We start from the raw sequence: 55,910 nt of genomic DNA, 5'->3' as shown, positions 1-55,910 counted from the left end.
GCCATCTTCCAGAAATTCGGCGGCAAGTTCATCGTTCGCGGTGGCAAGTTCACCGGCGTGGAGGGCCAGAGCCGCTCCCGCAACGTCGTGATCGAATTCCCCGATTACGCGACCGCGCTCGCTTGCTACCAATCGCCGGAATACCAAGCCAACATCAAGGTGCGGCAGCCGCATTCGATCGCCGACCTCATCATCATCGAGGGGCACGACAGCCCATAGTCCGCACATCGGGTAGCCGGTTCGGTTGCCGGAACAGCCTTGGCTCGCTATATCGCGTGGAGAGGTGAGCCATGGCTGACATGCGTTTGATCGTTGCGGGAGCCGGCGGCCGGATGGGCCGCACGCTGACGCGGGTGATTTCCGAAACCCCGGGGGCGGTGCTGGTCGGCGCGCTGGAAGCGCCGGGCTCGGAACTGCTCGGCAAGGACGCAGGCGTGCTCGCCGGCCTCCCCGCCAATGACGTCAAGCTGTCGGCCGATCTGTGGTCGATGTCGGCCGGCGCCGACGGCATCCTGGATTTCACCGTGCCGGCCGCGACCATCGCCAACGTCGCGATCGCGGCCGAGCGCGGCCTCGTTCACGTCATCGGCACCACCGGGATGTCGCCGTCCGACGATGCGGTGATCCGCAGCGTGACCAACCGCGCCATCGTGGTGAAGTCAGGCAATATGAGCCTCGGTGTCAATCTGCTCGCCGCGCTCGTCAAGCGCGTCGCGCAATCGCTCGACCAGAGCTTTGACATCGAAATTCTCGAGATGCACCACAAGTCCAAGATCGATGCGCCGTCGGGCACCGCCTTGATGCTCGGCGAAGCCGCGGCCGCGGGACGCGGAATCGCGCTCGATCAGCATTCGGCGCGCGGCCGCGATGGTCTCACCGGCGCGCGGCGCGCGGGCGATATCGGCTTTGCCTCGTTGCGCGGCGGCACCGCGGCCGGCGATCACAGCGTGATCTTTGCCGGCCCCTCCGAGCGCATCACGCTCTCGCACCATGCAGAAGATCGCGCGCTGTTCGCGCAGGGCGCGCTGAAGGCAGCGCTGTGGGCGCATGGCAAGAAGCCCGGCATGTATTCGATGGCCGACGTCCTCGGGTTGAGCGACTGACACCGCTCGACGGAATGAAATCCAGCTAAGCGAAAACGGAATCTGAAATGAGTGATCGTCTCCTTGTGCTCGTTCGTCACGGTCAGAGCGACTGGAATCTGAAGAACCTGTTCACCGGGTGGAAGGACCCTGATCTCACCGAGCAGGGCGTCAACGAAGCCAACGAGGCCGGCCGCAAGCTGAAGGCGCAGGGCCTGTCGTTCGATGTCGCGTTCACCTCCGATCTTACCCGTGCGCAGCACACGCTGAAGCTGATGCTGGAGCAGATCGGCCAGACCGGATTGCCGACCACGAAGAATCTCGCGCTCAATGAACGCGATTACGGTGATCTCTCCGGCCTCAACAAGGACGACGCCCGCAAGAAGTGGGGCGAGGACCAGGTTCTGATCTGGCGCCGTTCCTACGACGTGCCGCCACCCGGCGGCGAAAGCCTGAAGGATACGCTGGCGCGCACGCTGCCTTATTACGTGCAGGAGATCCTGCCCGGTGTGCTGCGCGGCCAGCGCACGCTGATCGCCGCCCACGGCAATTCGCTGCGCGCGCTGATCATGGTGCTGGAGAAGCTGACGCCCGAGCAGATCCTCAAGCGCGAACTCGCGACCGGCGCGCCGGTGATCTATCGGCTCAATGCCGATTCCACCGTAGCGTCAAAGGTCGATCTCGCGGGGTAGAGGTTTGATGTTGTCATTCCGGAGCGATGCGCAGCATCGAACCCGGAATCTCGAGATTCCCCGGTGCGCAATTGCGCACCTGAGGTCTGGTCCTTCGGACCATCCCGTAATGACGAGATAGAGGTTAGTGCAACCCCACCTGGCCGGCTTCCCAGCCCAGCATCGCCTGCTTGCGGGTGATGCCCCAGTGATAGCCGGTCAGCGCGCCGCTTTTGCCGAGTGCGCGATGGCAGGGCACCACGAACGACACCGGGTTGCGGCCGACCGCGGCGCCGACCGCGCGCGAGGCTTTCGGGCTGTTGATCTTGCAGGCGATGTCGGAATAGCTGACCGCGCGGCCCATCGGGACCTTGAGCAGCGTCTCCCACACCCGCACCTCGAAGTCGGTGCCGATCAAGACGACGCGCAGCGGCTGGTCCGCCCGCCACAACCTTGTATCGAACACGCGCTGCGCCAGCGCGGCGGTGCCGTCGGTGTCCTCGACATAGGTCGCGTTCGGCCAGCGCCGCTTCATGTCGGCGAATGCGGTCTGCTCGTCGCCGTGATCGGCGAAGGCAAGCCCCGCAAGCCCGCGATCCGTTGCGATCACGATCGCGGTGCCGAACGGCGAGGGATGGAAGCCGTAGCGCAGCGTCATGCCGCCGGCGCCGGTCTTCCATTCGCCCGGCGACATCGCCTCATGCGTGACGAACAGGTCGTGCAGCCGTCCCGGCCCTGACAGGCCGGAGTCGAGTGCCGCGTCGAGCACGCTGGCGGAATCGCGCAGCAGGTTCTTGGCGTGGTCCAGGGTCAGCGCCTGCATGAAAGCCTTCGGCGTCAGCCCGGCCCAGCGGCGGAACAGATGGTGCAACTCATCCGGCGTGACGGCGGCGGCATCGGCCATCGCTTCGATGGTCGGCTGTGTGCGCCAATGCTCCGAGATGAACGCGATGGCGCGCCGAACCGAGTCATAGTCGCGCAGCGCGGCGCTCTGGAGGCCCGGCTTGGCCAGGCGCTGGTCGTGTATGGCGAGTGTCATCATGGTGTCTGATTTAGGAGCCATGGCGCGTCCAAACCACCCGATTTCTGACAAGCATGATCCGGAAAAGTGGGGACCGGTTTTCCGGCAAGATCATGCTCAAAAGTAAGCTCGACTAGTGTCCCGAATCCGAAGTTCGTATCATTTGCCGCACCTTCGGAGCGAACTTCGGATTCGATAAGGACACTAGCAAACCTTTGATTCTAGTGTGCTTTATGAATGCGAAGTTCGTGAAAGTGGTTGCCGCGAAATCGCACGAACTTCGCATTCAGCACACTAGTGGATGGGGTTGTAAGTCGGGCCGCGTTTTGCGGCGTTGAGCGCCGCCGTCAAGGCCTTGGAGAAGCTGGCCTTTTCGTCCGGTCCGAGGAAGCTGCCAACGCTGACCCGGCGGCCCCGGGAGACCAGATAGAGCCGCTCGATACCGAACTCCTCATGCGAGATCTGTTCGAACCGCACCCAGAGCGGATTGAGCACCCATTCGGCCACATGACCGCGATGGCTGATCCTGCGCACCCGCAGTTCCGACGCCGTGACGGTGATCTCCTCGCTCGCCTTGGCGGTGCGGAAATTGACCTTGAACGCCCAATAGATCACCAGCGCGTCGAGGCCGAAGAAGCCGAAGATCGGCCAGGCGCCCAGCCACCAGAACACCGCGCCGGCAATGAAGCTGACCACGGTGACGAACGACATCAGCACGATAAAGCCGGTGCGATTCAGCGAGCGGTGCGGCGTCAGCAATGCCGAGAACAGTTTGGGCTCGGCCTCAGCGGCCTCAGCCGCGAGATCATTGGCCCTGCGGTCTTCGCCCGGATCAAAGTCGTTGCCTGCGGTCATGGCGTATCAGTATATCCGGTTCATGGCCAAAATCATCCGCTCTCAACGCGCCAGCACATCAAGCGTTCGTTCCGCACCGAAGAAGAAGCCTGCGAATGCGGCAAGGCTGCTGCCCAAACGCGGGGCAAAGAAGGCCGCCAAGCGAACCGTAAAGTCAAAGCCATGGACATCGGAGGAGGTCTACGAGGCCTTCGACCGGTTCCGCAAAGCCAATCCCGAGCCCAAGGGCGAGCTCGAGCACCTCAATCCCTACACGCTGCTCGTTGCGGTGGTGCTGTCGGCGCAGGCGACCGACGCCGGCGTCAACAAGGCGACGCGAGCGCTGTTCGCGGTCGCCGACACGCCGGACAAGATGCTTGAGCTCGGCGAGGACAAAGTGCGCGACTACATCAAGACCATCGGGCTCTATCGCAACAAGGCGAAGAACGTCATCGCGCTCTCGCAGAAGCTGATCGCCGAGTTCGGCGGCGAGGTGCCGCGCACGCGTGCCGAGATCGAATCGCTGCCCGGCGCCGGCCGCAAGACCGCGAATGTCGTGCTCAACATGGCGTTCGGCGAGCACACGATGGCAGTCGACACCCATGTGTTTCGCGTCGGCAACCGCACCGGGCTCGCGCCCGGCAAGACGCCGCTCGAGGTCGAGCTGGGATTGGAAAAAGTGATCCCGACCGAGTTCATGCTGCACGCCCATCACTGGCTGATCCTGCATGGCCGCTACACCTGCCTCGCCCGCGGTCCACGTTGCGACGTGTGTCTGATCAATGATCTCTGCCGGTGGCCGGAAAAGACCGTCTGAGGCATGATCGTCGTCATGTGCTATCAGGGCGTTCTCGAGCGAAGTGGATGCCGGTCCGCGTGATAGGTTCGTCGGCTATTCCGGTGCGTGATTGAGGGAGTGCGGTGTGGCAGAGCAGGTTGAAGATGGTCCGTCACCCGCCAGCCAGACCGCGCCTGCTGCGGCACCTGCCAAGCCGCAACCTTCGGCAAGCGGCTTCTGGAGCCGTTTCGCGATTCCGCTGTTTGTCGTGCTCGTCGCGCTGGTGTTCGTCGCGGTGGCGACCAGCCGCTGGGATGCCTGGGTCGGCAGCGCCACGATCCAGACCACCAATGATGCCTATGTGCGCGCCGAATTGACCCAGCTCTCCAGCCGCGTGTCCGGCGAGGTGCTCACCGTCGCCGTCTCCGATTTCCAGCACGTCAAGGCCGGCGATCTCCTGGTGCAGATCGATCCGGCCGATTATCAGGCGCAGGTGGCGCAGGCCGAGGCCGGCGTGGTCGGTGCTCAGGCCGTGCTCGACAACCTCAACAACCAGGTCGAGCTGCAATACGCAACCATCGCGCAGGCCGAAGCTGCGCGGCTGTCCGCGGAGGCGCAGCAGACTCTGGCACGCCAGGAGGAAGAGCGTCAGCAGTCGCTGTCGCAAACCGACGCCGGCACGCGGCAGCGGCTCGAGCAGGCGACCGCATCCTACGCCAAGGCGGAGGCCGACGTGCGCGCCAGCCGCGCTGTCATCGCGGCACAGCGCCATCAGCTCGAGGTCCTGCAAGGCACCAAGAAGCAGCGTGCCGCCGACCTCGACGCCGCCAAGGCGCTATTGGCATCGGCCAAGCTCAAGCTTGGCTACACCAAGATCGTCGCGCCGTTCGACGGCGTCACCGGCGAGCGCCAGGTCCAGCCGGGCGACTACGTCAACATCGGCGCCAATCTGATCAACGTCGTGCCGCTGCCGAACGTCTATGTGATCGCCAACTACAAGGAGACCCAGCTGACCAACGTCAAGCCGGGCCAGCCGGTCGAGGTCACCGTGGATACGTTCGCGGGCCAGAAGCTGCGCGGCGTCGTCGAGCGCATCGCGCCGGCGAGCGGATCGCAGTTCGCGCTGCTGCCGCCCGACAACGCCACCGGCAATTTCACCAAGGTGGTGCAGCGCATTCCGGTGCGGATCCAGTTCGACAAGGGCCAGCCCTTGCTCGAGCGCCTGCTCCCGGGCATGTCGGTCGTCACGCGGATCGACACCGGCGAGGCGGTCGCCAATGGCGGAAAGTGACGACCGCGACCGTGGTCCGGTCTCGCGCGGCGACGTCGCGCGCTATCCGCTGTTCGCGGTCGTCGCCGTGCTGCTCGGCGCGTTCCTGGCGAATTTCGACAGCCGCCTGACCTCGGTCGGCTTGCCCGATCTGCGCGGCGCATTCTCGCTCAGCTTTGACGAGGGCGCCTGGCTCTCCACGGCTGCCATCGGCTCGCAGATCTTCGTTGCGCCTGCGGTGGCCTGGCTTGCCACCGTGTTCGGCCTGCGCCGGGTGCTCGGCATTCCGAGCCTGGTCTATGCCGTGGTCTCGCTGACCATCCCGTTCGTGCGCGACTACACGACGCTGATCGCGCTCAGCATCGCCCACGGCATGCTGCTCGGCACCTTCGTGCCGGCGACGCTGATGATCATCCTGCGCAATTTGCCGATCCGATGGTGGCTGCCGGCGATTGCGATGTACTCGATCCGCGTCGGCTTCGCGCTCGACTCGTCGAGCTCGCTGGTCGGTTTCTATGTCGAGCACCTCGGCTGGCAGTGGCTGTATTGGCAGGGCGTGGTGATCGCGCCGATGATGGGGCTGATGGTGTATCTCGGCACTCCGAAAGAACCCGTCAATCGCGACCTGCTGCACCATGCCGATTGGGGCGGCATGCTGCTGCTCGGCGCCGGGGTGTCGATGGTCTATGCCGGGCTCGATCAGGGCAACCGGCTGGACTGGCTGTCGTCGGGCACGGTGATGGCGCTCTTGATCGGCGGCGGGCTGTTGATCGTCGCCTTCATGATCAACGAAATGATCGCGCGCCGGCCCTGGGCGCATTTCAACGTGCTGTTCTCGCGCAATGTCGGGCTCTCGCTGCTCGTCATCCTGCTGTACACGCTGACCAGCCTGTCGAATTCGTCGCTGGTGCCGAACTTCCTCGGCACTGTCGGCGCGCTGCGGCCGGAGCAGTCGGGCGTGCTGCTGTTCATCTACGGCGCGCTGCCGATGTTCGTGCTGGTGCCGATCTCGATCCTGCTGCTGCGCCACCTCGATCCGCGCATCGTCGTGGTTCTCGGCTTCTCGGCGTTCGCGGCCGCCAATCTCTGGGGCACGCAGCTGAGCCATGTCTGGGCGCGCGAGGATTTCGTCGGCATCGTCCTGCTCACGTCGATCGGGCAGGCGTTCACGCTGCTGCCGATCATCATCATGGCGCTGTCGAATTCCGATCCGTCGCGGGCGACGGCGTTTGCGGCCTATATCCAGATCATGCGCCTCGGCGGCGCCGAGATCGGCGTCGCGTTGATGGGGACCTGGCTGAGGGTCCGCGAGCAGATCCATTCCAACTATCTCGGACAGCATGTCCAGAATGGCGATATCGACGTCGTGAACCTGCTCAAGCGGCTTGCGGGTGAATTTTCCGGCCACGGCATCGGGACGGCGACGGGGCGCGCCGTCGGCACGCTGGCGGCGCTGGTGCAGCGCGAGGCCAACACGCTCGCCTATATCGACGGCTTCTGGCTGTGCTTCTGGCTCGCGATCCTGGCGCTGGTCCTGGTCGCCTTCATCACGCGCGCGCCGCAGGGCCCGTTGTCGCCGGCGCCGCTCGGCTTGGTGAAGAGCGCGATGCGCAGGCTAGGCGTCACCGCTTCCTGATTTTCGAAGAGGCGGCGCGGATATCGGCGCCGGGTCAATTTATAGTGAATGCGGCGCTCGCGCGATGTCGCAGGCGTGTTGAAATATTTTGCTCATCGCGCGGTTCCAAGAGCGGGGGAAATGGAGCCACGATGATCGAGATGAAGCAGACGGCCGCGCTTGTTTCCCTGGCGACGGCGGTTCCACCGCATCTATTCCATCAGGGACAGGTCCTGCAGGCCGCGCGCAATCTCCTCGCCGACCGCTATGCCGAATTCGAGACGCTCTCCAGCCTGTTCGCCAACACCGGCATCCAGCATCGCTACGGCGTCAAGCCGATCGAATGGTATCTCGAACGGCGCGGCTGGCCGGAGCGAACGCTGGCGTTCCTGGAGGGCGCGGAGACGCTGTACGTCGACGTGGCCCGCAAGGCGATTGCGCGCGCCGACCTGACCGGCGGGGACATCGATATCGTGGTCACGGTGTGCTCGACGGGTATAGCCACGCCGACGCTGGAGGCGCGCGTCGCCGGCAAGCTCGGTCTGCGGACGGATGTGTCGCGCGTGCCGGTGTTCGGCCTGGGCTGCGCGGGCGGCGTGTCGGGCCTGTCGATCGCGGCGCGGCTGGCCGAAGCGCGGCCGGGAGCGAACGTGCTGCTGGTTGCGCTCGAACTCTGCACGCTCGCGGTCCGGCACGACGAGCTCACCAAGGCAAATATCGTTGCGGCCAGCCTGTTCGGCGATGGCGCGGCCGCGATCGTGCTGCGTGCCGGCGACGGTGGCGCGACGCGGATCGAGGCGACGGGCGAAAAGCTGTGGCCGGATACGCTCGACATCATGGGCTGGACGGTCGATCCGGAAGGATTCGGCGTGGTCTTTCAGCGAACCATTCCGGATTTCGTCCGCGACCATGTTGGACCAGCCGTCGCCGAAATCCTGGCGCGGATGCAGCTGACCGCCGATGACATCGACCGCTTCCTCTGCCATCCCGGCGGCGCCAAGGTCATCGCCGCGCTGGAGCGGGCACTCGCGCTCGATCAGGGCACGCTCGATCACGAACGCGACGTCATCGCGGCTTGCGGCAACATGTCGGGCCCGACGGTTCTCTTTGTTCTCGAACGAGCCTGCGCCAAGGGATTGCCGCCGCGCTCGCTGCTCACGGCGCTCGGGCCGGGCTTCACGCTCAGCTGCGTTGCGCTCAGGCACGCGGCGTGAGCTTCGCGTCGGTTATCCTCTCGCTGGTCACGCTGCAGCGTCTCGGCGAGCTCGTGCTGTCACGTCGCAACACTGAGCGGCTTCTCGCACGAGGCGCGGTCGAGGTCGGCGCCAATCACTACCCGCTCATTGTCCTGGTTCACGCCGGCTGGCTGACCGCGCTGTGGATCTGGGGCCGCGACCAGGACGTCAATCTGGCCGCGCTGGCGGGTTTCCTGGTGCTGCAAGGCTTGCGGATATGGATCCTCGTCGCGCTGGGGCCGCGATGGACCACGCGAATCGTCGTGCTGCCGGGCGCGCCGCTGGTCGCATCCGGGCCGTACCGATATTTCCCGCATCCAAACTACGCCGTCGTGGTCGGTGAAATCGCACTTCTTCCCCTCGCGCTCCACCTGCCGCGATTGGCGCTGATCTTTACCCTCCTCAATCTCGCGGTGCTTGCGGTCCGGATTCGGATCGAGAACCGCGCGCTCTCCGTCTCCGAATGGCCACGCACAAGCACGCCATGAGCAAGGCGGATCACCGAACCGACAGCCCATCGGCTGCGACCTGGGCCGGCTTCCTCCTGATGTGCTTCGGCATGTTCATGGCGATTCTCGACATCCAGGTCGTCGCAACCTCGTTGCCGACGATCCAACGCGCGCTAGCGATCTCGCCGGCGGCGATGAGCTGGATCCAGACCGCCTATCTGATCGCGGAGGTGATCGCGATCCCACTGACCGGCCTCTTCACGCATGCGCTGTCGTTGCGATGGCTGTTCGCGCTTGCGGTGAGCCTGTTCACTGCCGCCTCGGTCGGCTGCGCCCTCAGCGGCGGCTTTGCCGCGCTGCTGGCGTTTCGCGTGCTGCAGGGATTTTCCGGCGGCGTGCTGATCCCCGCAGTGTTCTCCGCCGTGTTCACGCTGTTCCCGGCGCGGCTTCATCCGGTGGCCACCACGATCGGCGGCGTCGTCGCGGTGCTCGCGCCGACCGTCGGACCCGTCGTCGGCGGCTGGATCACGCAGACATGGTCCTGGCCATGGCTGTTCCTGATCAATCTGGCTCCGGGAACGGTGGCAGCCACAGTCACGCCGTTGCTGCTTCCGAGGGAAGGCGTGCAGCTTCGGGCGTTCTCCAGACTGGATAAATGGTCGCTTGTCCTGCTCGCAGCGACGCTCGCAAGCTTCATGATTGGTCTGAAGGAAGCGCCGCAACGCGGTTGGGCCTCGATGCCTTGCCTCGGCCTGCTGATCGGAAGCATCGCGGGATTGACGCTACTGATCCGGCGCACGCTTCGCGCGGCCTATCCGATCGCGCAATTGACGCTTTTCAGGCGGCGTCCGTTCGCGATCGGTTGCGCACTGAGCTTTTGCCTCGGCATTGGCCTGTATGGATCGACCTATCTGATGCCGGTATTCCTCGGTTTCGTCCGCCGCCATGACGCCTTCGAGATCGGCACGATCATGCTGGTCACGGGGGTTGCGCAGCTCGCCGCCGCGCCGCTTGCGGCGATCCTCGAAAGCCGCGTCGGCGCGCGGCGGCTGACCGGCGCGGGCTTCGCCTTGTTCGCGCTCGGCCTCGGCTGGAGCGCCATTCAGCCGCGCACGGCGGATTTTGGCGAGATGTTCTGGCCGCAGGTCGTGCGTGGCGTCGCGATCATTTTCTGCCTGCTACCGCCGACGCGCATTGCGCTGGGCGCCCTGCCGGAGGCGGACATTGCCGACGCCAGCGGACTGTTCAATCTGATGCGCAATCTGGGCGGCGCGATCGGGATCGCCCTGATCGATACCATCCTCTATGGGCGAAGCCCGATCTATGGCGAGGATTTCCGCCTGCGCCTGCTGGCGGGGGATGTCACTGCGGCGCAGGCGATCGGGCTCGATCCGAAGTTGCTGATCGACCGGCCGCCGGGTCTGCCGGACGACGCCACGGTGGCATTCATCCGGCCGTTGGTCGAACGGGCGTCGCTCGCACTCACCGTGAACGAAGCATGGGCGATGCTCGCCTGCGTGGCGATCGTCGGACTGCTGCTTGTACCCTTCGCAAGCGATCGGGTACCGGCATCGCTGCCCGGCCTTCCGGATAACACCTAGACCGAGGACACGTTGGTTCGCCGCGCCGGCTCGAGCAACTCGCGCCGCGGGCCCGACAGCCGCTTGTACATGTGCACCATGAAGGCCATGCCGAACAGCGGCGTCGCCAGATTGACGATCGGGATCGAGACGAAGGCGGCGATGAACAGGCCCGCGGTAAAGACTGTCGCCGCGTTCTCCTTGCGCATCGCCTTGGCGTCATCAGGCGAGCGGAACCGCATCGCCGCAAGCTCGAAATACTCGCGGCCGAGCAGCCAGGCGGTCGCGAGGAAGAAGATGATGAAGCCCGCGCCCGCGAACAGCACGAACGGCAGCGCGACCAGATAGACCAGGATCGTCAGCAGCGCGGTCTTGACGCCCTCGATCGTCGCGAGCGTCACCGGCAGCGCCACGCCGGGATGGTCGGCCGGATAATGCTCGCGCTCGACATGGTCGGCGACGTCGTCGACAAACAGGCTCGCCACCAGCGAGGTGATCGCCGGCATCAGGAAGATGCCGCCGAGCACGACGCCAAGGCCCGCCGAGATCGAGACGATCCAGGACAGCACGTGCAGCGTGGAATGGAAATTGGGGCCGAGCATGCCTTCGGCCCAGACCTCTCCATAGTCGGCAAACCAGCTCAGCAGCCGCTGCAATCCGATCGCCAGCACGGTGATCAGCACCAGCGCGAGCCCGATCGAGCGCCACAGGATCGAGCGCATCGGCGGCGACAGGATTTGCGAAAGCGCCTTGACGGCGGCGGCTAACATGACTGGGTTACCTCTGCACAAATGACCCGCGAGAGGTAGACACCCAATATGGCTTCGGCAAGTGCCGTTTGTGCCGCGGCGAGAGCGTTTTCGAGTGAATTGCTCTAGGCGTCGAGCGGCCTGCCGCGGACGTTCGGTCCCCAGACACCGATGGCAATGATCACGATGACCATCGCCGCGGTGATCAGGCCGAACACGCCGCCGACGCCGGCCTCCTTCAGCATGAACGCCACGATGAAGCCGGAGAAGGTCGCGCTGAGCCGGCTCATCGAATAGACGAGGCCCGCGGCGCGTGCCCGGATCGCGGTCGGAAACACCTCGGTCTGGTAGGCGTGATAGGCGTAGGACAGCGTCATGTTGGCCCCCGTCACCAGCACGCCGCTGGCGATCAGCAGCACCGGCTCGGTGAGCTGCGAGAAGGCGAGACCGAACACCGAGATCGCGGCGGCCGCGCCGCAGATGATCCATTTGCGCTCGAAGCGGTCGGCGAAGGTTGCGGCCAAGAGCGGCGCGAGCGGATAGGCGAAGGCGATGATGAAGGAATATTGCAGGCTCTTGGTGACGTTGATGCCCTTCTGCACCAAGAGCGCCGGAACCCAGTTGGAGAAGCCGTAGACGCCGAATGCCTGGCAGAGATTGAAGATCATGAACAGCACGACGAGCGAGGCGTAGGGCGGCCTGAACAGGTCGGCATAGCCGGTCTCGGCCGGCGCACCTGCCGGCGCCATCGCCGCCGTCGCGGTCGGGCGCGGCGCCGCCGTCGGCGATGCGGCTTCGAGCGTCCGCATGATTGTCTCGGCCTCGGCAGCGCGGCCATGGCGGGCCAGCCAGAGTGGGCTTTCCGGAACGTAGAGCCGCAGCACCCAGATGATCATGCTGGCGGCGGCGCCGATCAGCACGACCCAGCGCCAGCCGTCGATGCCGTGCGGCGAGAGCGGCACCAGCCACCACGACAGCGCGGCGACGATCGGCACCGCCGACAGCATCACCGCCTGGTTGATCGCAAACGCCCGGCCGCGCATCCAGCTCGGCACCAGCTCGGTGATGTAGGCGTCGATGGTGATGACCTCGATGCCGATCCCGATCCCGGCGATGAAGCGCCACAGCAGCAGGCCGCCGGGTGTGGTCTGGCACGCCATGATCACGGATGCGGCGCTGTAGAACAGCAGCGACCAGGTGAAGACCGCCTTGCGCCCGAAGCGATCGGCGAGGAAGCCGAGGCAGAACGTGCCGACGAACAGGCCGGCGAAGGTCGCCGCGACGAAGGCGCCGATCCCGGAGAAGCCGAAGAACGCCTGCGTCGTCGTGGTCATCAATCCGCTGCGGGCAAGGCCCGGCGCGATATAGCCGGTAAAGAACAGGTCGTAGATTTCGAAGCAGCCGCCGAGCGAGAGTAGAATCACCAGCCGCCAGACGTAGCCGGACGTGGGCAGCGCCTCGAGCCGTCGCGAAATCTGGTCGGGTCCGCTTGTCGTGGTGGCGAGATCGGCGACCGAGCCGAGTTCGACGGCGCTCATGATGGTCCTCCCCGAATGGTGCAACGGCCGCCCTTCTTGCGAAGGCGTGCCGGTCGCGCATGTTTGGCAGCCGGGAGCCAGAAATCCAGACGAACATATCGAAGGAATCGTTCGATATTTTCGAACTCAGGGGGGAGGGTTGCATTGATTCACCTTTCAAACGGCTTGTTCAACTGTCGGCCCTGCGAAAGCAGGAACCCATACTCCGCGGCGGGTGTCGTGAAAGGGACTCGTCGTCCCACTGGTGCGCAACTTTGCGGTTCGGTGGTTATGGGTCACTGCTTTCGCAGGGACGACACTGAACCTGTGCAACCACTGGGTCATACATTCAGATCAGCAGCGTCGCCTCCCAGGCACCGCGGCCCACCTGGTCTGCGATCAGGGCGCGGATCAGGCGGCACATCTCCTCCATGACGTAAGTCATTGGGCGGTTGCGCAAGCGGCAAAGATAGAGCGTGCGGGTCAGTTTTGGTTCGATGACTTCGCGCGCGACCAGCGATCGTGCCTTCAATGGCTCGCTGACGAAATGCGTCGTCGCGATCGTGCAGCCCAAGCCCGCGGTCAGCGCGCCGATCATGCCGCTGGTCGAGTTGAGATGCATGATCGCATTGGCCTCGAGCCGCTTCAGCAGCACGGGATCATCCAGCAGCGCGCGCGCCGATAGTCCGTACCGCAACAGGATCAGGGGCAGCCGCGTCACCTCCTCGAAGGTGATTGGCGTTTTCTTCCCGATCAGCTTCTCGGTGCCGACGCAGAACATCTGTTCCTCCAGCACCGGCTCGGCGACCAAGTCCTTTTCCGACGGCGGATTGTAGACCAGCGCGAGGTCGACCTCGGAGCTCAGCAGATGCAGCAGCGTCGCGCCGGAGAGACTCTCGGTCAGCGACAGCTTCAGGTTCGGATATTTCGTCAGCACGGTGCGCATCAGCGGCACGCCGATCGCCTTCATCCCGGAATTGGCCATGCCGATCGAGATATCGCCGGCGATCACGCTGGCGCCTTCCTTGATCTCGCGCTCGGCCGCCGCCATCGCGCGCAGGATGATGCGGGCATGTTCATAGAGCCGCTCGCCCGCCGCGGTCGGTTCCATGCCGCGTGGCTTGCGCTCGAACAGCGGCGTGGCGAATTCGGCTTCCAGATTAGCGATGTGGTGGCTGAGCGCGGATTGCGCGACGTTGGCCTGATCCGCCGCCCGCGACAGGTTGCGCTGCTCGTAAACCGCGATGAAATAGCGAAGCTGGCGCGAATCCATGAGGGTTCAGCGTTCTAGAACCACGAATACTCTATTCGACAGATTATATTTTTCAGATAGCGTGCGGAAGCCTAACCTGCGCCGATCACAAAGCGTTTTCGAGCGAAGCGGATACCGGTTCGCGTGAAGAAACGCGTCAGAACAAGAGCGCAACGAGCACGGAGAAACCGATGACCGGGAACGGACTGCCGCTGGAAGGCGTGAGGGTCGTCGAGATGACCCACATGGTGATGGGGCCGACCTGCGGCATGATCCTGGCGCAACTCGGCGCCGAGGTGATCAAGGTCGAACCGCCCGCCGGCGACAAGACCCGTTCGCTCGGCGGCATGGGCGTCTCGTTCTTCCCGCTGTTCAACCGCGGCAAGCGCAGCGTCGTGCTCGACTTCGCCAAGCCCGAGGACCGCGACACGATGCACCGGCTGCTTGCCAGCGCCGACGTGTTCCTGGAGAATTTTCGCGACGGCCAGCTCGACAAGCAGGGGCTCGGCGCCGAGGAGCTTCGCCAAAAATATCCGCAGCTGATCATCGCCGGCCACAAGGGCTTTCTGTCCGGTCCCTATGATCATCGGCCGGCGCTCGACGAGGTCGTGCAGATGATGTCGGGGCTCGCGGCGATGACCGGCACGCGCGACAAGCCGCAGCGCGTCGGCTCCTCCGCCAACGACATCATGGGCGGCATGTTCGGGGTGATCTCGATCCTCGCCGCGCTCTATCAGAAGCGTGGCGGCGACAGGAGCGGCGCTGACATCCGCATCGGCCTGTTCGAGAACTGCCTGTTCCTGGTTGCCCAGCACATAGTCGAGTACGAGATGACCGGACGCAAGCCGCGCTCGATGCCGGAACGCGAGCATGCCTGGCCGATCTACGACATCTTCGATACCGCCGGCGGCGATCGCATCTTCATCGGCGTCGTCACCGAAGGTCATTGGCAGAGCTTCTGCCGCGAGTTCGGCCTCACGGAATTCGCCGACGATCCGACGCTGCGCTCGACCACGGACCGCATCATGGCGCGCGACCAGATCATTCCGCGCGTTGCCGCGGTGATCAAGGATTGGAACGTGGCGGACCTCTCGGCGAGGCTCGACGCGCTTAACATCTGCTTCTCGCCGATCAACCGGCCGGAGGATCTGCTCGGGGATCCGCATGTGCTGCGTCCCGGCGGGCTGGTCAACAACGTGAACGCCGACGGCAAGCCGTTCCGCGTCCCCGCGCTGCCGCTCGAATGGAACGGCCGCAATATCGGCGAAGGTCTGAAGGTGCCGGTGCTCGGCGCCGATACCGAAGCGGTGCGCGCCGAGCTCGCACAACAGAAGATTTCATCAACCGGAAACGCTGCGTGAGGCTGACATGACCCGTGTCCACGATATCTATCCCACCGACAAGGTGAGCCTGCGCGAGGTCGGCCTGCGCGACGGGCTGCAACTCGTGAAGACGTTCCCGTCGACCGCGGCGAAACAGCGCTGGGTGCGCGATGAATACGCCGCCGGCGTACGGCATTTCGAGGTTGGCTCGTTCCTGCCGGCCAAGACCTTCCCGCAATTCGTCGATGTCCGCGACGTGGTCGCCTCCATCGCCGCGCTGCCCGGGGCGCACGGCGTCGCGCTGGCGCTGAACGAGCGCGGCGTCAACGAGGCGCTGGCCACCGGCGTTGCCGAAATCGCCTCGGTGGTATCGGCGACCGAGGAGCACAGCCAGGCCAACGCCAACCGCTCGCGCGAATCCGCGATCGAGAACATCAAGCGGCTTTGCGAGCTGCGCGATGCCAGCGCGCACAAGCCGCTGGTCAATGCCGCGATCTCGATGGCACTGGGCTGCTCGATCGTCGGTCCCGTCGATCCGAACGAGGTGCTGCGCCTCACCGAGAAGCTCTACGAGGTCGGCGTCGACATGGTCGCGATTGCGGACACGGTGGGTTATGCCGGGCCGAAGCAGGTCGGCGAGCTGACGCGGGGCGCGGTGAAGATCGCGGGATCGAAGCCGGTCTGCGTGCATCTGCACGACACCCGCGGCATGGGCATCGCGAATGCTTCCGCCGCGCTCGATGAGGGCGCCCGCGTGCTCGACGGCTCGCTCGGCGGCCTCGGCGGCTGCCCGTTCGCGCCGGGCGCCACCGGCAATGTCGTGTTCGAGGACCTCGTCTTCCTCTGCGAGAGCAAGGGATTTCCGACCGGCATCGATCTCGATCGCCTGGTCGAGGTGCGCGCGATCCTGAAATCGGAGATGCCGAACGAGGCGCTCTATGGTGGCCTCGCCCGCGCCGGCCTGCCGCGCGGCACCAAGGCGAGGGCGGCGTAGCGTATTCATTGCGTAGACCGGATGGAGCGAAGCGAAATCCGGGGCCTCGCGCCCGCGGACGGAGCTTCCCGGATTTCGCTGCGCTCCATCCGGGCTACGAGACGACACGCTCTCAATCGTGCCCGTGCCCCCGCTTGCGCGGCTTCTTGTCCGGGGCGGTCGGGATCATCACCACGCGGCCGTAACGCACGCCGCGTTCGGCGATGACGTGATCGGCGAGATGGCGGACCTCGCTGCTGGCACCCTTCAGCGCCGTCACCTCCATGCAGCTGTCGTCGTCGAGATGGACGTGCAGCGTCGCCAGCGACAGGTCGTGATGGCCATGGAAATTCTGCACCAGCCGCTTCGACAGATCGCGCGCGGCGTGGTCGTAGACATAGACCAGCGCCGCAACGCACTGCCCTGACGGCGCCTCTTCCGCGCTCTGCTGCAAGCCGGCGCGTGCGAGATCGCGGATGATCTCGGAGCGGTTCTGATAGCCGCGCGCCTCGGCGGCGGCGTCGATCTCCGCGAGCAGGTCATCCTCGATGGTGATGGTGATGCGTTGCATGGATTATCCGTGGTGGCTCGATTGCCTGGCGGTATGACATTTTTCTTGTAACGTCATACTGTGCTTGCTAGCGTCGCTTTGCCGAGGTTGGTTGGACTGGTGCGGTCGTCGCGTGACTGTAACAGGTATCATGCGGGGGCATGGGCGTTGCGTCGTACTGCATGGCGGATATTTCCCGCCGCCGCGTCCATTGCAGCATTTGCGCCGGCCGCCGAAGCGCAGGCGGTCGCCACCGTGCCCGGCCAGTTGCCGCCGGTGACGGTAACGTTGCCGGACCAGGCGCCACCCAGGCACGCCAGACCGTCCCGGCGTCCGCGCCATGTCGCCAGCGGCGGCCGCAAGCCTGCCGCGCTCCAACCAAGTCAACCCACCGCTGCGAGCGACGGAATCACCGGCGGCTCGGCGACCGTGTCCGAGTCCGATCTGCAACCGACCGCCGCCAGCGCGCGGCAGATCAGCGGCGACGAGGTGAATGCGCGGCCGATCTCGCGCGTCGGCGAAGTTCTGGAGGTGGTGCCGGGTCTGATCGTCACTCAGCATTCCGGCGAGGGCAAAGCCAATCAATATTTTCTGCGCGGCTTCAATCTCGATCACGGCACTGACCTCGCCATCACCGTCGACGGCATGCCGGTCAACATGCCGACCCATGGTCATGGCCAGGGCTATGCCGACATCAATTTCCTGATCCCGGAGCTGATCCGGTCGATGGATGTCCGCAAGGGTCCATACTACGCGGACAAGGGCGACTTCGCTTCCGCCGGCGCGGTCGACATCAATTATCTGAACGCACTGCCGAAGAACATCGCCGAGCTGACGGTTGGCAGCTTCGGCTATCTGCGCGCGATGACAGCCAGCTCGGCCAAGGCCGGCGATGGCACGCTGCTCGCAGCCTTCGAGGCCAACAAATACAATGGCCCGTGGGACGTGCCCGACGACATTCGCAAGCTCAACGGCGTACTGCGCTATAGCCAGGGTACCGCGACCGACGGCTTCTCGCTGACCGCGATGGCCTATTCCAATGGCTGGAATTCGACCGACCAGGTCGCGCAACGTGCGATCGACCAGGGCCTGATCGGCCGTTATGGCACGCTCGATCCGACCGATGGCGGCACCGCCAGCCGCTTCAGCCTGTCCGGCAACTGGGCGCAGTCCAGCGACTACGGGCAGAGCAAGCTCAACGCCTATGTGATCCGCTCGTCGCTGCAGATTGACAACAACTTCACCTATTTCCTCGACGACCCCGTCAACGGTGACCAGTTCAGCCAGACCGACAGGCGCACCGTCTATGGCCTCGACGCCAGCCATGCTTTCGACCTTCGTTTCGCCGGCGTCGATACGCAGACCCGGGTCGGCGTGCAGACCCGCTACGACGACATCAATGTCGGTCTGTTCAAGACCGTGCAGCGCGAGATCCTGTCCAGCGTGCGCAACGACCAGGTGCAGGAGGGCAGCGTCGCGCTGTGGGCCGATACCACCGCGCGCTGGACCGACTGGCTGCGCACCACGGTCGGCATCCGCGAGGATTATTTTGCCGGCCATGTGCTGAGCGACACGCCGCAGAATTCCGGCAACGCCCAGGCGGCGATGACGAGCCCGAAGGCCGGCATCGTGCTCGGCCCCTGGTCCAGGACCGAGTTCTACGGCAATGCCGGCTTCGGCTTGCATTCCAACGACATCAGGGGCGCGACCATCACCGTCGATCCCAATGACAAGGTGACGCCGCTCGAGCGCGTGCCGCTGCTGGTGCGCTCGAAGGGCGCCGAGCTCGGCATCCGCACCAGGGCGATCGACGGCCTCACCTCGTCGCTCGCCGTGTTCGTGCTCGATTTCGATTCCGAGCTGCTGTTCGTCGGCGATGCCGGCACCACCGAGCCGAGCCGGCCGAGCCGGCGCGTCGGCGTCGAGTGGACCAACCAGTACAAGCTCTTGCCGTGGGTGAGCCTCGATTTCGACCTCGCCTATACCCGCGCCCGCTTCACGGATGTCGATCCGGCCGGCAATTTCATTCCGGGTGCGCCGGCCTGGGTCGCCAGCGGCGGCGTCACCTTCGGCCGCGAGACCGGCTGGTTCGGCAGCCTGCGCGCCCGCTATTTCGGCCCGCGCCCGCTGATCGAGGATGACAGCGTGCGCTCGCTGTCGTCATTCATCGTCAACGCCCGCGCCGGCTACAAATTCGACAACGGGATGCGGCTGCAGCTCGACGTCCTCAATCTCTTCAACGCGCAAACCAACCAGATCGAATACTACTATCTGTCGCGGCTGCCGGGCGAGCCGATCGATGGCGTCGCCGACCGCCATGTGCATCCTGCCGAGCCGCTTGCCGTTCGGCTGACGCTTGCGGCAACGTTCTGATCGTCACACCGGCGCGCGACCTTCGGCGGTCATTTCCGCAGCCGGAAGCGCCGTCTCTTCGTCAGTCGCTTCAGGAACAAGCGGCGGCGACTTACGTTCTGGAAACACACCGAATTCGCCCGCCACCTCCTGGAGCGGCTTCTGCTTGTCGGCCCAGTGCAGGGCCGTATAGTCGAAACCGTGCACGATGGTGGGTTTGACGACTTCGAAATAGGGCGAGATGTCGAAATCGCGAGGCATGTAGAGCGAAGAATCGCGGATATGCAGGATCTCGCGGCGCGCCTTGCGGCTGGCGGCGCGCGTGATCTTGGGCAGGATCGGATAGCGCACGGCGTCGAACGCCTGCGCGATCAGCGCCGAGCAGATGATCTTGGTCGGATCGCCGGAGCCGAACGCGATCATGCGGCGGCGCCAGCGCTGCGGGATCGGCAGCGGAAACAGATAGCGCGCGAGATCGACGATGTTCTTGGTGTCGTAGCCGAAGCCGATGCGGTTGATGGCGTAGCGGCACACCGTGGTGCGGTCCTCGAACGACAGTCCGACCGGACGGCAGAGGCGGGTGTGGTAAGCGAGATATTTCGACAGCGGCGCGGAGGTCACGCCTTCGCCGATATTGGCCTCGATCAGCACATGCTGTTCGCCGTCAGGCTCGAACGCGCCGTCGATCGGTCCGACAAACAGCGCGGCGTGCGACCAGGTCGACTGCGTGAGGTATTTGATGATGCCGGAAATCCGGTTGTTGCCTTCGACCAGCAGCACGTCGCCGGGCTGCATGATGCTCCGCAGATGGTCCGGATCGCTCGGCGTGAACGGCTCGTAACCGGGGACTTCCTTCTGCAGGTTACCGACGGTATCGAGCATTACGCCCATGGATTCCCCCCAGCGGTTCTATGACCGCTTGTGTTTCACTTAATCATGGTCGCAAGCTGTTGCAATTTAGTTCATGCCATCGGCGGATCAATCATGATTGATTTACCATGATGGTTGCTGCGGTCGGTGAGATGCGGCACAGTTCGCGAAGCGTTCCCGTTCTCCGCAAGTCCCCGGAAACCATGCCAGAAGCTATGTCATGACCGTGACCCGCCGCGATTTCCTGTCGGCGTCCGCAGCTTTCGCGCTGGTGCCTGCGCTGGGCGGCCGGGTGCTTGCCGCGCAGCCGCCGCTGCGCGAGGCCGACATCGTCGTGATCGGCGCGGGGGCCGCAGGCATTGCCGCGGCGCGACGGATCGTTGCGGCCAACCGCAAGGTGATCGTGGTGGAAGCGGCAGGCCAGGTCGGCGGTCGCTGCCAGACCGACGCGTCGACATTCGGTGTGCCGTTCGACCGCGGCGCGCGCTGGATGCACAATCCCGAGACCAATCCGATGATCCGGCTGGCCCGCTCCGCGGGCCTCGACATCGTCACGGCGCCTGCGGGGCAGAAGATTCGCATCGGCCGGCGCTACGCCCGTCCCGGCGAGACCGAGGAGTTTCTGGCGGCGCTGGTGCGCGCCAATCGCGCGATCGACGACGCTGCGCGCAAGGCCGATATCGCCTGCGCCGCAGCGATGCCGAAGGACCTCGGCGATTGGGCCGGCACCGCGGAATTCCTGCTCGGGCCCAGTTTCTGCGGCAAGGATCTGAAGGATCTTTCCGCCGTCGACAAGGTGCGCGCGCAGGATCGCAACACCGCGATCGCTTGCCGGCAGGGGCTCGGGGCGCTGATCGCAAAGCTCGGCGAAGGACTGCCGCTGGCGCTGTCGACGCCGGCGCAGCGTATCCTGTGGAGCAATCGCGACGTCATGGTTGAGACGCCCTCCGGCAAGATCACCGCGCGCGCCGCCATCGTCACGGTGTCGAGCAACGTGCTCGCGAGCGGCAATATCAAATTCGCGCCGGAGCTTCCGAAGCGCGCGCTCGATGCCGCCGCCAAGCTCAGCCTCGGCAGCTACGATCGCATCGCGCTGCAGATCCCCGGCAATCCGCTCGGACTGTCGCGCGATGACGTCATCATCGAGCAGAGCAATTCGACCAAGACGGCGCTGCTCTACGGCAATATCGCAGGCTCCTCGCTGTGTACGATCGACGTCGCAGGCTCGTTCGGCCGCGACCTGTCGGCGCAGGGCGAGCAGGCGATGTCGGCTTTCGCGGTGGAATGGCTGACCAAGCTCTATGGCAGCGAGGTCGGCGCCGCCGTGAAGAAGACCAGCGCGACGCGCTGGAATGCACAGCCCTTCATTATGGGCGCGATGTCGGCTGCTGCACCCGGCGCACAATTCTCGCGCCGAATCCTGGCCGAGCCGATCGGCGCGATGTATTTCGCGGGCGAGGCCACCCATGAGACGCTGTGGGGCACCATCGACGGCGCCTGGGACAGCGGCGAGCGCGCCGCCGACGCCGCGCTGCGCAGGATCGGCGGGGCGAAGGAAGCGACACCGGCGCCCGCCGCGCCCGCCGCAAAACACAAGCGCCGCACGTCGCCTCGCTCCGGGGCGATGAATTGACGGTCGGGCGAGGTGACGGTTGAGCGCGGCCGGCCTTACCGTCGTGTGTGCGATGATTTGATTTGGTGGCGAGTGCTGCCGCACAACAGATGTCGTCCCTGCGAAAGCAGGGACCCATACGCCGCAGCAGATGTTGTGATCGGGACTCGTCGTTCCACCATCGTTCACCAATAACCGTTCGTGGTTATGGGTCCCTGCGTTCGCAGGGACGGCACCGAGTATGTTGCGCAGCAGGTGGTCATGAATCCGCATTCTCGCGACATGATTTGTCCGATCACACCGGCAGCTTCAGCTCCATTAGATCCTTGGCCACCACGATGCGGCCGGAATAGTTCTTCTTCACGTCCCTGGTCCAGTCATCGTCGGTGACCTGCCGATCGTCGCCGGGGACGAAGTGACTGAGCACCAGCGTCTTCACGCCGGCGGCGGCTGCGATGCGGCCGACGTCCTCGGTCGAGGTGTGGCTGTCGAGCAGATGCTTCTTCAGCGTGGCGCCGTTCTTGGTCGTGGCGACCAGGCGATCGACCGCGGGGACATAGAGACACTCGTGCACCAGCACGTCGACGCCCTTGGCAAATTCGGCGAGCTTCGGGTTGTAGGCGGTGTCGCTGGAGAACACGATGGTGCCGTCCGGGGTCTCGAACTTGTAGGCGAAGTTATCCGTGATCGGCGGATGCGGCGTGCGGAACGCGGTCACGGTGATGTCCGATGTCTTCAGCACCACACCGTCGTCCCTGATGTCTTTCGCGATCAGCAGCTTGCGCGGGTCCGGGCGGCCTTCGTCCTCGATCCGGGTCTCGACGTCGAACTTGTTCAGCTCCCAATATTCCTTGGTCATCGCCTCGATGCCCTTGGGGCCGAACGAATGGATCGGCGTCGAGAGGCCGGCCGCCCAGGCGTTGTAGAACAGATTGCCGTATTCCAGATTGTGATCGGAATGATGATGGCTGATGAAGATGTACTTGACCTGCGGGATCGGCACGCCCGCGCGCACAAGCTGGCGGCTGACGCCCATGCCGCAATCGATCACGAACGGGGTATCGTTGACGACGACGAGATTGGCAGGGTTCGAAGCGCCGTTGCCGACGCGCGGCCCGCCCTTGGTGCCGAGGAACACGATGCGGGTCCGCGCCTTGTCGGTTTGCGCGCGCACGCCCGGTGCCGCGAGCACGGCGGCGCTGCCGAGCACCAGTTTCAATGCGTTGCGGCGATCGATCATCGGTGTCTCCCTGGTCTCTTTTTTGTGCTGCGACCCTAGCCGCCGCGCAGGATGCCATCAAGCGCCGGCAGGCCGACGATGACGGCAGCCGCGATCAGCGCGTAGCAGATCGCGCGAAACACATTTTCGCTCGCCTTGCCGAACAGCGCGGCGCCGAACCAGACTCCGATGCCGTAGATCGGGCCGACGATCAGCGAGAACTTGACCGATTCGATCGTGATCAGGCCGGTGAACCAGTAGCTGACCAGCGAGAAGAAGTCCGAGGCACCGAAGAACAGCACGATATTGGCGCGCGAGATCACCGACGAGATCGGGCGGCCCAGCCAGTAGGCGACGATCGGCGGGCCGCCGGTCTGCGCGAGGCCGCTGCAGAAGCCGGAGAGGCCGCCGACGCCGACGGAGAGGGCGACGTGCTCCTTGCCGTGATAGCGCCAGCCCGACAGCAGCAGTGCGAGCAGCACCGCGACGAAGCAGGAGATGATCCAGCGCGTCGTGACAGGCTCGAGCACGGTCAGGAAATAGGTGCCGATGGGGACGCCGACCAGCGCGCCGGCGACCATGACCGCGGTCGCCTTGCGGTCGGCGTGGGTCCAGGCGTTCGGCAGCAGCGGCGTGGCGGCGATGAAGTCGATGACGAGCAGCAGCGCCGCCACCAGCCGCGGCGCCGCGACGCTGCTCGCGAGCGGCATGAAGATCAGCGCCGAGCCGAAGCCCGAGAAGCCGCGCGCCGTGCCCGACACGAAGGCGATCGCGCAAATCGCGAGCGCGATGCTGGTCGAGATGTCGGAGGGGATCAGGCTGAAGGAGGTCATGAAAGGATAACGAGATTCGACTAGCTGGCTGGCAATTCAAAGCGCCCCTACTCAGACCCGTCATCCCCGCGCAAAGGCTTCGCCTTTGTCGCTGGAGGTGCGAGCAGAGCGAGCCTCGAAGGATGCACGGCCACAGGCGGGGCCGTCGACCCTTCGAGACGGCCGCTACGCGGCCTCCTCAGGGTGACGGTGCAATAGACCGCCTGTGGTTCACATCACCCGCGCAGCGTGCCGCCGGTCTTCTTGGTCACATCGGCGACGACCTTGGCGGCGACCGCGTCGATCTCCTGGTCGGTCATGGTCTTCTCGCGCGGCTGGATCGTCACCGCGATCGCGATCGACTTCTTGTCGGGGTCGATGCCCTTGCCTTCGTAGACGTCGAACACGGTCACATCAGTGATCAGCTTCTTGTCGACATTCTGCGCCGCGCGGACGATGTCGCCCGCCTTGACGCCGCGATCGACGATGAAGGCGAAGTCGCGCGACACCGGCTGGAATGCCGAGAGCTCCAGCACCGGCTTGGCGCGCGTCGCCCGCTGCTTGCCTTGCGGGATGCGCTCGAGGATCACCTCGAACACGATCATCGGGCCGTCGGCGCCGAGCGCCTCGGCCGCACGCGGATGCAGCTCGCCGAAAGTGCCGAGCACGTTCTGCGGGCCGATCTGGATGGTGCCGGAGCGCCCCGGATGCAGCCAGGCCGGACCGCCGGGGACGATCTGCAGCGCCTGCATCGGCGCGCCGGCGGCCGCCAGCACGGCGAAGGCGTCGGCCTTGGCATCCATCGCATCCGCCGCAGCCGAGCCGGTCCAGTGCCGCCCGATCCCCTTCGCCGAGGCGAAGCCATGGCGCACGCCGGAGGCGGCGACCAACTGGTCCTCCGGGCGGTCGCCGCGGAACACCTGGCCGACCTCGAACAGTGCCACATCGGGATAGCCACGATTGATGTTGGCCTGAACCGTCGCGACGAGGCCCGGCAGCAGGCTCGGCCGCATGTCGGAGAGATCGGCCGCGATCGGGTTGGCAAGCACGAGCTCGCTCTGGCCGCCGCCGAACAGTTTTGCCGCGTCATTGGTGATGAACGACCAGGTCACGGCTTCCACCATGCCGCGCACGCCGAGCGCGCGCTTGGCACGGCGGGTGCGCAGCTGCATCGGCGTCAGCACCGGCTTGCGCGGCTCCTCGCCGCGCTCGAACGGCGTCATCGGCACCTTGTCGACGCCGACGATGCGCACGATCTCCTCGACGATGTCGGCCTTGCCGTGCACGTCGGTGCGCCAGGACGGGATCGCGATCTTCACCACGGGGCCGTTGCCGGCCAGCATGAAGCCGAGCCGGGTGAGGATCAGCTTCACCTCGACCAGCGGCACCTCGATGCCGGCGAGGCGCTTCACTTCACTGAGCGGGAAGTCGATGACGCGATCCTCGCCGAACTGCTTGCCGACCACGACGTTCTCGGACGGCGTGCCGCCGCACAGCGCCAGCACCAGCTTGGTCGCGAGCTCGAGCCCGGGCACCATGAAGGCCGGATCGACGCCGCGCTCGAAGCGATAGCGCGCGTCCGAATTGATGCCGAGCTTGCGGCCGGTCTGCGCGATGTTGATCTCGTTCCAGAGCGCCGATTCGATCAGCACGTCGGTGGTGTTGTCGTCGCAGCCCGAGGCTTCGCCGCCCATGATGCCGGCGAGCGATTCGACGCCGTGCTCGTCGGCGATCACGCAGATGTTGCTGTCGAGCGTATAGGTGCGGCCGTCGAGCGCGAGCAGCGTCTCGCCGTCCTTGGCGCGGCGGACGGTGAGGTTGCCCTGCACCTTCTTGGCGTCGAACACGTGCAGCGGGCGGGCGCGGTCGTAGGTCATGAAGTTGGTGATGTCGACTAGCGCGTTGATCGGGCGCAGGCCGATCGAGGTCAGCCGCTTCTGCAGCCATTCCGGCGACGGGCCGTTCTTCACGCCGCGCACCAGCCGCAGCGCGAAGCCCGGACACAGCGTGGCGTCTTCCACCTTCACCTCGACCGGGCAGGGGAATTCGCCCTTGATCGGCCTGATGCCGGGGTCTTTGAACTTGCCCATGTCGGCGGCGGACAGATCGCGCGCGATGCCGTGCACGCCGGTGCAGTCCTGCCGGTTCGGCGTCAAATTGATCTCGATGGTGGGATCGCCGAGCCCGGCCCAGTCGGCATAGCCCTTGCCGAGCGGCGCGTCCGCCGGCAGCTCCATGATGCCGTCGTGATCCTCGGAGATCTGCAATTCCGCCGCCGAGCACAGCATGCCGCGGCTCTCGACGCCTCTGATAGTGCCGACGCCGAGGGTGATGTTCTTGCCGGGGATGTAGGTGCCGGGCGGCGAGAACACGCTGATCAGCCCGGCACGCGCATTCGGCGCGCCGCACACCACCTGCACCGGCTCAGCCCCGTCGCCGGTGTCGACCATGCAGACACGCAGCCGGTCGGCATTCGGATGCTGCTCGGCCGAGATCACACGCGCGATGGTGAACGGCGCCAGCGCCTTCGCCTTGTCCTCGATGTTCTCGACCTCGAGCCCGATCATGGTGAGCTTGTCAGCGAGCTTGTCGAGCGGCTCGTCGGTCTCGAGATGTTCCTTCAGCCAGGAGAGGGTGAACTTCACGGCTGCATGCCTCGGTTCTTGTTGGTGTTGACTAGCGTGCTTGCGACGGCGGCAGGGCTCCCTCCCCCTTTGCGGGGGAGGATTGGGGAGAGGCGTAAGCCACTTGCTCGGAAGGACGTTGCGCTGTCGGAGAGAGCGCGACGTAGGTCAAGGAGAACCTGACTCACGTACTCAGCCCTCCCGCGATCGACGGGATGTCGAGCGGCTTGAAGCCGTAGTGGCTGAGCCAGCGCACGTCGCTGTCGAACAATTGGCGCAGGTCGGCGATGCCGTATTTCAGCATCGCGATGCGGTCGATGCCCATGCCCCAGGCAAAACCCTGGTAGACGTCGGGATCGAGGCCGCAGGCGCGCAGCACGTTGGGGTGCACCATGCCGCAGCCGAGAATCTCCAGCCAGTCCTCGCCCTCGCCGAAGCGGATCTCGCCCTTGTCGCGGCGGCACTGGATGTCGACCTCGAGCGACGGCTCGGTGAACGGGAAGAACGAGGGCCGGAACCGCATGTTGATGTGGTCGACCTCGAAGAACGCCTTGCAGAACTCGTGCAGGATCCATTTGAGGTGGCCGAGATGCGAGCCCTTGTCGATCACCAGGCCCTCGACCTGGTGGAATTGCGGCGTGTGCGTCGCATCCGAATCGATGCGATAGGTGCGGCCCGGGCAGATCACGCGGATCGGCGGCTGCTGGGTCAGCATGGTGCGCACCTGCACCGGCGAAGTGTGGGTCCGCAGCAGCATGCGCGAGCCGTCCTCCTTCGGGTTGAAGAAGAAGGTGTCGTGCATCTCGCGCGCCGGATGGCCTTCGGGGAAGTTCAGCTTGGTGAAGTTGTAGTCGTCGGTCTCGATGTCGGGACCTTCGGCGACCGCAAAGCCCATGTCGGCGAAGATCGTGGTGAGCTCGTCCCAGACCTGGCTCAGCGGATGGATGCGGCCGGTCTCCGCCGGCGCCTCGCGCAGCGCCAGCGTGACGTCGATGGTCTCGGCGGCGAGGCGCGCATCGAGCGCGGCCGCTTTCAGCACGTCGCGCCTGGCCGCGAGCGCCTGCGTCACCGCATCCTTGGCGAGGTTGATCTTCGCGCCTTCGGTCTTGCGCTCCTCCGGCGACATCTTGCCGAGGGTGGCGAGCAAGGCCGAGATCGAGCCCTTCTTGCCGAGCGCCGAGACGCGGACCGCCTCGAGGGCGGCCTCGTCAGCGGCTGAGGCGATCTGGTCGAGGATGGATTGTTCGAGCGTTGCGAGGTCGGACACGGTCAATTCCTGCGCTTGAGCGGAGCATGACCCAGTGGGAAGAACCGCTACCCGAACCGATACCATGCGCCAAAATTCGGCTGGGTTGTCGCCGCCCGAAGGCGGTAACGTCAAGCGAAAAGCCGGTCATTTCGAGCCGGTGGCCGGCAGCATTGAACCCCGCGCGGAGGCCGGGCTACCCAAGGGGAGTTCAAGGAGGCCCACGCGATGTTGCTGCGATCTTGCCTGGCCGTGCCGGCGGTGCTGTTGATGCTCACCACGGCGCATGCCGCGACCGAGGAATGTCCCGCCAAATCGACCCAGATGGACGACATCATCGCGGAGCTTCAGAAGGCGCCGAGCTGCAACCGCGCGATGAAGATCTTCGAGGCGTGCGAATACGGCGCCAGCGGAGACGTCCAGTTCGGCGCCGTGGTCGAGAAGAGGTGCGAGGGGGACTTCCTGTCCGGCCTCGGAGCGTCGCAGAAGAAGGCCTATGCCGGCCAGCTCAAGCGCTGCGACCACAAATACGACCACGAAAGCGGCACCATGTACCGCTCGTTCACGGCGTTCTGCCGGGCGATCGTCGCCCAGCGCTATTCGCAGAAGGCGCTGAAGGCGGGCCCCAAATCGCGTTAGGGCCGCCCCGCCAGGATCAGGCGGCCAGCGCGGCCTTGGCCTTCTCGGCGATCGCCTGGAACGCAACCGGCTCGTGGATCGCGAGATCCGACAGCACCTTGCGGTCGACGACGACGCCCGACTTGGAGAGGCCGTTGATAAACACGCTGTAGGTCATGCCGAACGGACGGACCGCGGCGTTGATGCGCTGGATCCAGAGCGCGCGGAAGGTGCGCTTCTTGCGCTTGCGGTCGCGGAAGGCGTACTGGCCGGCCTTTTCGACGGCCTGCTTGGCGACGCGGATGGTGTTCTTGCGGCGGCCGTAATAGCCCTTGGCGGCCTTGTAGACTTTCTTGTGCTTGGCGTGAGCGGTCACACCGCGTTTGACGCGAGACATGACGGAAATCCTTGATCTGGAAGAGGTGACGGGGCGCCGCGCAGTCGCGGCGAGGGTTCAAGCGATCGGTGCGATCAGGCGTTCGGCAAGAAGTACTTCTTGACGTTGTCGCCGTCGGTCTTGAACAGCACGCGGGTGCCGCGGAGCTGACGGATTTGCTTCTTCGTCCGCTTGATCATGCCGTGGCGCTTGCCGCGCTGGGCGTGCATGACTTTGCCAGTGGCGGTCACCTTGAAGCGCTTTTTAGCGCCCGACTTGGTCTTCAACTTGGGCATTTGGCTCTCCTGTCGCACAGCACGAAAATCGCCCCGAGAGGCGTCCGGCCGGCTAAAATGCTCGTTAGAGCGTTGAAAGTGCTAAGGTTTTTTCCGAATTGAAAGAACCTGCACCAGACGTCGCCACGGCAGCCCTTGATCAGCCGGGCGGCGAAGGCCCGGCTTATGACAGAGGATCGGCGGTTTTGCAACGTTTGCGGCGCGAAATCGGGGTCGGAACCGTCTTCCCCTTCCCCCTGAAAGGGGGAAGGTCGGGATGGGGGTCAGCCGCAAGCGATCCCGTCTGCGGGGACAGCAAATCCCCACCCGCTTTGCTCGGCGAGCAAAGCGACCTCCCCTTTTCAAGGGGAGGTGGATCCGGGCTACGGAAACGAAACAGCCCGCCAGATCGCCTGACGGGCCATTTCATTTCAACAAAGCGACAAATTCGAACTAGCGTGGCGCCAGAACCATCACGACCTGGCGGCCCTCGAACTTCGCGTCCTGCTCGACCTTGGCGAATTCGGCGACGTCGGCCTTCACCTTGTCCAGCAGCTTGGTGCCGATCTCCTGGTGCGCCATCTCACGACCGCGGTAGCGCAAGGTGATCTTGACCTTGTCGCCTTCCTCGAAGAAGCGCTGCATCGCGCGCATCTTCACGTCATAGTCGTGATCGTCGATCATCGGGCGGAGCTTGATCTCCTTGATCTCGACGACCTTCTGCTTCTTGCGAGCTTCGGCAGCCTTCTTCTGCGCGGAATACTTGTACTTCCCGTAGTCCATGATCTTGCAGACGGGAGGGCTGGTATTCGGCGAAATCTCGACGAGATCCATGCCGGCTTCCATGGCCATCTTGATGGCCACCATGGTTTCGACGGTGCCCTGATTGACACCCTCCGCATCGATCAGCTGGATCTGTGCGTTGCGAATCTCGTCATTGGTGCGCGGCCCTTCTTTGGCGACTGTGGGCGGGGCTCTATTGGGACGGCGAATGGGTAACTCTCCAAAGTTGTGAAAGGGAAGGCGGATATTTTGAAGCAAGATGCTGCAACGGGCAAGCGAACTCGCTTCTTAAGCGGCAAAACCGCCAATTGCGAGGCATTTTGGCCACGCCCGGCACATATAGCGGGCTCGTCTGCTCCGCAAGGCAGGGGTCGCAGCCGTTGACCGGTGCCGCGCGACAATTGAAAAGCAGATGTCTGACACGCGAGTGACCGAACCATGAGCCAAACCGCCGCATCGGAACAGGAACCTGCCTTCATCGAGGTCGGCGAGGGCAGCGAGGCGCGCCGGATCGCGGTGCGGGCCCGTGCCGGCAGCAATCCCGGGCTGTTCTGGCTCGGCGGCTTCAAGTCCGACATGGCCGGCACCAAGGCGCTGGCGCTCGATGCGTGGGCGGCCGAGCACGGCCGCGGCTGCGTCAGGTTCGACTATTCCGGCCACGGCGAATCCGGCGGCGATTTCGCCGACGGCACCATCGGCCGCTGGCTCGAGGAGAGCGTGGCCGTGTTCTCGCAGTTCTGCAGTGGGCCGCAGGTCGTGATCGGGTCCTCGATGGGCGGCTGGATGGCGCTGCTGCTCGCACGCGAGATTGCCAGGCGCGGGAACGGGAAAGCACAGCTCGCCGGCCTCGTGCTGATCGCGCCGGCGCCCGACTTCACCGAGGAGCTGATGTGGAAGGCCTTCTCGCCGGAGGTCCGCGCCGAGATCGAGGCCAAGGGCATGTGGCTGCGTCCGTCCGACTATGGCGACGGCACGCCCTATCCGATCACACGCAATCTGATCGAGGAGGGCCGCAAACATTTGCTGCTCGGAAGCAAGATCGACGTCGGCTGCCCGGTGCGCATCCTGCAGGGCGCGCAGGATCCCGACGTGCCGTGGAAGCACGCCTTCGCGCTGGTGCACCGCCTGCCGGCTGAAGATGTCGTGCTCACCATGATCCAGGACGGCGACCACCGCTTGTCGCGTCCGCAGGACATCGCCCGCATCATCGTCGCGGTGGCGGAGATCGGCTAAGCTTTTTTCCTTCTCCCCTTGTGGGAGAAGGTGGCGCGGACGATGTCCGCGCCGGATGAGGGGTTCTCTCCGCGGACACAGACCCCTCACCCGTCTCGAATGAGCTCTCGCTCATTCGATCCACCCTCTCCCACAAGGGGAGAGGGAAGAAGAAGCGAGGAGCCGGGAGAGGATACCAATGGACACGACAACAATGCTGCGCGCGTTCTGCGACGCGGTCGAGCAGCGCAACGGCAAGGCCTTCGCTAGCCTTTTCACCGAGGACGGCGTCTATCACGATGTGTTCTACGGTGCCTTCAAGGGCCACGGCAAAATCGGCGAGATGATCGACGACTGGTTCTACCGGACCGCGACCGATTTCCGCTGGGTGATGCATGATCCCGTGAGCGATGGCACAACGCTCTACGCGCGCTACACGTTCAGCTACCGCTCGACCTTGCCGGAAGCCAAGGGCGCGCGTGCGATGTTCGAGGGCGTCGCGATCATGCGGCTGCGCGACGGCAAGATCACGGAGTACCACGAGATCGCCAACACCGCGCCGGCCTTCGTCGATTTGAACTTCGCGCCGGAGCGGATCGCCAAGATCGTCGGCAAGCAGGGCGCGGAGCTGAAAGCGCGGCCGGAGATGCAGCGGCATCTGGCGTGAGGACTCTCCGTCGTCATTGCGAGGAGCGAAGCGACGAAGCAATCCACGCCTCGGCAAGCCGAGACATGGATTGCTTCGCTTCGCTCGCAATGACGACGGTGAGAGCCTACGGCGGCGGCGGATTGGTCATCGGCTTGCGCTGGGCGAGCGCGGCCACCGTGGAGGTGCCGATCGGACCCTTCTCGTCATAGAGCCAGCATTCGCCGATCGCGATGCCGTCCGTGGCGTGATGGTTGACGACCTCGAAGCCGATCCAGTTGGTCGCCGGCAAACGATGCAGATAGATCGTGACGTCGCTGTTGATGTAGCCGAGCCCCTGGTCGCCGGCATTGGCGAAGGGGCTGGCGAAATCCGCGCCGGTCGCGACATGGACGAACGGCGTCATCTTCACGCCCGCGACGAGCTCGCGCACCTCGCTCATCCAGAGCCGTCGCTCGCCGAGCGAGCCCATATGGCCGACGATCGGCCGCGTCTCCCATTTGCCGTTCATGCCGAGCCTCGGATCGGTCGGCTTCGGAATCTCCGATGGCGCCGGCACCTGCCAGTTCGGCGGCGACCACACATTGCCAGGTGCATTTTCCGTCCTGCGCAACAATTGGCAGGAGGCGCGCGCCATGCTGGTGCCGCCGGAGACAAACTCGGCCTCGATCATCTTGATGCGCATGCCGTCGCGCACGAGCTTCGTCGTCACCTCGATCGGCGTCGTGATGTTGGGCAGCCGGAACATGTCGACCGTCAGCCGGGCGGGGACGAAATCGTCGGAGCCGTGGCGCTCCTCGATGACGAAGGCGAGGAGGCCGATCACGACGCGGCCGTGCAGGGATTCCGGACTCCACGGTCCGTTCGCAACGGCCGTCGGCATGAAGCCGTCGCCGTGCCTGGTGAAGAAGGGCTGGTTTGTCATGGCGTGCGACCATGACGGGAATGGCGCGATGAAATCAAGAGGCGGTGGCCGCGCGCCACTCCTGCTGCACGGTGACGTCGGGCTCGCCGCCAGCCCGCGACGCCAGCGCCGCGAATGCTTCGCGGGCGGTCAGTTGCGACAGCGCCCACACCGCGGCGCCGCGCACCAGCGGGCTCGCGTCGTCGAGCAAACGCCGCGCTTCAGCGGCAAGGCTTGCGTCACCGGAGTTGCCGATCGCGATCAGCACATTGCGGATGAAGCGGTCGCGGCCGATGCGCTTGACCGGCGACTTTGTGAACAGCGCGCGGAAGGCGGCATCATCGAGCCGTGCGAGATCGGCAAGCGCGGGCGCCCGCAGCGCATCGCGCGCGGCGAGCTTCTGCTCGCGCCCCGCTTGCGCGAACTTGTTCCACGGACACACCGCGAGACAATCGTCGCAGCCATAGATGCGGTTGCCGATGCTCTTGCGGAATTCGTGCGGGATCGGACCCTTGTTCTCGATCGTCAGATACGAGATGCAGCGCCGCGCATCGAGCTTGTAGGGCGCGGGGAACGCCGCGGTCGGACAGATGTCCTGGCAGGCGCGGCAGCTGCCGCAATGATCGGCCTCGGCAACATCGCGCGGCAGCTCGGTAGCCGAATAGATCGCGCCGAGAAACAGCCACGAGCCGAATTCGCGCGACACGAGGTTGGTGTGCTTGCCCTGCCAGCCGATGCCGGCTGCCTGGGCAAGCGGCTTCTCCATGACAGCGGCGGTGTCGACGAACACCTTCACCTCATCGCCGGTGATCGTGGCGAGCCAGCGCGCCAGGACCTTCAGCCGCTTCTTGATCACGTCATGATAGTCGTCGCCCTGCGCATAGACCGAGATCGCGCCATGCGACCGGCGTGCAAGGATGTCGAGCGGGTCGTCGTCGGGCCCGTAATTGACGCCGAGCATGATGATCGAGCGCACGCCGCCCCACAGCACGCGCGGATCGGTGCGCCGCTCCGGATTGGCCGCGAGCCAGTCCATGTCGCCATGGCCGCCGGAGCCGAGGAATTCGAGGAAATATTTTCCGGCCTCGCTGGTCGCATCAGGCGCGGTGAAGCCGACGGCGTCGAAGCCGAGCGCATGCGCCTCGCGCTGAAGCGCTGCCTTGAGATCGGAAGGGGAGAGCCTGACCGCCGGGTTCAGAAGTCGAGATCCACATAGGTGCGCGACGCCGGCACCCCCGCCAGCCATTCGCTGAGCAGCGGGCGGAACGACGGGCGGGACTTCACCCGCGCGTACCACGACTTTGCCGCGTCGTCCTCGCTCCATGGCACGTCGCCTAGATAGTCGATCGCCGAGAGATGCGCCGCGGCGGCGAGATCCGCGTAGGTCAGGCGGTCACCGGCGAGATAGTTCCGCGTCTTCGCCAGCCAGCCGATATAGCTCAGATGATAGCGCACATTGACCTTGGCGGCGCGCATGATGTCGGGCGCCGGCGGGCCGCCGCCATTATCCTCGCTCATGAACCGCTTGTAGATCCGCTCGGTCACCAGCGGGTTGGAGGCTTCCTCGAAGAATTTCTCGTTGAACCACGCCATCAGCCGGCGCACCTCGACGCGCTCGGCCGTCGACGTCGGCAACAGCCGCCGATCGCCGGCATCGAGGCCGTGCGTCTCGTCGACATATTCGGCGATCACAGGCGCACCCGGAATCGGCGGAAAGCTCTCGGCGATCAGTACCGGCGTGGTGGCTGCCGGATTGAGCGCCAGGAACGCCTCGCGCCGTTCCCACACCCGTTCCTCCACAAGACGCAAATCGAGCCCATACTCGCCGAGCACGAGCCGAATGAAGCGCGAATGCGGACAGAACGGATGGTGATACAGCGTGTACATGAAGCCCTTGGTAGTTTCGCGGCGCTTAAGAAATCATCAACCTGTGCGGCCTGGACCTGTGCTTTGGCCAGACCAGTTCCGGTCGTCTCTATGTCGCGTCAGCACGCAAACCGGTAGCCACCCCCGCAGATGGCGCGGGTCACAAAAACGCTATAGCTCAGCAAATCGGTCGGGTAACCCATTGTTTGACGATTTTTTGCGATTGCGGCCAATGTGCGAATAAGCGAGAAGAATCCCGTTTTCCACACAGGGCAGGCCACAACATGATGACGGATATGCTGCGGGCGGTGATTCTCGGCATCATCGAGGGCGTCACGGAGTTCCTGCCGGTCTCCTCGACAGGTCACCTGCTGCTTGCGGAGCGCTTCTTCAATCTGGGCGAAGGCAATTTCTGGAAGAGCTTTGCGATCCTGATCCAGCTCGGAGCGATCCTCGCGATCCTCGCGCTCTACTTCGTCAAATTGTGGCGCGTGGCGCTTGGCATGTTCAGCAATCCCGACGACCGCCGCTTCGTGATCGGCGTGCTGGTGGCGTTCCTGCCCGCGGTCGTGATCGGCCTGATCGCCGGCAAATACATCAAGGAGTTCCTGTTCAATCCGTGGGTGGTCTGCTTCACGCTGATCGTCGGCGGCGCCGTGTTGCTGTGGGTCGATCAGCTCGATCTCAAAGTGTACGAGGACGATGCGACCCGCTTCCCGCTGCTGATGTATTTCTGGATCGGCGTCGCGCAGTGCCTGGCGATGATTCCCGGCGTGTCGCGCTCGGGCGCCAGCATCGTGGCGGCGATGCTGCTCGGCGCCGACAAGCGCTCGGCGGCGGAGTTCTCGTTCTTCCTCGCGATCCCGACCATGGTCGGCGCGTTCGCCTATGATTTCTACAAGAACCGGGCCGACTTCACCTCCGACAATCTCAGCGTCATCGCGGTCGGCTTCGTGGTGTCGTTCATCACGGCGATGATCGTGGTGCGGGCCTTCCTCAACTTCGTCACCCGCCGCGGCTTCACCTTCTTCGCCTGGTGGCGCGTGATCGTCGGCACGCTCGGCCTGATCGCGCTGGCGATGGGACGGTAAGGCGCGATGGACACCATCCCATCACCGTCACCCTGAGGAGGCCGCAAAGCGGCCGTCTCGAAGGGCGACGGCCCTGATCCTGGCCGTTCATCCTTCGAGGCTCGCCCAGCGGCGCAATTGCGCCGCAAGGCTCGCACCTCCAGCGACAAAGGCAAAGCCTTTGCGCGGGGGTGACGGGGAAGGGATTGGTAGCGTGGGAAAAACGTAGTGGTGCCGTGCCGGCTCGCGCGGAGCCTGTCATCGGGCGCGCGTTCGCGCGACCCGTTGGCTTGGCCGGGACGACAGGTGGAGAGAGCTGCCTACGCGCTCTTCTTCTGGAACTGACCCGTCGCGCGGAAGCGCCAGAGATATTGCGGGGCGATCGCTTCCATCGAATCCGGCGAGATGCCGAGGCCTGCGAAGGTCAGGCCGGCGGCCTTGGCGGCGTCGGACACCACATTGTCCGAACGCAGCATCTCGACCTGGTCCGGCGTCAGCGTGAACGGCCCCGGCGCGAACTGCAGGAAGTACGACTGGAACTTGGCGAGGCCGAACGGTAGCGGCGCCAGCATGCGATCGCGCTGGGTGATCTTGAGGATGATCTGCATCACCTCGCGCATGGTCAGCACTTCCGGCCCGCCGAGCTCGTAAGCTGCGCCCTGCTTCGCCTTGCCTTCCACGGCATGGACCACGGCGTCCGCGACGTCGCCGACATAGGCCGGCTGCACCGTGTTGACCCCGCCGCCGACCAGCGGCAGCACCGGTGACATCCGTGCCAGCGCCGCAAAGCGGTTGGTGAACTGATCCTCGGGCCCGAACAGCAGCGACGGCCGCATGATGGTGGCCGACGGCAACGCCGCCAGCACCGCTGCCTCGCCGCCCGCCTTGGCGCGGAAATAGCTCGAGGGCGAATCCGCGTCGGCCCCGATCGCCGAGACATGGACCATCCGCCCGCCGGCCGCGGCCGCCGCCTTGGCGATGGTCTCGGCGCCCTTCACCTGCACGGCATCGAAGCTCTGCCCGCCGCCCTCGGCCAGGATGCCGACCAGGTTGATGGCAATATGCGAATCACGCATCGCCGCCTCGACCGAGGCCGGGTAGCGCACATTGGCCTGGACGGCATGGATCTGCCCGACCCGGCCGAGCGGCTGCAGATGGCCGGCTAGCTCGGGCCGCCGCACCGCGACTCGGACGCGGTAATCGCGCTTGCAGAGCGCCCGGACCACGTTCCGCCCCAGAAAACCCGATCCGCCGAAGACCGTGACCAGCGTGTCCAGGTTCGATGCCATGGGGTGATTCCTGTGGGATTCGAGAGCGATTGACGTAGGTTAACCGTCTGGCGATACGCCATCGGCCTTATCCTGTACAGGGTATTTGAATTTCCAATCGCGAATTTGACAAGCGCGCAACCGATCCTTACTAAGCCGCTCCACATGCCCAGGTGGCGGAATTGGTAGACGCGCTGGCTTCAGGTGCCAGTGGCTTAACGGCCGTGAAGGTTCGAGTCCTTTCCTGGGCACCACCCCCTTTTTAAGCGATTGAAATCGCTCAGTATCCGGGGGGGTGGGTGCGGGCAAGCCGTCACCCAGCGAGGGTAGAGGCGAGACAGCGATTCTACCGTTGGCCCTCATTTCTCGTCGTTAGACGCGACGGACGTAATCTCGTTCGATCCAAATCGAGTGCATGTAGCTGGACTCCTCGACCACCTCGCCGACTTCGAGTTCGACCAGTTCTCCCTTGAGATCGACGGTCGGAAAATGGCGGCCGAGACACCTCGTGAAGAATGTCCGCGTTCCCGTGTATTCCGGTAGCGTATCTGGAATCGCCACGACTTCGACTCTGTCCCCGATCTTCATTCCACCATCTCAGGACGGGCTTGACGAGCTTGGCAGGCACCCTGCTCAACTGGCGCTTGCGATCGTTCCCCCGTGGCGCCACCGCTCCAGTGCGCCGCAAATTTCGGGTTCTCCAGGGGTCGTCGCGCGAAGGCTTCGCGCTTCGCCTTAGATCGCCCATCCGTCGGCGGGATAGGCGACTGCCTCCGCGGGCTCGATCGTCATGCCGAGCCCGTTGCAGAATCGGCTGGAATAAAAGGCGAGCGGGGAACCGTCTCGCTGCCGGCACCAGCGGACCTCGCCAATGAACAGCGTGTGGTCGGCGACGTCAATTGACCGGACCACGTCGCAAGCGAACTGGGCGATCGCTTGCGACAGGACCGGAAACTCTTCCCGTTCGACCAGCGATGGCGAGCTTTCGGCCCGCGGCCCGCCGGAGAAGTGCGCGCAGAGTGCGAGATCTTCCGCGTGAAGGACATTCACGGCGTAACGCTTCGAATCCATGATCGCCTGCCAGGTCCGCCCTCGCATCACCGAGACCAGCACGGTCGGCGGTTTGGTGGAGACGGTCGTGAAGCTGTTGGCCGTCATGCCGACCGGAGTGCCGTCGCGGTCGATGCTCGCCACGACTGTCACGCCTGTGGGGAATCGCGCAGCGGCCGCCCGGAAGCTCGCCGGATCGGGATGCGGGTTCATCGATCGCGCTCCATGGCGAAACGGCAAGAGGTCGCGCCTTTCGGCGTGTGGTTCGAGAGATGGTTTGTCGGCACGCAGTCGCGGCCTGGTGCAAGTGGACCGTACGGCCGGCTCGCGATCATTGTTGCGTCAGGCAGCGAGCGGCGCGCGCCTGTCGATCCAAGCGTGGATGCGCTTGTCGGTCGCGACACGATCCCACTGACGCTCCGGGTAGTTGAAATTATCGGTGAACTCGTCGCAGAGTTCTCGGTCCTGCGCCATGGTGAGGATCAGCCGACCCATCGCCTCGGACGGCGGCCGCAGCATCAGATTCGTCCAGCGCGCAGCCGCGAACACGCGATTTTCGCGGGCGCGATCCACCTCCTCAATGAAGCGTGCGTCGAAGGCCACCGTTTCCACGATCGCCTTGCCGAGTTCGAAGGCGGCGTAGGAGGCGATGTTGGCGCCTTGGCCCATCAGCGGGTCGACCACTGAATGTACGTCGCCCAGCGCGACGGCGAATTTCTCACCATCGAAGGCGACCGACGATTGCCGCACGGTCGGCACCACCGCGCCTTGCAGCAGGTCGAGCGGCTGGGCAAGCCCGAAGCGATGGGTGTCGATCCGGTTGTAGGTGTGCGGATGATGCTTTTCCAGCTTGTCGAGAATTGTCTGGCGGAAGGCTGCAGGGTCCGCGTCGTAGCTCAGCGAGACCAGATCGGCCATGTCGCCGCCGGGAATGTTCTCCATCAGGAGCGCCGTCTTCATGCCGCTGAATGACAGCGTCGGAATGACGATCATCTCGCCATGTCTGGGCGACACCGAGAGCGTGACACCGCGCGGGTCGTCACCGTCCGGGCTGCCGTGATCGACGCCGTCATAGAGGCCCACGCAGAGCAGGCGCTGTGGCTGGCTGTAGGGGGACAACTCCGGCCGATGGGCGAACATTCGCCCGAGCGCACCTTTGCCGGTCGACACGACGAGAAGGTCAAAGCGTGAAACCAGAGCCGGGATGTCGTCGTCCTGGATGCTGGCATATTCGATGCTGCCGCCGCGATGCTCGAAATCCCTCATCAGCGCGGGCAGGTACATGCGGTAATCCACTGCCCGGCTCGGCTTCTTGAACGCGCCGCGAAACAGCAGCCCGTTGCCTGGGAAATTAAAGAAATGGTCGTGGTGGTGGTAGATCGTGGCGGCGTCATCCCAATGGTTCACGCCTAGTTCGTTCTCACGCGCGATGGTGACGCTGTGATGGGCGACCGTGTTCATCAGCCGCGCCGAGGCGTACTGCTCCGGAGTGCGGTCGGTCAGCACCGTCGCCTGGATCCCATGCTGTTGGAGATAAAGAGCCAGATGCAGGCCCCCGATTCCGGCGCCGACGATCCCGATCGATTTGTTCATTGTTGATCCTCCCTGGTTACCGAGAGGCTAGACCGGATCGACTGTGTCCATGTAGGGAATGATAAGAATATTACAAATTCCTGGGAGGAATGCATGGATCGAATCGATGCGCTGCAAACCTTCATTCGCGTGATGGAGGCCGGCAGCTTCAGCCAGGCCGCGAGCGATCTGGGCCTCGGACAGCCGGCCATCAGCAAGCGCGTGGCGTTGTTGGAGGCGGAGTTCGGCTGCCGGCTGTTCGTCCGCACTACGCGCAAGGTTCGTCCGACGCCGGAGGCCGATCGCGTGCTCAAGCTCGCCAAGGATATCGTCGCGCTGTTGGAAAGTGCCAGCACGCCGGCGCAGAGCCGGGTTCGCAGTCCGTCGGGGACCTTGCGAATCACTGTGCCGACCTCGTTCGGTCGCTACTTTTTCCGCGGCATTTTCGCAGAGTATCTTCGCCGCTATCCCGACGTGCGGCTCGATGCGAGCTTCACCGAGCAGTTCGTAGACCTGGTGGAGACCGGGACGGAGCTGGCAATTCGGATCGGAATGCTGAACTCCAGCTCGCTGGTGGCGCGGCGCGTCGGCACCATCAAGCGCCTCCTGGTGGCGGCCCCTTCACTGCTCGCACGGCATCAAGCCCCGCTCCTCCCCGACCATCTGCGCCGCATGCCGAGCGTAACGTATTCACGCTTGTCGCCGCGGAATCAGTGGGCGTTCGAAGCCGAGACCGGCCGCCATGTGGTCGAGATCGCGCCGTCCATGACCTGTGACGACGCCGACGTGATGACGCTCGCGACGGTTGAGGGGCTCGGCGTCGCGGTGCTGCCAAGCTGGTGCGCCGTCGAACACATCGCCGCAGGCCGGCTTGTTCATCTGCTGCCGGATTATGCGGTACCATCGCTACCGATGCATCTCGTCTATCCTGACCCGCATTGGATGTCGCGCCGCGCGAGACTATTCCGCGATCTGATCATTGAGCGTGCCGACATGTTTGCGATTGGCTGAACACGTCGGCCGATGCTGGGAATTTGAGAACGCCGGCGATCGCCGCCGCAGCCCCTGCCGTCACACGATCCGTCGGCCCGCGCGTCGCGCGAAGCGACAGCTTCATGACCAACGAATAAACGATGGAGGTAATCCCAGTTCTCTCGTCCTGCGGCATTTTGCCAATTTTGTCCCGGCATCGAATTACGCTCAGATCGGGCGCCGACTGGACGGCCCCAGCCGCGCTCCGACTATGCACCACGACAGAGCTTGGCGATGATCGCGATCGAAAGCCGGACGGCGCGAGCTCAATCAGCGCGCATCGCCGCCGTCGACGTCGTCCATGATCTCGACGCCGCCGAGATGATCTGGCGGAGTCTTGAGAACTCGAGTCATTCCATCACGCCCTTTCAGCGGTTCGACTTCCTCGCCCCCTGGCAGCGTGAGGTCGGTGAGCGCGCGGGACTGTCGCCTTTCATCGTCATCGCGCGTGACGGCGATGGCCAACCACGGGGCTTGCTCCCGCTTGCTCTGCAAACGGTTCTCGGCGTCCGCCGCGCGAGCTTCATGGGCGGCGAGCACGCAACCTTCAATATGGGCCTGTGGGAGCGTGGGTTCGCCTTGGGTGCCACGAAGGCCGATCTCCACGCATTCATGGCGATGCTCGCCAAGCGTGACAAAGTCGACGTGCTGGCGTTGCGCCAGCAGCCGGCGCAGTGGCGCGGCGTGCAAAACCCGCTGGCGCTGCTGCCTCATGAGCCCCTGGTCTTGAACTGCCCGATGCGCACAATCGAGCCGGGCGCAACGGCCGCGAACCTGATCGGCAATGCCTCCCGCCGCATGAAGCTCAAGCAGCGCAAACTGCTGGAGCTGACCGGCTACCGCTATCACGTTGCCTCCACTGATGCCGACATTGCCCGTCTGCTCGACTGGTTTTTCCGCGTGAAGTCGGAGCGGTTGGCCGAGCGGAAGGTGTCCAATGTGTTCGCCGAAGGCGCGGTGGAGAACTTCATCCGCGCCGCCTGCACGACAAGGCTGTCCCACGGCGGCCGTGTCATCGAAATCCATGCGCTCGAATGCGACGAGGAAGTGATCGCGATCTTCGCCTTGGCTGCCGATGGCCACCGCTTCTCGACGATGTTCAACACCTATACTTTGTCAGACAACGCGAAATCAGTCCCGGCCTGCTCCTGATGCAGGAAATCATCCATCATTTTGCCGGCCGGCACTATCGCGCCTTCGACTTCGGCCTCGGCTCGCATGAGTACAAGCGGCTGTTCTGCAAGGACGACGAGCCATTGTTCGACAGTTTCATTCCGCTCACCAGGCTCGGCCGACAGGCCGCCGGAGTGATGTCCGCGGTGGACCGCACCAAGCGGCTGGTGGAACACCACCCGAAGCTCCGCGGTGTTGCGCAGCGCCTTCGCAAGGCCTTGCTTGACAAAGCATTCTGCGCAATTCCTCTCGTTTCCTCGCTTCAAATGTAGCTGCCGAAGCCCGCGTAGCCGGAACGAGCGGCCCCTGCCGTCACACGATCCGCCGGCCCGCGCGTCGCGCGATCGGCCGCTGCACGAAATACATCGCGATCATCGAAATGATGGTCGTTGCGACGACGATGTAGCCTAGCCGGTCGAAATGCAGCAGCGAACCGTCGGGATTTTCCGCGATGATTGCCGCCGCAAAGACCGAGCCCAGCCCGCCCGACAGCTGCTGCACCGAGGCCGAGATCGCGCTGAACGATCCGCGCTGGCTGGCGTCGGGAATCGCCGACATCAGCGCCTGGGACGGGATCATGCGCGAGAAGATGCCGATGAACATCAGCACATTGACCAGGATCGCGGTCAGCAGCGAGACGTGGCCGAGGTTGGTGTAGATCAGCACCATGATGACGGACACCACGCAGCCGAACACGAAGGTCGGATATTTGCCGAACGCATCGCTGGCGCGGCCGACCAGCGGCCCGATGATGATGCTGAACAGGCCCGAGACGAGATAGATCGTCGGCAGGTGGACGATGTCGATGCCGAGATTGTGCACGGTGAAGGCGCTGCCGAACGGCATCAGCATGAAGCCGCCGGTCGCGAGCAGCGTGGTCACCAGGAAAGCCAGCGTGTAGCGCGGCTGGCCCACGGTCGCGATCAGATGGCGGAACGGATTGCTGTCGTGCTGCAATTTGAGATGGGCATCGACCGGCTGCATCGCGATCGCAATCGCCGCGATCGCCGCAATCGACAGGCCGACAATGGCCACGAAGCAGATGTGCCAGTTAAAGTGATTGGCCAGGAACAGGCCGGCCGGGACGCCGAGCACCTGGCTCGCGGCGAACGCCGTCTGCAGGATGCCCATGGCGCGGCCGCGCTGTTGCAGCGGGAACAGGTCGGTGACGATGGCAAGCACGACGGAGCCGATCACCCCGCCGAACACGCCGGTGACGATGCGGCCGAGCAGCAGCACGTGAAAATTCTGCGCCAGCGCGCAGAGCACGGTGCCGAGCATGAAGCCGACATAGAAGAACAGCAGCAGCCGCTTGCGGTCGAAGCGATCGGCAAAGCCGGCGGCGAGGACGCCGGAAATCCCGGCCGCGAACGCGTAGGCCGAGACCGCGACGCCGAATTGCCCGGCCGTGATGTTCAGCGACGGCATCAGAATGGCGCCGAGCGGCGACATGATGATGAAGTCGAGGATCAGCGTGAATTGCGTGAAGGCGAGCAGCGCGATCAGGAACGATTGGTAGCGCGAGAAGCCGCGCTCCTGCTGGTCGTCGATCGGCGCGGCGATGGTCTGGTCGGACATAAGGCTCATTTCATTTGGGACGGCGGGTTCGGGCTGGCAACAAATAGGGTCGGCGCGGCCCGATTTCATGGGGCGCGCGGGCAACAGTTCCCTCGAAATTGAACGCGTCGCGGCAATGACTTGGCCCCGACTTGGCCGCGTGCCCACGTCGAACTTGGCGAGAAAATGGGGACAGCGGCGCACCCGAGACGCCATGGCGATTTTGTTTCCGGTTGTGTCGGTCGATAACTGCAACGGGTGAATGCTGTACTTCACAACCTTGAAAGCGTACGCACGTCAAGGATGTGAATCATGCGGATGCATCTCATGGTTCCGTCTGTGGCGACCGCGCAACAGGTTGCTGCAAATCGTTTCAAGTTTGAATGGAGCGATCGGCGGAGCTGAGAGCGGGGCGGGGGTGGCGGGAGGCCGGGCGCTCGGCTTCGCGCCGACGTTGGAGTAAGGGCATGGTTTCCTCGCGGCTCGCGGCGATCCTGTCGTGCACGGCTCTAAGTGGCGGTTGCCTGTTGTCCACGTCGCCGGCGTTTGCCGCCTGCGACAGTCTCGCGCCGGCGAGCGGGCAGACGGTAACCTGCTCGACCGCAGCGCCGAATCCCTCGCCGGCCGGCGTGCAGGCCGCTGCCGGCAGCTCGAACGTCACCGTGAACGTGCTGCAGGGCGCCGGCATCACGCCCGGGGCCGGAGCGACCGCGATCGGGCTTGTCTCCGGCAGCGCCGCCACCAATATCGGCACGCTGACCATCAGCGGCGGTGGCACCGGGATCTTCGGCAGCGGCGACGGCAACGTCTTCACCAACGGCGCATCGGGCGTGATCACGACCTCGGGCGCCGGCAGCAATGTGATCGCCGCCAGCAGCAACGGCAACACGCTGATCAACAACGGCACGATCACGACGCAGAGCGGCACCTCGCGCGGCCTTGCCATCACCGGTCTCACGCAGCACACAACAACACGCTGATTAATACCGGGACGATCACCTCCCAGGGCCCGCAATCGCACGGCCTTTATGTGCAGACCGGCGACAGCAACACCTTCACCAATAGCGGCACCATCACCACGCCCGGCGTAGGCGCCCGTGCGATTTTCTCCGCCGGCCAGTTTGCGACCATCACCAACACCGGCACGCTGCTGACGACCGGCGGCGATGCGGGCGGCACCGCCGACAACACCGTGTCATGCAGGGCAATGCCGGCGTGTTGCGCAACAGCGGCACGATCGAGGCGCGCGGCGTCAATGCCGACGGCGTGTTCTCCAACACCGCCGGATCGTCGTTCACCGCCCGGATCGAGAACCTCGCCGGCGGCAAGATCATCAGCCAGGCGGGACCCGCGATCCGCACGCTCAACGGCGCCACCACCATCGTCAATGCCGGCCTGATCGCCGGCAGCAGCGGTACGGCGCTCGCGGGCGGCGGCGGTGCGGTGACGATGATCCTGCAAACCGGCTCGCAGATCGTCGGGCTTGCCGACGGCGGGGGCGGCAACCAGGTGCGGCTGCAAGGCAGCGGCACGGTAGATAATGCGTTCGCGCGATTCCAGACGCTGACGATGGAGGGCAATGACTGGACCTGGGCCGGCACCGGCACCTTCGCCAACACCTTCGACAACAGCGGCTCGCTGACGCTGCAGACGTCGCTGACCGGCAATGTGTCGATCGCGGCCGGCACCAGCCTGCTGGCCGGCAATGGCGCCAATCCGTCGATCACGCCGTTTCCGGGCGGCCCGCCGATCACCGTCACCAATGCCGGCGTCATCAACCTGACCAATGGCGGCGCTACCGCGGCGAACAGCCTGACCATTGCCGGCAACTTGTCGGCAATGGCGGCGGGCTCTATCTGCGCACCGTGCTCGGCGGCGATGGCTCACCGTCGGATCGGCTCGTCATCTCCGGCGGCAATGCGTCGGGCTCGACCGCGGTGACCGTCACCAATGCCGGCGGCGCGGGCGCATTGACCACCGCCGACGGCATCATGGTGGTGCAGGCCGTCAACGGCGGCACCACGGCTGCGGGCGCGTTCGGCCTCTCCAACGCCGTCGTAGCGGGCGCGCACGAATATCTCTTGTTCCGCGGCGGCGTCTCCGCCGGCAGCGCCGACAACTGGTATCTGCGCTCGACATTGTTGCCCGGCACGGCCTCGCCTGCGCCGCTGGCTGCGCCCGCGCCGGCGCCGCCTTTATCGCCCAACGTGGTGCCGCCGCCTCCGGGGCCGCCTGCGGAGGATCTGTCGTCGCTGACGCCGCCGCCGGCGGGCGCCGCGCCGGTCCAGCTCTACCGTGAGGAGGTGTCGGTCTATTCGGCGCTGCCGCAGGTGGCGCAAAAGCTCGGGCTGGCGACGCTCGGCACCTTCCATCAGCGCCAGGGCGATCAGGCCTTGCTGACCAGCGGCGGCGAACAGCCGGCGGCGTGGGCGCGTGCCTATGGCTCGCACAGCTCGCAGAGCTGGGCCGGCACGATCAGCCCCGCCTTCGACGGCACCATGGCCGGCGTGCAGGTCGGCGTCGACATCCTGCGCTTCCAGTCCGCGCCCGAGCATCATGATCGCGCCGGCTTCTTCTATGCGTATGGCTGGGCCAGCGGCAACATCAGCGGCTTCGCGCTCGGCCTGAACGACGTCCGCACCGGCACGCTCTCGATCGACAGCCAGAATATCGGCGGCTACTGGACCCATGTCGGCCCGTCGGGCTGGTATGTCGACGCCGTGCTGATGGGCAGCTTCTTCGGCGCAAGCCCGCAGTCGGATCGTCAGGTCGGCGCACGGGTGTCGGGCACCGGCGTCGCTGCATCGCTGGAAGCCGGCGCGCCGATCCCGCTGAACAGTTTTCTCGCGATCGAGCCGCAGGTGCAGCTGATATGGCAGCGCCAGTCGTTCGACAGCTTCAACGACATGTTTTCGAGCGTCGCGCTCGGCAGTGCCGATACGTTGACCGGGCGGCTCGGCGTGCGCATTCCCTCAACCTTCGTCGCCGGCACGACCGAACTGCGTCCGTATCTCGAGGCCAATCTCTGGCACACGGCCGCGAACGACCGCAGCATCGCCTTCGCGACGACGGACCTGATCGGCGTGCAAAGCCGCGGCACCGCCGTCGAGATCGGTGCCGGCGTCTCCGCGCAGCTCAATCGCACGATCAGCGCCTATGCGAGCGCCGACTACACGACCTCGGTGGACAGCCTCCATCGCGAGGACATCACCGGCCGCTTCGGCCTCCGCGTCAGCTGGCAATGATGGCGCGCCCTCGTGGGGGCGCGCGGCGGGGACAGCAACCCATTGTCTCCGCTGCACAATGGCGGTACACCCTGAACTATCTGTGCCGGAACAATTAAGGATTCCCGCTGCTCGTGTCCGGCCCTGACGGGCCCCGATACCAATGCGCGATCCGAAGACTGGCGCATGCTCGCCTGTCGGCGGATTGGACGGTAGTTTATTCCGACAGCGATTCGACGAGGTTTTTGACAGCATGACCATCCGCCTGCATCGCGGCGACCTGCCCGATCTGTCCCGCTACACCGATTCGGTGGCGATCGACACCGAGACCATGGGGCTGCATCCGCACCGTGACCGGCTCTGCGTGGTGCAGATGTCGAGCGGCGACGGCACCGCCGACGTGATCCAGATTCCGAAGGGCCACACCGATTCGCCGAACCTGAAGGCGCTGCTCGCCAATCCCAAGATCACCAAGATCTTCCATTTCGCACGGTTCGACGTCGCGGTGCTCTACAACACGTTCGGCGTGATGCCGACGCCGGTCTATTGCACCAAGATCGCCTCGCGGCTGTCGCGCACCTACACCGATCGCCACGGCCTGAAGGATCTGGTGCGCGAGGTGCTGAACGTCGAATTGTCGAAGCAGCAGCAGTCGAGCGACTGGGGCGCGCAAAGCCTCAGCGAGGCCCAGCTCGCCTACGCGGCCTCCGACGTGCTGCACCTGCATGCGCTGCGCGACAAGTTGAATGTCATGCTCGCGCGCGAGGGACGGACCGATCTCGCCCAGGCCTGCTTCGATTTCCTTCCCGCCCGTGCCAGGCTCGATCTCGACGGCTGGGAGGCCGAGGACATTTTCGCCCATTCATGATGAGCGCCGAATTCGTCGCGGCCGGGGCAGTTCCGCCCCGTTTCGGCCAAACTGTTCACGCGTGGTCCGGTGCAGGGGCGCGAGGTGAGGTCCGGGCTGCATATTCGGGCGGCTCCGGCTAGAATAGGGGCAGTTTCGCGCCTCTGGAGCTCAGGTGAATTCGGTTCAGAATCCAGCCTATGTCACGGGCCTCGAGGCGCGCTTTGCCGCCGCCGCGCGGCACAGTCGCATGGTGCGGATTCTGCGCGTCGCGGTTCCCGCGATGGTCGGGCTGGCGATGGCCGTGATCATCTACATCGCACTCTTCAATCCGTTCCACGACCTGATCCCCAAGCTGCCGCTCGAGATGGATAACCTCGTCGTGTCCGGCACCAAGATCACGATGGAAGCGCCGCATATCGCCGGCTTCTCCAACGACGGACGGCCCTACGAAATGTGGGCCAAGGCGGCGATCCAGGATGTCACCGATCCCGACCATGTCGAGCTGAAGACGATCCGCGCCAAGGTGGCGCAGCAGGATCGGTCGACGGTGACGATGGATGCGCGCACCGGCTTCTTCGACAACAAGAAGCAGCTGCTCGACTTGCGCCAGGACATCTTCCTGCAGTCGTCCACCGGCTATGAGGCGAGGCTGACGCAGGCCTTCGTCGACATCAACAAGGGCAACGTGTCGTCGGACGAGCATGTCGACGTCAAGCTGCTCGACGGCACGCTGACCGCCGACAGGCTCCGGATCTACAACAGCGGCGAGCTGGTGCGGTTCGAAGGCAATGTCGTGATGAATCTCGACAAGCTTGGTGACAACAATGCTGCCCCGCCTGCCGAGCCCGCTCCACCGCCGCCGCCGCCGAAGCCGCGCAAATCCGCCAACACGAAATGATTTTGATGATGAGACGTTTTCCGCACGGCATGGCAATTGCGGCGTTCCTGCTCGCGCTTTTCTCCGCGAGTGCCGCGTTCGCGCAGGGCTCGATGAGCGGCGTGCCCAACGCTATGCAGGGCTTCTCGCAGAACCGCGACCAGCCGATCCAGATCGAGGCTGCTTCGCTCGAAATGCGCGACAAGAAAAAGGAGGCGACCTTCGCCGGCAATGTGAAGGTCGTGCAGGGCGACACCACCATGACGTCGAAGACGCTGGTCGTGTTCTACGAGGATAAATCGACCCAGGCGCCGGCGCCCGCCCCGGCCGGCACCAAGGGGGCAAACGCCAAGGGCGCCGCGCCGATGCAGACGGCAACCCCGGGCCCCGGCGGCGCCTCCTCGATCAAGCGGCTGGAGGCGAAGGGCAATGTCGTCGTGACCCAGAAGGATCAGGTCGTCACCGGCGAGACCGCGATCTTCGACACCAAGACCAATCTGATCACGATGCTTGGCGGCGGCGGCAGCCAGGTGGTGCTGACCCAGTGCCAGAATGTGCTGCGCGGCGACCGCCTTTTGGTCGACATGACCACCGGCGTCTCGCGCGTCGAAGCCGACAATGGCAAGGTGCAGGGCCTGTTCATCCAGTCGCCGGGCGGACAGAGCGGCAAGTGCGGCACGCCGGCCGCCCCCGGCTCAGCCCCGGCCCCGTCGCCGATGCAGCTGCTTCCGGGCGGCAAGTCCAAGTAAGCTTCACGTAAGGTCAAGCAGAATCAATCAGTTAGATAATATTCTGCGGCCGCGTGGTTGAAGCCGGCGGGGCGAGACTGTATCTACTGCAGCGGCCCGGCCGAACAATGCGCCTCGAGGGGAATATGTCGGCCGGGACAGGGGCATCCATTCATTCAAGGCGCGGGTGATCGCGCTTTGCCGTGTTGTTCGAGCATGATCTCCGCGCAAACGCGTCCGCTTTTGTCGCGCGGGAAGGCCGGTATTCAGATTTCCGGCTCATGCTTGCGGCTTCGCACGCGAATCGATCGATGCGCAGGCGAGGTCGCGGGATCACCGTGAAAGGCTGAAGCGAAGCGGGGATGGTGGATTTTCTCGGCATGTTCCGGCGGCGCTCTGCGAAACGCAGTACCGGATTTGCGCGCTCGCATGACGACATCACGGCGCTCGATGACCAGTTCGGCGAGATGCTGACGTCTCCAGTGCGTGACGCGCCGCCGATGGCGCGCGCCGCGTCGGCTCCCGGCGTCGAGCTGCCGCGATCCCAACCGGCAGCAGCGCCGGCGCGTGCGAGGCCGGCCAGGAACAGCGCTCCCGCCGCGCCGCAGCTGATCAAGCGGCCGGGTTATCTGGCTGTGCATAGCGTGGAAAAGAGCTTCGGCAGCCGCCAGGTCGTGCGCGGCGTCAGCATCTATGTGCGCCGTGGCGAGGCGGTCGGCCTGCTCGGGCCCAACGGTGCCGGCAAGACCACCGTGTTCTACATGATCACCGGGCTGATCAAGGCCGATCGCGGCGCGATCGAGCTCGATGGCCACGACGTCACCAAGCTGCCGATGTATCAGCGCGCGCGCCTTGGCATCGGCTATCTGCCGCAGGAAGCCTCGATCTTCCGCGGCCTGTCGGTCGAGCAGAACATCCGCGCGGTGCTCGAGGTCGTCGAGCCCTCGAAGAAGAAGCGTGAGCACGAGCTGGATTCGCTGCTCGACGAGTTCAACATCACGCGGCTGCGCAAGAGCCCGTCGATTGCGTTGTCCGGCGGCGAGCGCCGCCGCGTCGAGATTGCGCGCGCGCTGGCGACGCGCCCCAATTACATGCTGCTCGACGAGCCGTTCGCCGGCATCGACCCGATCGCGGTCGGCGACATCCAGGACCTCGTCCGCCATCTCACCAACCGCGGCATCGGCGTGCTCATCACCGACCACAATGTCCGCGAGACGCTCGGGCTGACCGACCGCGCCTATATCGTCTATGCCGGTGAAATCTTGACTGAGGGAAGCCCGGAGGAGATCGTTAATGATCCCGATGTACGTCGGCTTTACCTTGGCGAGGAATTCCGCTTGTAGCGCATGATCCGCCAAAGTGTGAAGCGGTTTGGCGATAAGATCATGCGCTAATTAAAGAATTTGACGCGCGATCGGACGCAAAACCGGGGCGTCCACTTTTTGCTGATCGCGCTTATCGCTATTTTCCAATCCGTCAAGCCGTGTACAAGGGCTTCGGACTAATATAAGCAAGAATCGAGCCAACTTTTAGGATCGTTCTTGCCTCCATGGCGCTGACCCAAAGACTAGAGTTCCGCCAGTCGCAGTCGCTGGTGATGACGCCGCAGCTGATGCAGGCGATCAAGCTGCTGCAGCTGTCGAACCTTGATCTGTCAGCCTTTGTCGAGGAAGAGCTGGAGCGCAATCCGCTGCTGGAACGGGCCGCCGACGGACCGGAGCCGCCGGTGGCCGGCGAGCCCGCCATGGAGCGGCCGGACTACGGCGATTCCGACGGTTCCAGCAGCTATGGGGACGATGGCGACGCCTCCGACAAGGCCGCAGGCCCAGGCGGCGAGGCCGGCTTCGAGCCCGGCCAGGAGGAATGGCTGAACCGCGACCTCGGCAGCCGCGCCGAAATCGAGCAGACGCTCGATACCCGCCTCGACAACGTGTTTTCCGAGGAGCCGGCGGAGGCGGCGGCGCGCGCCGCACAGGATGCGCCGCCATCGGTCTACACCGAATGGGGCGGCGGCGCCTCCAGCGACGACGAGTACAATCTCGAAGCTTTCGTGGCCGCCGAGCTGACGCTTGCCGACCACCTCGCCGAACAGCTCGCGGTGGCGTTCTCGGCGCCGGCGCAGCGCATGATCGGGCAGTATCTGATCGACCTGGTCGACGACGCCGGCTACCTGCCGGCCGATCTCGGCCAGGCCGCCGAGCGGCTCGGTGCGTCGCAGCAAGCGGTCGACGAGGTCGTCGCCGTGCTGCAGAAGTTCGATCCGCCCGGCGTATGCGCGCGAAACCTGAGCGAATGCCTCGCGATCCAGCTGCGCGAGCTCGATCGCTACGATCCGGCGATGCAGGCGCTGGTCGAGCATCTCGACCTGCTCGCCAAGCGCGACATCGCGGCCTTGCGAAAGCTCTGCGGCGTCGACGACGAAGACATCACCGACATGATCGCCGAGATCCGCCGGCTCGACCCGAAGCCCGGACTGAAGTTCGGCACCGCGCGAACGCAAACCATGGTGCCCGACGTCTATGTGCGTCCGGGTCCCGACGGCGGCTGGCATGTCGAGCTCAACAGCGACACTCTGCCGCGCGTGCTGGTCAACCAGACCTATTACGCTGAACTGTCGAAGACGATCCGCAAGGACGGTGACAAGTCGTATTTCACCGATTGCTTGCAGAACGCGACCTGGCTGGTCCGCGCGCTCGATCAGCGCGCCCGCACCATCCTGAAGGTCGCGACCGAAATCGTCCGCCAGCAGGATGGCTTCTTCACTTATGGCGTCGCGCATTTGCGGCCGCTCAATCTGAAGGCGGTCGCGGACGCGATCCAGATGCATGAATCGACGGTGTCGCGCGTCACCGCCAACAAATACATGGCGACCAATCGCGGCAGTTTTGAATTGAAGTATTTTTTCACCGCCTCGATCGCGTCGGCCGACGGCGGCGAGGCGCATTCGGCCGAAGCGGTGCGTCATCACATCAAGCAATTGATCGACGGCGAGGCCGCGTCGGCGATCCTGTCCGACGACACGATCGTGGAACGTTTGCGCGCCTCGGGCATTGATATCGCCCGCCGTACCGTCGCGAAGTATCGCGAGGCGATGCGGATACCATCCTCGGTGCAGCGCCGCCGTGACAAACAGAGCATGCTCGGTAATGCCCTTTCGGCTCCTGCCTCCTCGTCCGACCGGTCGCGCGACACGGCCTCCGTTTAGGTTACTTCTTGAGCGTGACCCCGTTCGGGTACGGACCGGGCCATGCGCTCGTTGCGTTCGCGCCAAATCGGGATAGTCTCAATCTTTCCAGGTCGAACGTCGTCCAGAAAGGGAGGTAACCGGAAGCCCAGCAAGCATCATGCTCCTGCAAGAGTGATCGAGGCATCCAGCAATTGAGGCATCAAATGACCCTTCGAATCTCGGGAAAGAGCATCAGCATCGGCGAGGCGCTTCGCGCGCGCGTCAGCGAGCGCACCGACGAGGTCCTGCGAAAGTATTTTGATGGCAACTATTCGGGTCACATCACGCTGAGCAAGGATGGCTTCGGCTTCCGAACCGATTGCGCGCTGCATCTGGATTCCGGCATCACGCTGGAAGCCGAATCCAACGCCACCGACGCCTATGCCAGCGCGGACGCCGCGCTCTTGATGATCGAGAAGCGCCTGCGCCGCTACAAGAGCCGGCTCAAGGATCGCTCCGCCCGCAAGACCTATGCCGCGACTGCCGCGCTTGCCGAATTGAACGGCGTCGGGCTCGACGCGCCGAGCTACGTCATCGAGGCGCCCGAGAACGAGGACGAGGTCACCGAATACAGCCCGGTGATCATTGCCGAGGCAACCACCGCGCTGAAGCGGCTGTCGGTCAGCGAAGCCGTGATGGAGCTCGATCTGACCGGCGCCTCCTGCCTGGTGTTCCAGCATGGCGGCAGCGGCCGGTTGAACATCATTTACCGCCGTACGGACGGCAATGTCGGCTGGGTCGATCCGCCGGCGGTGAGCCCTTGAGGATAGTTGGCAGATGGCATTGACGTCCGAAGCCGGCCCTGCTTATGGTCCGCCGCCTCTAGGAACAAGGGGGGCGGAACAGGGTTCGCAGGTGTTGGCACCGCCGATACGTTGGAGTAGAAGCCCTGCCAACCGGACCCGGGCTAAGCCCGCATCCCACCTCATCTTCTTGACGCCGCCGCTGTAAAGCCTATTTCGCAACCTGACGGTCATTCACCTCGGAACGTCCCAATGCCGATTACCGATTTGGTCGCACCCGAGGCGATTCTCCCGGCTTTGAAAGTCATCAGCAAGAAGCAGGCGCTGCAGGAACTCGCCGCGCGTGCCTCCGCGCTGACCGGGCAGAATGAGCGCGCCATCTTCGAGGTGCTGCTGCAGCGCGAGAAGCTCGGCACCACGGCGGTCGGCTATGGCGTCGCCATTCCGCACGGCAAGCTGCCCAAGCTGGAGAAGCTGTTCGGCTTCTTCGCCCGCCTCGAACGCCCGATCGATTTCGAGGCGATGGACGGCCAGCCGGTCGATCTGATCTTCCTGCTGCTCGCACCGGAAGGCGCCGGCGCCGACCACCTCAAGGCGCTGGCGCGGATCGCCCGCCTGCTGCGCGACCAGGACGTCGCCAAGAAGCTGCGCGCCTCGCGCGACGCCCAGGCGATCTACTCGGTGCTCGCACTGCCGCCGGCGAGCGCGGCGTAAGTCCGCCTGCCGTACGATTTTGCGGGCGCTTGGCGGCCCGTGGTATAGTTCGTTCATGACGCGAACCGAAGCCCTCAGGAAGCTCCGTGACCAGGCCGATGCCATCAAGGCACTCGGGGCGACTTCGCTGTATCTATTTGGTTCGACTGCGCGCGACGAGGCTCGTGCAGGGAGTGATATTGATCTTTTCGTGGACTACGATCCTCGCAGCCGGTTCAATGCTCTCGACCTGGTCGCGACCAAGCGACTGCTCGAAGAGAGTCTCGGCGTCGAAGTCGATCTCACCACACGCAAAGGACTTCATCCACTGATTCGAGAGCGGATCGAGGCGGAGGCAACGCGGGTTTTCTGAATGATCGTGCGCTCCCCCTTGCTTCGTATCCACGACATGCTCGAAAGCATCCGTGGCATCGAAAAGGCGTTGGCAGGAAAATCCATCCGCGACTACGAGCGCTCGTGGCTGCTGCGCTCCGCAATTGAACGCGGAATCGAAGTCATTTCGGAAGCGAGCCGCCACCTCGGCAGCGAGTTAAAGGCTCAGCACGAGAATGTCCGCTGGAAAGACATCGCAGGCATAGGCAACATCTTGCGGCATGATTACCAGCGCGTTGACGCCACGAGGTCAAGGATGATCTACCACCGCTGAAGGCCGCGCTGTTGGCGCTCAAGGCTTCATTGGAGTAGTCCGTAGCCCGGATGGAGCGAAGCGCAATCCGGAGCTACTCTAACTGCGGATAGTTCAGTCCCGGATTACGCTGCGCTCCATCCGGGCTACGGAGCGTTCGCAAACCTCTCAGCAGATCGTCGGCAGCAGACGGCGAACCTCGTCGAGCAGATCGGGGATTGCCTTCTCGTCATTGGCGAGATGCCGGAGCAGCGCGCTCTGGAACAGGCCGTCGAACAGCGCGTACAGCGCCGCCGGTGACGATGCCGGCCGCTTGTTGCCGAGCTCGGCGTAGCGCGTGGCGATGCGCCAGATCATCGCTTCCAGGCTCTTGTCGATCTCGAGCACGTCCTTGCGGAACGCCGGCTCGAACATCGCCTGCGAGCGCAGATCGTACCAGAGCCGATGCATGCGCGCTTCGTTTTCGAGCGTGGCCGCGAGCTTGGCGAGAAAACCTTCGGTCAATTCGTCGCGGCTGCGTGCTGTCGTCACCACCTCGTCATAGCGCGTCACGCATTTCGCCTTGTAGTGGCGGACGCAGCAGCAGATCAAATCAAGCTTGTCGCTGAAGTAGTAGTGAAACACGCCGTGCGTGAATGCGGAGTTTTGCGCGATCTCGCGCAGGCTGGTGCGCGCGAAGCCGAGCTCGCCAAGCGTCTCCAGCGCGGCCTCCGCGAGCTCGACGCGCCGCGCGTTGAACTTCTCGTCGCGCAGCGCCTCGGCCGCTACAGCCACCCGTTGGGCCGCTCCTGTCGCTTGCCGCGCCATTCCGTGCCTTCCCTCTGCTTCTTCCCTCGAGCAACTATACCGCGGCGACCGCGGCGCGCTCCATCTCTTCACAACCATCCTCTTTGACACTTGTCAAATTCAGACTTGACAAGTGTCAAGTTCCTGGACGAGGGTTGGCGAAATAATTTGGACAACCGTCAAGACGGCTGACCAATCGACGAACCAGGAGGAAATGCACCGCCGGGGCGCGCCAACGCTGCGCCCTGCCGACGCCGGCCGCGATCACCATTGCGCTCCAAATGCGCAGGCCCCGGCCCGCGCTGCCTCTGTCAGCACCACCATCAATCGGCAAGCAAAGGGAGGACTACGTCATGAGTGGGAAGAGCCTTGAAGGCAGGAAAGCCCTGGTCACCGGCGGCGCCCGGGGGATTGGCGCGGCGATCGCGCAGGCATTGGCGCGGTCCGGCGCCGCGGTCATGATCGGTGACATTCTGGATGACGCCGGCAAGGCCAGCGCCGCCGAGATCGCCAAGGCCGGGGTCAAGACCGGCTTCGTCAAGCTCGACGTCACTGACGATGCGCAATGGGAGCGGGCCGCCGCAGCGACGGTCGAAACTCTCGGCGGCTTCGACATCCTGATCAACAATGCGGGCATCGAGATCACGTCGCTGGTCGCCGACATCAAGGCCGAGGACGCGCGCCGCATGTGCGACGTCAACATCGTCGGCACCGTGCTCGGCATGAAGCACGCCTTCCGCGCGATGCGGCCGGGCGGCGCCGCGGGCAAGGGCGGCGCGGTCGTCAATATCGCTTCGGTCGCGGCGACGATCGCCTTCCCGAGCATCGCGGTCTATTCCGGCACCAAATCCGCGGTCGACCGCATGACGCGGGTCGGCGCGATGGAAGCCGGCAAGCTCGGCTATGGCGTGCGCGTCAACTGCATCTATCCAGGCCTGATCCCGACCGACATGGGCCTGCAGCTTGCCAACGACATCGTGAAGATCGGTCTCGCGCCTGACGTCAACGCCGCCGTCGGTTCGGTGGTGGAGCAGACGCCGCTCGGCAAGCTCGCGGAGGTCTCCGACATCGCCGACGCCGCCGTGTTCCTGTGCTCGAACGA

Annotated in this window: 55 protein-coding genes, 1 tRNA gene and 1 pseudogene (2 of these 57 only partly in view); 33 read left to right on the top strand and 24 right to left on the bottom strand. The window is 64.8% G+C overall.

Features of this window, described 5'->3' with window-relative positions:
* The 3 genes from ACZBJS_RS08080 to ACZBJS_RS08070 form a co-directional block, all read left to right on the top strand.
* On the top strand, positions 1–219 hold the 3' portion of the coding sequence (locus ACZBJS_RS08080) for a DUF1330 domain-containing protein (RefSeq protein WP_057020363.1). It extends 78 nt beyond the left edge of the window; only the last 219 of its 297 coding nucleotides appear in the window; its start codon lies off the left edge, out of view; it ends in the stop codon at positions 217–219.
* A 71-nt stretch (positions 220–290) separates the two neighbouring features.
* Positions 291–1,103 carry a 4-hydroxy-tetrahydrodipicolinate reductase gene (dapB, locus tag ACZBJS_RS08075; RefSeq protein ID WP_016841511.1) on the top strand — a complete coding sequence of 271 codons (813 nt, stop codon included), beginning with the start codon at positions 291–293 and terminating at the stop codon, positions 1,101–1,103.
* Positions 1,104–1,150: 47 nt separating this feature from the next.
* The gene (locus ACZBJS_RS08070; RefSeq protein ID WP_076833727.1) at positions 1,151–1,774 is read left to right on the top strand and encodes a 2,3-bisphosphoglycerate-dependent phosphoglycerate mutase; all 624 of its coding nucleotides are present in this window, start codon (positions 1,151–1,153) and stop codon (positions 1,772–1,774) included.
* Between the two features lie 124 nt (positions 1,775–1,898).
* On the opposite strand, the gene ACZBJS_RS08065 is transcribed toward ACZBJS_RS08070, so the two are convergent.
* On the bottom strand, positions 1,899–2,795 hold the full coding sequence (locus tag ACZBJS_RS08065; protein WP_057020364.1) for a methylated-DNA--[protein]-cysteine S-methyltransferase: 897 nt from the start codon (positions 2,793–2,795) through the stop codon (positions 1,899–1,901).
* Between the two features lie 273 nt (positions 2,796–3,068).
* The gene (locus ACZBJS_RS08060; protein WP_316398093.1) at positions 3,069–3,629 is read right to left on the bottom strand and encodes a DUF2244 domain-containing protein; all 561 of its coding nucleotides are present in this window, start codon (positions 3,627–3,629) and stop codon (positions 3,069–3,071) included.
* 22 nt (positions 3,630–3,651) lie between these two features.
* Between ACZBJS_RS08060 and nth the strand changes: the two genes are divergently transcribed.
* The 6 genes from nth (at position 3,652) to ACZBJS_RS08030 (ending at position 10,556) form a co-directional block, all read left to right on the top strand.
* Positions 3,652–4,425, top strand: coding sequence for an endonuclease III (gene nth / locus ACZBJS_RS08055; protein WP_200844514.1), 774 nt, complete (start codon positions 3,652–3,654; stop codon positions 4,423–4,425).
* 106 nt (positions 4,426–4,531) lie between these two features.
* Positions 4,532–5,677 (top strand): HlyD family secretion protein, encoded by a 1,146-nt coding sequence (locus ACZBJS_RS08050; RefSeq protein WP_316398092.1) that lies wholly within the window; start codon positions 4,532–4,534, stop codon positions 5,675–5,677.
* Positions 5,664–7,292, top strand: coding sequence for an MFS transporter (locus ACZBJS_RS08045; RefSeq protein WP_316398091.1), 1,629 nt, complete (start codon positions 5,664–5,666; stop codon positions 7,290–7,292). The genes ACZBJS_RS08050 and ACZBJS_RS08045 overlap by 14 nt, the downstream gene beginning before the upstream one ends.
* Positions 7,293–7,432: 140 nt before the next feature.
* Positions 7,433–8,485 (top strand): type III polyketide synthase, encoded by a 1,053-nt coding sequence (locus ACZBJS_RS08040; RefSeq protein ID WP_316398101.1) that lies wholly within the window; start codon positions 7,433–7,435, stop codon positions 8,483–8,485.
* On the top strand, positions 8,482–8,994 hold the full coding sequence (locus ACZBJS_RS08035; protein ID WP_283066211.1) for an isoprenylcysteine carboxyl methyltransferase family protein: 513 nt from the start codon (positions 8,482–8,484) through the stop codon (positions 8,992–8,994). Before ACZBJS_RS08040 ends, ACZBJS_RS08035 begins: the two co-directional genes overlap by 4 nt.
* Positions 8,991–10,556: a DHA2 family efflux MFS transporter permease subunit gene (locus tag ACZBJS_RS08030; RefSeq protein WP_410469795.1), complete on the top strand. Its 1,566-nt coding sequence runs from the start codon at positions 8,991–8,993 to the stop codon at positions 10,554–10,556. Before ACZBJS_RS08035 ends, ACZBJS_RS08030 begins: the two co-directional genes overlap by 4 nt.
* On the opposite strand, the gene ACZBJS_RS08025 is transcribed toward ACZBJS_RS08030, so the two are convergent.
* From ACZBJS_RS08025 to ACZBJS_RS08015, 3 genes are all read right to left on the bottom strand, one after another.
* A complete protein-coding gene (locus tag ACZBJS_RS08025; RefSeq protein ID WP_316398090.1) occupies positions 10,553–11,305 on the bottom strand; it encodes a sulfate transporter family protein in 753 nt (250 codons plus the stop codon). The two genes, ACZBJS_RS08030 and ACZBJS_RS08025, sit on opposite strands and share 4 nt — an antisense overlap.
* A gap of 104 nt (positions 11,306–11,409) precedes the next feature.
* On the bottom strand, positions 11,410–12,822 hold the full coding sequence (locus ACZBJS_RS08020) for an MFS transporter (RefSeq protein WP_057020369.1): 1,413 nt from the start codon (positions 12,820–12,822) through the stop codon (positions 11,410–11,412).
* A 328-nt stretch (positions 12,823–13,150) separates the two neighbouring features.
* The gene (locus tag ACZBJS_RS08015; RefSeq protein ID WP_076833738.1) at positions 13,151–14,074 is read right to left on the bottom strand and encodes a LysR family transcriptional regulator; all 924 of its coding nucleotides are present in this window, start codon (positions 14,072–14,074) and stop codon (positions 13,151–13,153) included.
* Between the two features lie 170 nt (positions 14,075–14,244).
* Between ACZBJS_RS08015 and ACZBJS_RS08010 the strand changes: the two genes are divergently transcribed.
* Entirely contained in the window at positions 14,245–15,414 is a 1,170-nt protein-coding gene (locus ACZBJS_RS08010) for a CaiB/BaiF CoA transferase family protein (protein WP_316398088.1), read from the top strand.
* A 7-nt stretch (positions 15,415–15,421) separates the two neighbouring features.
* Positions 15,422–16,369, top strand: a complete 948-nt coding sequence (locus tag ACZBJS_RS08005; RefSeq protein WP_316398087.1) for a hydroxymethylglutaryl-CoA lyase — start codon at positions 15,422–15,424, stop codon at positions 16,367–16,369.
* 112 nt (positions 16,370–16,481) lie between these two features.
* Here ACZBJS_RS08005 and nikR read toward each other — a convergent pair whose 3' ends face one another.
* On the bottom strand, positions 16,482–16,919 hold the full coding sequence (nikR, locus tag ACZBJS_RS08000; RefSeq protein WP_076833744.1) for a nickel-responsive transcriptional regulator NikR: 438 nt from the start codon (positions 16,917–16,919) through the stop codon (positions 16,482–16,484).
* Between the two features lie 147 nt (positions 16,920–17,066).
* Here nikR and ACZBJS_RS07995 point away from each other — a divergent pair, with 147 nt between their 5' ends.
* Positions 17,067–19,271 carry a TonB-dependent receptor gene (locus tag ACZBJS_RS07995; RefSeq protein ID WP_463438628.1) on the top strand — a complete coding sequence of 735 codons (2,205 nt, stop codon included), beginning with the start codon at positions 17,067–17,069 and terminating at the stop codon, positions 19,269–19,271.
* Positions 19,272–19,274: 3 nt separating this feature from the next.
* Here the strand turns inward: ACZBJS_RS07995 and ACZBJS_RS07990 are convergent, their stop codons facing one another.
* Positions 19,275–20,141, bottom strand: coding sequence for a YiiX/YebB-like N1pC/P60 family cysteine hydrolase (locus ACZBJS_RS07990; RefSeq protein ID WP_316398085.1), 867 nt, complete (start codon positions 20,139–20,141; stop codon positions 19,275–19,277).
* A gap of 199 nt (positions 20,142–20,340) precedes the next feature.
* Here ACZBJS_RS07990 and ACZBJS_RS07985 point away from each other — a divergent pair, with 199 nt between their 5' ends.
* Positions 20,341–21,753, top strand: coding sequence for a flavin monoamine oxidase family protein (locus ACZBJS_RS07985; RefSeq protein WP_316398084.1), 1,413 nt, complete (start codon positions 20,341–20,343; stop codon positions 21,751–21,753).
* 274 nt (positions 21,754–22,027) lie between these two features.
* On the opposite strand, the gene ACZBJS_RS07980 is transcribed toward ACZBJS_RS07985, so the two are convergent.
* From ACZBJS_RS07980 to pheS, 4 genes are all read right to left on the bottom strand, one after another.
* Positions 22,028–22,972 carry an MBL fold metallo-hydrolase gene (locus tag ACZBJS_RS07980; RefSeq protein WP_316398083.1) on the bottom strand — a complete coding sequence of 315 codons (945 nt, stop codon included), beginning with the start codon at positions 22,970–22,972 and terminating at the stop codon, positions 22,028–22,030.
* Between the two features lie 35 nt (positions 22,973–23,007).
* On the bottom strand, positions 23,008–23,784 hold the full coding sequence (locus ACZBJS_RS07975; protein ID WP_076833750.1) for a sulfite exporter TauE/SafE family protein: 777 nt from the start codon (positions 23,782–23,784) through the stop codon (positions 23,008–23,010).
* Between the two features lie 215 nt (positions 23,785–23,999).
* Positions 24,000–26,408 (bottom strand): phenylalanine--tRNA ligase subunit beta, encoded by a 2,409-nt coding sequence (gene pheT / locus ACZBJS_RS07970; RefSeq protein WP_316398082.1) that lies wholly within the window; start codon positions 26,406–26,408, stop codon positions 24,000–24,002.
* A gap of 163 nt (positions 26,409–26,571) precedes the next feature.
* On the bottom strand, positions 26,572–27,654 hold the full coding sequence (gene pheS, locus ACZBJS_RS07965) for a phenylalanine--tRNA ligase subunit alpha (RefSeq protein WP_316398081.1): 1,083 nt from the start codon (positions 27,652–27,654) through the stop codon (positions 26,572–26,574).
* A 207-nt stretch (positions 27,655–27,861) separates the two neighbouring features.
* On the opposite strand from pheS, the gene ACZBJS_RS07960 reads away from it, so the two are divergent.
* A complete protein-coding gene (locus ACZBJS_RS07960; protein ID WP_057020377.1) occupies positions 27,862–28,272 on the top strand; it encodes a hypothetical protein in 411 nt (136 codons plus the stop codon).
* Between the two features lie 16 nt (positions 28,273–28,288).
* On the opposite strand, the gene rplT is transcribed toward ACZBJS_RS07960, so the two are convergent.
* The 3 genes from rplT to infC all read right to left on the bottom strand — a co-directional run bounded on the left by rplT (position 28,289) and on the right by infC (position 29,895).
* Positions 28,289–28,648: a 50S ribosomal protein L20 gene (gene rplT / locus ACZBJS_RS07955; protein ID WP_018269297.1), complete on the bottom strand. Its 360-nt coding sequence runs from the start codon at positions 28,646–28,648 to the stop codon at positions 28,289–28,291.
* Between the two features lie 74 nt (positions 28,649–28,722).
* The gene (gene rpmI, locus ACZBJS_RS07950; RefSeq protein WP_008539890.1) at positions 28,723–28,923 is read right to left on the bottom strand and encodes a 50S ribosomal protein L35; all 201 of its coding nucleotides are present in this window, start codon (positions 28,921–28,923) and stop codon (positions 28,723–28,725) included.
* Positions 28,924–29,355: 432 nt separating this feature from the next.
* On the bottom strand, positions 29,356–29,895 hold the full coding sequence (gene infC, locus ACZBJS_RS07945; RefSeq protein WP_026192043.1) for a translation initiation factor IF-3: 540 nt from the start codon (positions 29,893–29,895) through the stop codon (positions 29,356–29,358).
* 228 nt (positions 29,896–30,123) lie between these two features.
* On the opposite strand from infC, the gene ACZBJS_RS07940 reads away from it, so the two are divergent.
* Entirely contained in the window at positions 30,124–30,918 is a 795-nt protein-coding gene (locus ACZBJS_RS07940) for an alpha/beta hydrolase (RefSeq protein WP_168856194.1), read from the top strand.
* Positions 30,919–31,096: 178 nt separating this feature from the next.
* Complete coding sequence (locus ACZBJS_RS07935; RefSeq protein ID WP_316398080.1) at positions 31,097–31,564, top strand: nuclear transport factor 2 family protein; 468 nt, start codon at positions 31,097–31,099, stop codon at positions 31,562–31,564.
* Between the two features lie 106 nt (positions 31,565–31,670).
* On the opposite strand, the gene ACZBJS_RS07930 is transcribed toward ACZBJS_RS07935, so the two are convergent.
* Genes ACZBJS_RS07930 through ACZBJS_RS07920 form a run of 3 tightly spaced genes read right to left on the bottom strand, consistent with a single transcriptional unit; the run spans position 31,671 to position 34,334 of the window.
* A complete protein-coding gene (locus ACZBJS_RS07930) occupies positions 31,671–32,468 on the bottom strand; it encodes an acyl-CoA thioesterase domain-containing protein (protein WP_168856196.1) in 798 nt (265 codons plus the stop codon).
* Positions 32,469–32,502: 34 nt separating this feature from the next.
* Positions 32,503–33,693 (bottom strand): tRNA epoxyqueuosine(34) reductase QueG, encoded by a 1,191-nt coding sequence (gene queG, locus ACZBJS_RS07925; RefSeq protein ID WP_316398079.1) that lies wholly within the window; start codon positions 33,691–33,693, stop codon positions 32,503–32,505.
* Positions 33,642–34,334 carry a glutathione S-transferase family protein gene (locus tag ACZBJS_RS07920; protein ID WP_057020382.1) on the bottom strand — a complete coding sequence of 231 codons (693 nt, stop codon included), beginning with the start codon at positions 34,332–34,334 and terminating at the stop codon, positions 33,642–33,644. Before ACZBJS_RS07920 ends, queG begins: the two co-directional genes overlap by 52 nt.
* A 263-nt stretch (positions 34,335–34,597) precedes the next feature.
* On the opposite strand from ACZBJS_RS07920, the gene ACZBJS_RS07915 reads away from it, so the two are divergent.
* Positions 34,598–35,404 carry an undecaprenyl-diphosphate phosphatase gene (locus ACZBJS_RS07915; protein ID WP_316398078.1) on the top strand — a complete coding sequence of 269 codons (807 nt, stop codon included), beginning with the start codon at positions 34,598–34,600 and terminating at the stop codon, positions 35,402–35,404.
* A gap of 299 nt (positions 35,405–35,703) precedes the next feature.
* Here the strand turns inward: ACZBJS_RS07915 and ACZBJS_RS07910 are convergent, their stop codons facing one another.
* The gene (locus ACZBJS_RS07910) at positions 35,704–36,672 is read right to left on the bottom strand and encodes a complex I NDUFA9 subunit family protein (protein ID WP_168856198.1); all 969 of its coding nucleotides are present in this window, start codon (positions 36,670–36,672) and stop codon (positions 35,704–35,706) included.
* 146 nt (positions 36,673–36,818) lie between these two features.
* Between ACZBJS_RS07910 and ACZBJS_RS07905 the strand changes: the two genes are divergently transcribed.
* A tRNA-Leu gene (locus ACZBJS_RS07905) sits at positions 36,819–36,905 on the top strand.
* Between the two features lie 118 nt (positions 36,906–37,023).
* On the opposite strand, the gene ACZBJS_RS07900 is transcribed toward ACZBJS_RS07905, so the two are convergent.
* From ACZBJS_RS07900 to styA, 3 genes are all read right to left on the bottom strand, one after another.
* A complete protein-coding gene (locus tag ACZBJS_RS07900; RefSeq protein WP_316398077.1) occupies positions 37,024–37,212 on the bottom strand; it encodes a hypothetical protein in 189 nt (62 codons plus the stop codon).
* A gap of 174 nt (positions 37,213–37,386) precedes the next feature.
* Entirely contained in the window at positions 37,387–37,914 is a 528-nt protein-coding gene (locus tag ACZBJS_RS07895; RefSeq protein WP_316398076.1) for a flavin reductase family protein, read from the bottom strand.
* 129 nt (positions 37,915–38,043) lie between these two features.
* Positions 38,044–39,294 carry a styrene monooxygenase subunit StyA gene (gene styA, locus ACZBJS_RS07890; protein ID WP_316398075.1) on the bottom strand — a complete coding sequence of 417 codons (1,251 nt, stop codon included), beginning with the start codon at positions 39,292–39,294 and terminating at the stop codon, positions 38,044–38,046.
* Between the two features lie 93 nt (positions 39,295–39,387).
* On the opposite strand from styA, the gene ACZBJS_RS07885 reads away from it, so the two are divergent.
* Together ACZBJS_RS07885 and ACZBJS_RS07880 are read left to right on the top strand one after the other, a co-directional pair.
* A complete protein-coding gene (locus ACZBJS_RS07885) occupies positions 39,388–40,284 on the top strand; it encodes a LysR family transcriptional regulator (RefSeq protein WP_463438627.1) in 897 nt (298 codons plus the stop codon).
* Positions 40,285–40,539: 255 nt separating this feature from the next.
* A pseudogene (locus tag ACZBJS_RS07880) lies at positions 40,540–41,750 on the top strand (GNAT family N-acetyltransferase).
* Positions 41,751–41,790: 40 nt separating this feature from the next.
* Here ACZBJS_RS07880 and ACZBJS_RS07875 read toward each other — a convergent pair.
* On the bottom strand, positions 41,791–43,056 hold the full coding sequence (locus ACZBJS_RS07875; RefSeq protein WP_057020388.1) for an MFS transporter: 1,266 nt from the start codon (positions 43,054–43,056) through the stop codon (positions 41,791–41,793).
* A gap of 446 nt (positions 43,057–43,502) precedes the next feature.
* On the opposite strand from ACZBJS_RS07875, the gene ACZBJS_RS07870 reads away from it, so the two are divergent.
* Positions 43,503–44,015, top strand: coding sequence for a hypothetical protein (locus ACZBJS_RS07870; RefSeq protein WP_316398074.1), 513 nt, complete (start codon positions 43,503–43,505; stop codon positions 44,013–44,015).
* 46 nt (positions 44,016–44,061) lie between these two features.
* Here ACZBJS_RS07870 and ACZBJS_RS07865 read toward each other — a convergent pair whose 3' ends face one another.
* The gene (locus tag ACZBJS_RS07865) at positions 44,062–44,214 is read right to left on the bottom strand and encodes a hypothetical protein (RefSeq protein WP_463438626.1); all 153 of its coding nucleotides are present in this window, start codon (positions 44,212–44,214) and stop codon (positions 44,062–44,064) included.
* Between the two features lie 18 nt (positions 44,215–44,232).
* Here ACZBJS_RS07865 and ACZBJS_RS07860 point away from each other — a divergent pair, with 18 nt between their 5' ends.
* The 11 genes from ACZBJS_RS07860 (at position 44,233) to ACZBJS_RS07810 (ending at position 54,043) form a co-directional block, all read left to right on the top strand.
* Complete coding sequence (locus ACZBJS_RS07860) at positions 44,233–44,976, top strand: hypothetical protein (RefSeq protein ID WP_316398072.1); 744 nt, start codon at positions 44,233–44,235, stop codon at positions 44,974–44,976.
* Entirely contained in the window at positions 44,901–46,280 is a 1,380-nt protein-coding gene (locus ACZBJS_RS07855) for an autotransporter family protein (protein WP_316398071.1), read from the top strand. Before ACZBJS_RS07860 ends, ACZBJS_RS07855 begins: the two co-directional genes overlap by 76 nt.
* A gap of 232 nt (positions 46,281–46,512) precedes the next feature.
* Complete coding sequence (locus ACZBJS_RS07850; RefSeq protein ID WP_057020390.1) at positions 46,513–47,127, top strand: ribonuclease H-like domain-containing protein; 615 nt, start codon at positions 46,513–46,515, stop codon at positions 47,125–47,127.
* A gap of 154 nt (positions 47,128–47,281) precedes the next feature.
* Entirely contained in the window at positions 47,282–48,007 is a 726-nt protein-coding gene (lptC, locus tag ACZBJS_RS07845; protein ID WP_057020391.1) for an LPS export ABC transporter periplasmic protein LptC, read from the top strand.
* Entirely contained in the window at positions 48,004–48,735 is a 732-nt protein-coding gene (locus tag ACZBJS_RS07840) for an LptA/OstA family protein (protein ID WP_057020392.1), read from the top strand. The genes lptC and ACZBJS_RS07840 overlap by 4 nt, the downstream gene beginning before the upstream one ends.
* Positions 48,736–49,076: 341 nt before the next feature.
* Positions 49,077–50,057: an LPS export ABC transporter ATP-binding protein gene (lptB, locus tag ACZBJS_RS07835; protein WP_028341724.1), complete on the top strand. Its 981-nt coding sequence runs from the start codon at positions 49,077–49,079 to the stop codon at positions 50,055–50,057.
* A 206-nt stretch (positions 50,058–50,263) separates the two neighbouring features.
* Positions 50,264–51,919, top strand: coding sequence for an RNA polymerase factor sigma-54 (gene rpoN, locus ACZBJS_RS07830; RefSeq protein ID WP_316398070.1), 1,656 nt, complete (start codon positions 50,264–50,266; stop codon positions 51,917–51,919).
* Between the two features lie 185 nt (positions 51,920–52,104).
* Positions 52,105–52,704, top strand: a complete 600-nt coding sequence (gene hpf, locus ACZBJS_RS07825; protein ID WP_028337939.1) for a ribosome hibernation-promoting factor, HPF/YfiA family — start codon at positions 52,105–52,107, stop codon at positions 52,702–52,704.
* A 231-nt stretch (positions 52,705–52,935) separates the two neighbouring features.
* Positions 52,936–53,397, top strand: a complete 462-nt coding sequence (ptsN, locus tag ACZBJS_RS07820) for a PTS IIA-like nitrogen regulatory protein PtsN (protein WP_016843543.1) — start codon at positions 52,936–52,938, stop codon at positions 53,395–53,397.
* Positions 53,398–53,452: 55 nt separating this feature from the next.
* On the top strand, positions 53,453–53,749 hold the full coding sequence (locus ACZBJS_RS07815; RefSeq protein WP_057020394.1) for a nucleotidyltransferase family protein: 297 nt from the start codon (positions 53,453–53,455) through the stop codon (positions 53,747–53,749).
* On the top strand, positions 53,750–54,043 hold the full coding sequence (locus ACZBJS_RS07810) for a HepT-like ribonuclease domain-containing protein (RefSeq protein ID WP_057020395.1): 294 nt from the start codon (positions 53,750–53,752) through the stop codon (positions 54,041–54,043).
* 147 nt (positions 54,044–54,190) lie between these two features.
* On the opposite strand, the gene ACZBJS_RS07805 is transcribed toward ACZBJS_RS07810, so the two are convergent.
* Positions 54,191–54,796 carry a TetR/AcrR family transcriptional regulator gene (locus tag ACZBJS_RS07805; RefSeq protein ID WP_026192040.1) on the bottom strand — a complete coding sequence of 202 codons (606 nt, stop codon included), beginning with the start codon at positions 54,794–54,796 and terminating at the stop codon, positions 54,191–54,193.
* Between the two features lie 365 nt (positions 54,797–55,161).
* Here ACZBJS_RS07805 and ACZBJS_RS07800 point away from each other — a divergent pair, with 365 nt between their 5' ends.
* Positions 55,162–55,910: the 5' portion of an SDR family NAD(P)-dependent oxidoreductase gene (locus ACZBJS_RS07800; RefSeq protein ID WP_016843541.1), read on the top strand. 55 nt of this gene lie beyond the right edge of the window; 749 of the gene's 804 nt are visible here — the first part of the coding sequence; the start codon lies at positions 55,162–55,164; the stop codon falls past the right edge of the window.

Source organism: Bradyrhizobium sp. KZN70725 (assembly GCF_055264925.1).
Note: the sequence above shows the minus strand (reverse complement) of the source record. Positions and strands in the feature narration are given on the sequence as shown.

Coding starts and splice junctions, on each gene's coding strand:
- ptsN (WP_016843543.1), top strand. CDS start 52,936: ATGCCGATTACCGATTTGGTCGCACCCGAGGCGATTCTCCCGGCTTTG.
- ACZBJS_RS07875 (WP_057020388.1), bottom strand. CDS start 43,056: ATGTCCGACCAGACCATCGCCGCGCCGATCGACGACCAGCAGGAGCGC.
- ACZBJS_RS08030 (WP_410469795.1), top strand. CDS start 8,991: ATGAGCAAGGCGGATCACCGAACCGACAGCCCATCGGCTGCGACCTGG.
- ACZBJS_RS07985 (WP_316398084.1), top strand. CDS start 20,341: ATGACCGTGACCCGCCGCGATTTCCTGTCGGCGTCCGCAGCTTTCGCG.
- ACZBJS_RS08025 (WP_316398090.1), bottom strand. CDS start 11,305: ATGTTAGCCGCCGCCGTCAAGGCGCTTTCGCAAATCCTGTCGCCGCCG.
- hpf (WP_028337939.1), top strand. CDS start 52,105: ATGACCCTTCGAATCTCGGGAAAGAGCATCAGCATCGGCGAGGCGCTT.
- rpoN (WP_316398070.1), top strand. CDS start 50,264: ATGGCGCTGACCCAAAGACTAGAGTTCCGCCAGTCGCAGTCGCTGGTG.
- ACZBJS_RS07960 (WP_057020377.1), top strand. CDS start 27,862: ATGTTGCTGCGATCTTGCCTGGCCGTGCCGGCGGTGCTGTTGATGCTC.
- ACZBJS_RS08040 (WP_316398101.1), top strand. CDS start 7,433: ATGAAGCAGACGGCCGCGCTTGTTTCCCTGGCGACGGCGGTTCCACCG.
- ACZBJS_RS07870 (WP_316398074.1), top strand. CDS start 43,503: ATGGTTTCCTCGCGGCTCGCGGCGATCCTGTCGTGCACGGCTCTAAGT.
- ACZBJS_RS07895 (WP_316398076.1), bottom strand. CDS start 37,914: ATGAACCCGCATCCCGATCCGGCGAGCTTCCGGGCGGCCGCTGCGCGA.
- ACZBJS_RS08015 (WP_076833738.1), bottom strand. CDS start 14,074: ATGGATTCGCGCCAGCTTCGCTATTTCATCGCGGTTTACGAGCAGCGC.
- ACZBJS_RS08005 (WP_316398087.1), top strand. CDS start 15,422: ATGACCCGTGTCCACGATATCTATCCCACCGACAAGGTGAGCCTGCGC.
- ACZBJS_RS08010 (WP_316398088.1), top strand. CDS start 14,245: ATGACCGGGAACGGACTGCCGCTGGAAGGCGTGAGGGTCGTCGAGATG.
- ACZBJS_RS07815 (WP_057020394.1), top strand. CDS start 53,453: ATGACGCGAACCGAAGCCCTCAGGAAGCTCCGTGACCAGGCCGATGCC.
- ACZBJS_RS07975 (WP_076833750.1), bottom strand. CDS start 23,784: ATGACCTCCTTCAGCCTGATCCCCTCCGACATCTCGACCAGCATCGCG.
- ACZBJS_RS07810 (WP_057020395.1), top strand. CDS start 53,750: ATGATCGTGCGCTCCCCCTTGCTTCGTATCCACGACATGCTCGAAAGC.
- ACZBJS_RS07935 (WP_316398080.1), top strand. CDS start 31,097: ATGGACACGACAACAATGCTGCGCGCGTTCTGCGACGCGGTCGAGCAG.
- ACZBJS_RS07840 (WP_057020392.1), top strand. CDS start 48,004: ATGATTTTGATGATGAGACGTTTTCCGCACGGCATGGCAATTGCGGCG.
- ACZBJS_RS08070 (WP_076833727.1), top strand. CDS start 1,151: ATGAGTGATCGTCTCCTTGTGCTCGTTCGTCACGGTCAGAGCGACTGG.
- ACZBJS_RS07980 (WP_316398083.1), bottom strand. CDS start 22,972: ATGATCGATCGCCGCAACGCATTGAAACTGGTGCTCGGCAGCGCCGCC.
- ACZBJS_RS08045 (WP_316398091.1), top strand. CDS start 5,664: ATGGCGGAAAGTGACGACCGCGACCGTGGTCCGGTCTCGCGCGGCGAC.
- dapB (WP_016841511.1), top strand. CDS start 291: ATGGCTGACATGCGTTTGATCGTTGCGGGAGCCGGCGGCCGGATGGGC.
- ACZBJS_RS07920 (WP_057020382.1), bottom strand. CDS start 34,334: ATGTACACGCTGTATCACCATCCGTTCTGTCCGCATTCGCGCTTCATT.
- ACZBJS_RS07930 (WP_168856196.1), bottom strand. CDS start 32,468: ATGACAAACCAGCCCTTCTTCACCAGGCACGGCGACGGCTTCATGCCG.
- ACZBJS_RS07910 (WP_168856198.1), bottom strand. CDS start 36,672: ATGGCATCGAACCTGGACACGCTGGTCACGGTCTTCGGCGGATCGGGT.
- queG (WP_316398079.1), bottom strand. CDS start 33,693: ATGGCTGGCGGGGGTGCCGGCGTCGCGCACCTATGTGGATCTCGACTT.
- ACZBJS_RS07885 (WP_463438627.1), top strand. CDS start 39,388: ATGGATCGAATCGATGCGCTGCAAACCTTCATTCGCGTGATGGAGGCC.
- ACZBJS_RS07850 (WP_057020390.1), top strand. CDS start 46,513: ATGACCATCCGCCTGCATCGCGGCGACCTGCCCGATCTGTCCCGCTAC.
- ACZBJS_RS07860 (WP_316398072.1), top strand. CDS start 44,233: ATGCAGGGCAATGCCGGCGTGTTGCGCAACAGCGGCACGATCGAGGCG.
- rplT (WP_018269297.1), bottom strand. CDS start 28,648: ATGTCTCGCGTCAAACGCGGTGTGACCGCTCACGCCAAGCACAAGAAA.
- nikR (WP_076833744.1), bottom strand. CDS start 16,919: ATGCAACGCATCACCATCACCATCGAGGATGACCTGCTCGCGGAGATC.
- rpmI (WP_008539890.1), bottom strand. CDS start 28,923: ATGCCCAAGTTGAAGACCAAGTCGGGCGCTAAAAAGCGCTTCAAGGTG.
- styA (WP_316398075.1), bottom strand. CDS start 39,294: ATGAACAAATCGATCGGGATCGTCGGCGCCGGAATCGGGGGCCTGCAT.
- ACZBJS_RS07915 (WP_316398078.1), top strand. CDS start 34,598: ATGATGACGGATATGCTGCGGGCGGTGATTCTCGGCATCATCGAGGGC.
- ACZBJS_RS07990 (WP_316398085.1), bottom strand. CDS start 20,141: ATGGGCGTAATGCTCGATACCGTCGGTAACCTGCAGAAGGAAGTCCCC.
- ACZBJS_RS08060 (WP_316398093.1), bottom strand. CDS start 3,629: ATGACCGCAGGCAACGACTTTGATCCGGGCGAAGACCGCAGGGCCAAT.
- ACZBJS_RS07940 (WP_168856194.1), top strand. CDS start 30,124: ATGAGCCAAACCGCCGCATCGGAACAGGAACCTGCCTTCATCGAGGTC.
- nth (WP_200844514.1), top strand. CDS start 3,652: ATGGCCAAAATCATCCGCTCTCAACGCGCCAGCACATCAAGCGTTCGT.
- lptB (WP_028341724.1), top strand. CDS start 49,077: ATGGTGGATTTTCTCGGCATGTTCCGGCGGCGCTCTGCGAAACGCAGT.
- ACZBJS_RS08020 (WP_057020369.1), bottom strand. CDS start 12,822: ATGAGCGCCGTCGAACTCGGCTCGGTCGCCGATCTCGCCACCACGACA.
- ACZBJS_RS08065 (WP_057020364.1), bottom strand. CDS start 2,795: ATGATGACACTCGCCATACACGACCAGCGCCTGGCCAAGCCGGGCCTC.